Origin of the sequence: Blautia sp. HCP3S3_B11 (assembly GCF_052064435.1) — a bacterium.
GTDB lineage: Bacteria > Bacillota > Clostridia > Lachnospirales > Lachnospiraceae > Blautia_A.
In genome coordinates this window covers 1-57,671 of sequence record NZ_JBQHVP010000016.1, presented here as the reverse complement: position 1 = coordinate 57,671, position 57,671 = coordinate 1, and the positions used below count along the sequence as shown (strand labels likewise).

55 protein-coding genes, 4 pseudogenes and 1 riboswitch are annotated in these 57,671 nt (G+C 41.3%); of the genes and pseudogenes, 11 read left to right on the top strand and 48 right to left on the bottom strand.

Annotated features, from left to right (window positions below; genetic code table 11):
• Positions 1–162: 162 nt before the first annotated feature.
• From ACTNC0_RS13450 to ACTNC0_RS13425, 6 genes are all read right to left on the bottom strand, one after another.
• Entirely contained in the window at positions 163–2,610 is a 2,448-nt protein-coding gene (locus ACTNC0_RS13450; RefSeq protein WP_441087764.1) for an InlB B-repeat-containing protein, read from the bottom strand.
• Between the two features lie 300 nt (positions 2,611–2,910).
• The gene (galT, locus tag ACTNC0_RS13445) at positions 2,911–4,401 is read right to left on the bottom strand and encodes a UDP-glucose--hexose-1-phosphate uridylyltransferase (RefSeq protein WP_441087763.1); all 1,491 of its coding nucleotides are present in this window, start codon (positions 4,399–4,401) and stop codon (positions 2,911–2,913) included.
• Between the two features lie 324 nt (positions 4,402–4,725).
• Positions 4,726–7,179, bottom strand: coding sequence for a hypothetical protein (locus tag ACTNC0_RS13440; RefSeq protein ID WP_441087762.1), 2,454 nt, complete (start codon positions 7,177–7,179; stop codon positions 4,726–4,728).
• Positions 7,176–8,339 (bottom strand): class I SAM-dependent methyltransferase, encoded by a 1,164-nt coding sequence (locus ACTNC0_RS13435; RefSeq protein ID WP_441087761.1) that lies wholly within the window; start codon positions 8,337–8,339, stop codon positions 7,176–7,178. The genes ACTNC0_RS13440 and ACTNC0_RS13435 overlap by 4 nt, the downstream gene beginning before the upstream one ends.
• A 94-nt stretch (positions 8,340–8,433) precedes the next feature.
• Positions 8,434–8,802, bottom strand: coding sequence for a hypothetical protein (locus tag ACTNC0_RS13430; protein WP_441087760.1), 369 nt, complete (start codon positions 8,800–8,802; stop codon positions 8,434–8,436).
• Between the two features lie 70 nt (positions 8,803–8,872).
• Positions 8,873–9,571 (bottom strand): 5'-methylthioadenosine/adenosylhomocysteine nucleosidase, encoded by a 699-nt coding sequence (locus ACTNC0_RS13425; RefSeq protein WP_117676655.1) that lies wholly within the window; start codon positions 9,569–9,571, stop codon positions 8,873–8,875.
• 504 nt (positions 9,572–10,075) lie between these two features.
• Here ACTNC0_RS13425 and ACTNC0_RS13420 point away from each other — a divergent pair.
• The gene (locus ACTNC0_RS13420; RefSeq protein ID WP_117676657.1) at positions 10,076–10,321 is read left to right on the top strand and encodes a TIGR03905 family TSCPD domain-containing protein; all 246 of its coding nucleotides are present in this window, start codon (positions 10,076–10,078) and stop codon (positions 10,319–10,321) included.
• A 154-nt stretch (positions 10,322–10,475) separates the two neighbouring features.
• On the opposite strand, the gene ACTNC0_RS13415 is transcribed toward ACTNC0_RS13420, so the two are convergent.
• Both ACTNC0_RS13415 and ACTNC0_RS13410 read right to left on the bottom strand, forming a co-directional pair.
• On the bottom strand, positions 10,476–12,092 hold the full coding sequence (locus tag ACTNC0_RS13415) for an MBL fold metallo-hydrolase RNA specificity domain-containing protein (protein ID WP_441087759.1): 1,617 nt from the start codon (positions 12,090–12,092) through the stop codon (positions 10,476–10,478).
• A gap of 305 nt (positions 12,093–12,397) precedes the next feature.
• Positions 12,398–12,952, bottom strand: coding sequence for a hypothetical protein (locus ACTNC0_RS13410; protein WP_300335539.1), 555 nt, complete (start codon positions 12,950–12,952; stop codon positions 12,398–12,400).
• A gap of 345 nt (positions 12,953–13,297) precedes the next feature.
• On the opposite strand from ACTNC0_RS13410, the gene ACTNC0_RS13405 reads away from it, so the two are divergent.
• The gene (locus tag ACTNC0_RS13405; protein ID WP_441087758.1) at positions 13,298–14,365 is read left to right on the top strand and encodes an undecaprenyldiphospho-muramoylpentapeptide beta-N-acetylglucosaminyltransferase; all 1,068 of its coding nucleotides are present in this window, start codon (positions 13,298–13,300) and stop codon (positions 14,363–14,365) included.
• 62 nt (positions 14,366–14,427) lie between these two features.
• Here ACTNC0_RS13405 and ACTNC0_RS13400 read toward each other — a convergent pair whose 3' ends face one another.
• Both ACTNC0_RS13400 and ACTNC0_RS13395 read right to left on the bottom strand, forming a co-directional pair.
• Positions 14,428–14,973 carry an RNA polymerase sigma factor gene (locus tag ACTNC0_RS13400; protein WP_441087757.1) on the bottom strand — a complete coding sequence of 182 codons (546 nt, stop codon included), beginning with the start codon at positions 14,971–14,973 and terminating at the stop codon, positions 14,428–14,430.
• A gap of 26 nt (positions 14,974–14,999) precedes the next feature.
• Positions 15,000–15,413 carry an HIT family protein gene (locus tag ACTNC0_RS13395; protein WP_441087756.1) on the bottom strand — a complete coding sequence of 138 codons (414 nt, stop codon included), beginning with the start codon at positions 15,411–15,413 and terminating at the stop codon, positions 15,000–15,002.
• 190 nt (positions 15,414–15,603) lie between these two features.
• Between ACTNC0_RS13395 and ACTNC0_RS13390 the strand changes: the two genes are divergently transcribed.
• On the top strand, positions 15,604–16,290 hold the full coding sequence (locus ACTNC0_RS13390; protein ID WP_441087755.1) for a sensor histidine kinase: 687 nt from the start codon (positions 15,604–15,606) through the stop codon (positions 16,288–16,290).
• Here the strand turns inward: ACTNC0_RS13390 and ACTNC0_RS13385 are convergent.
• From ACTNC0_RS13385 to ACTNC0_RS13320, 14 genes and pseudogenes are all read right to left on the bottom strand, one after another.
• The gene (locus tag ACTNC0_RS13385) at positions 16,266–16,874 is read right to left on the bottom strand and encodes a rhomboid family intramembrane serine protease (RefSeq protein ID WP_117676664.1); all 609 of its coding nucleotides are present in this window, start codon (positions 16,872–16,874) and stop codon (positions 16,266–16,268) included. The two genes, ACTNC0_RS13390 and ACTNC0_RS13385, sit on opposite strands and share 25 nt — an antisense overlap.
• 108 nt (positions 16,875–16,982) lie before the next feature.
• Positions 16,983–18,539: a DUF6382 domain-containing protein gene (locus ACTNC0_RS13380; RefSeq protein WP_441087754.1), complete on the bottom strand. Its 1,557-nt coding sequence runs from the start codon at positions 18,537–18,539 to the stop codon at positions 16,983–16,985.
• A gap of 1 nt (position 18,540) precedes the next feature.
• On the bottom strand, positions 18,541–19,047 hold the full coding sequence (locus ACTNC0_RS13375; RefSeq protein WP_441087753.1) for a TadE family protein: 507 nt from the start codon (positions 19,045–19,047) through the stop codon (positions 18,541–18,543).
• Complete coding sequence (locus ACTNC0_RS13370; protein WP_117676667.1) at positions 19,044–19,469, bottom strand: prepilin peptidase; 426 nt, start codon at positions 19,467–19,469, stop codon at positions 19,044–19,046. Before ACTNC0_RS13370 ends, ACTNC0_RS13375 begins: the two co-directional genes overlap by 4 nt.
• 56 nt (positions 19,470–19,525) lie before the next feature.
• Positions 19,526–20,359 carry a TadE family protein gene (locus ACTNC0_RS13365; protein ID WP_441087752.1) on the bottom strand — a complete coding sequence of 278 codons (834 nt, stop codon included), beginning with the start codon at positions 20,357–20,359 and terminating at the stop codon, positions 19,526–19,528.
• 111 nt (positions 20,360–20,470) lie between these two features.
• On the bottom strand, positions 20,471–21,988 hold the full coding sequence (locus ACTNC0_RS13360; RefSeq protein WP_441087751.1) for a DUF5702 domain-containing protein: 1,518 nt from the start codon (positions 21,986–21,988) through the stop codon (positions 20,471–20,473).
• A 97-nt stretch (positions 21,989–22,085) separates the two neighbouring features.
• Positions 22,086–22,286: a Flp1 family type IVb pilin gene (locus tag ACTNC0_RS13355; RefSeq protein WP_117676697.1), complete on the bottom strand. Its 201-nt coding sequence runs from the start codon at positions 22,284–22,286 to the stop codon at positions 22,086–22,088.
• 36 nt (positions 22,287–22,322) lie between these two features.
• On the bottom strand, positions 22,323–23,351 hold the full coding sequence (locus ACTNC0_RS13350; protein ID WP_441087750.1) for a type II secretion system F family protein: 1,029 nt from the start codon (positions 23,349–23,351) through the stop codon (positions 22,323–22,325).
• Between the two features lie 8 nt (positions 23,352–23,359).
• A complete protein-coding gene (locus tag ACTNC0_RS13345; protein ID WP_441087749.1) occupies positions 23,360–24,133 on the bottom strand; it encodes a type II secretion system F family protein in 774 nt (257 codons plus the stop codon).
• A complete protein-coding gene (locus tag ACTNC0_RS13340) occupies positions 24,130–25,320 on the bottom strand; it encodes a CpaF family protein (protein ID WP_441087748.1) in 1,191 nt (396 codons plus the stop codon). The genes ACTNC0_RS13345 and ACTNC0_RS13340 overlap by 4 nt, the downstream gene beginning before the upstream one ends.
• Entirely contained in the window at positions 25,317–26,330 is a 1,014-nt protein-coding gene (locus tag ACTNC0_RS13335; RefSeq protein ID WP_441087747.1) for a hypothetical protein, read from the bottom strand. Before ACTNC0_RS13335 ends, ACTNC0_RS13340 begins: the two co-directional genes overlap by 4 nt.
• Complete coding sequence (locus ACTNC0_RS13330) at positions 26,327–26,845, bottom strand: prepilin peptidase (protein WP_243098579.1); 519 nt, start codon at positions 26,843–26,845, stop codon at positions 26,327–26,329. The genes ACTNC0_RS13335 and ACTNC0_RS13330 overlap by 4 nt, the downstream gene beginning before the upstream one ends.
• Before the next feature lie 191 nt (positions 26,846–27,036).
• Positions 27,037–29,391 (bottom strand): alpha-xylosidase, encoded by a 2,355-nt coding sequence (yicI, locus tag ACTNC0_RS13325; protein WP_441087746.1) that lies wholly within the window; start codon positions 29,389–29,391, stop codon positions 27,037–27,039.
• Positions 29,357–29,578, bottom strand: a pseudogene (locus ACTNC0_RS13320) (DUF6783 domain-containing protein). Before ACTNC0_RS13320 ends, yicI begins: the two are co-directional and overlap by 35 nt.
• On the opposite strand from ACTNC0_RS13320, the pseudogene ACTNC0_RS13315 reads away from it, so the two are divergent.
• A pseudogene (locus ACTNC0_RS13315) lies at positions 29,516–29,650 on the top strand (DUF6783 domain-containing protein); the annotation flags it as partial. The pseudogenes ACTNC0_RS13320 and ACTNC0_RS13315 overlap by 63 nt on opposite strands.
• Before the next feature lie 251 nt (positions 29,651–29,901).
• Here ACTNC0_RS13315 and ACTNC0_RS13310 read toward each other — a convergent pair.
• A complete protein-coding gene (locus ACTNC0_RS13310) occupies positions 29,902–30,909 on the bottom strand; it encodes a LacI family DNA-binding transcriptional regulator (protein WP_441087745.1) in 1,008 nt (335 codons plus the stop codon).
• 263 nt (positions 30,910–31,172) lie between these two features.
• Between ACTNC0_RS13310 and bsh the strand changes: the two genes are divergently transcribed.
• On the top strand, positions 31,173–32,150 hold the full coding sequence (gene bsh / locus ACTNC0_RS13305; protein ID WP_441087744.1) for a choloylglycine hydrolase: 978 nt from the start codon (positions 31,173–31,175) through the stop codon (positions 32,148–32,150).
• Positions 32,151–32,238: 88 nt separating this feature from the next.
• Here the strand turns inward: bsh and ACTNC0_RS13300 are convergent, their stop codons facing one another.
• The 11 genes from ACTNC0_RS13300 to ACTNC0_RS13250 all read right to left on the bottom strand — a co-directional run bounded on the left by ACTNC0_RS13300 (position 32,239) and on the right by ACTNC0_RS13250 (position 40,538).
• Complete coding sequence (locus tag ACTNC0_RS13300; protein ID WP_441087743.1) at positions 32,239–32,679, bottom strand: hypothetical protein; 441 nt, start codon at positions 32,677–32,679, stop codon at positions 32,239–32,241.
• The gene (locus tag ACTNC0_RS13295) at positions 32,672–33,556 is read right to left on the bottom strand and encodes a DUF3990 domain-containing protein (protein WP_441087742.1); all 885 of its coding nucleotides are present in this window, start codon (positions 33,554–33,556) and stop codon (positions 32,672–32,674) included. The genes ACTNC0_RS13300 and ACTNC0_RS13295 overlap by 8 nt, the downstream gene beginning before the upstream one ends.
• Positions 33,557–33,841: 285 nt before the next feature.
• Positions 33,842–34,255 (bottom strand): ATP synthase F1 subunit epsilon, encoded by a 414-nt coding sequence (gene atpC, locus ACTNC0_RS13290; protein WP_441087741.1) that lies wholly within the window; start codon positions 34,253–34,255, stop codon positions 33,842–33,844.
• A 97-nt stretch (positions 34,256–34,352) separates the two neighbouring features.
• The gene (gene atpD / locus ACTNC0_RS13285; RefSeq protein WP_008706999.1) at positions 34,353–35,750 is read right to left on the bottom strand and encodes a F0F1 ATP synthase subunit beta; all 1,398 of its coding nucleotides are present in this window, start codon (positions 35,748–35,750) and stop codon (positions 34,353–34,355) included.
• A gap of 5 nt (positions 35,751–35,755) precedes the next feature.
• On the bottom strand, positions 35,756–36,646 hold the full coding sequence (atpG, locus tag ACTNC0_RS13280) for an ATP synthase F1 subunit gamma (protein ID WP_441087740.1): 891 nt from the start codon (positions 36,644–36,646) through the stop codon (positions 35,756–35,758).
• An 8-nt stretch (positions 36,647–36,654) separates the two neighbouring features.
• Positions 36,655–38,154, bottom strand: coding sequence for a F0F1 ATP synthase subunit alpha (gene atpA, locus ACTNC0_RS13275; RefSeq protein WP_055053388.1), 1,500 nt, complete (start codon positions 38,152–38,154; stop codon positions 36,655–36,657).
• Between the two features lie 16 nt (positions 38,155–38,170).
• A complete protein-coding gene (atpH, locus tag ACTNC0_RS13270) occupies positions 38,171–38,674 on the bottom strand; it encodes an ATP synthase F1 subunit delta (RefSeq protein ID WP_173705191.1) in 504 nt (167 codons plus the stop codon).
• Complete coding sequence (gene atpF / locus ACTNC0_RS13265) at positions 38,655–39,155, bottom strand: F0F1 ATP synthase subunit B (RefSeq protein WP_441035852.1); 501 nt, start codon at positions 39,153–39,155, stop codon at positions 38,655–38,657. Before atpF ends, atpH begins: the two co-directional genes overlap by 20 nt.
• Positions 39,156–39,194: 39 nt before the next feature.
• Positions 39,195–39,413: an ATP synthase F0 subunit C gene (gene atpE / locus ACTNC0_RS13260; RefSeq protein WP_019160512.1), complete on the bottom strand. Its 219-nt coding sequence runs from the start codon at positions 39,411–39,413 to the stop codon at positions 39,195–39,197.
• Positions 39,414–39,709: 296 nt separating this feature from the next.
• Entirely contained in the window at positions 39,710–40,372 is a 663-nt protein-coding gene (locus ACTNC0_RS13255; protein WP_441087739.1) for a F0F1 ATP synthase subunit A, read from the bottom strand.
• 16 nt (positions 40,373–40,388) lie between these two features.
• Complete coding sequence (locus ACTNC0_RS13250) at positions 40,389–40,538, bottom strand: hypothetical protein (RefSeq protein ID WP_441087738.1); 150 nt, start codon at positions 40,536–40,538, stop codon at positions 40,389–40,391.
• Positions 40,539–41,005: 467 nt separating this feature from the next.
• On the opposite strand from ACTNC0_RS13250, the gene ACTNC0_RS13245 reads away from it, so the two are divergent.
• Together ACTNC0_RS13245 and ACTNC0_RS13240 are read left to right on the top strand one after the other, a co-directional pair.
• Positions 41,006–41,638 (top strand): SGNH/GDSL hydrolase family protein, encoded by a 633-nt coding sequence (locus ACTNC0_RS13245; protein WP_441087737.1) that lies wholly within the window; start codon positions 41,006–41,008, stop codon positions 41,636–41,638.
• Between the two features lie 197 nt (positions 41,639–41,835).
• Positions 41,836–42,612: a GNAT family N-acetyltransferase gene (locus ACTNC0_RS13240; protein WP_441087736.1), complete on the top strand. Its 777-nt coding sequence runs from the start codon at positions 41,836–41,838 to the stop codon at positions 42,610–42,612.
• Positions 42,613–42,863: 251 nt separating this feature from the next.
• Here the strand turns inward: ACTNC0_RS13240 and ACTNC0_RS13235 are convergent, their stop codons facing one another.
• Positions 42,864–43,424, bottom strand: coding sequence for a folate family ECF transporter S component (locus tag ACTNC0_RS13235; protein WP_441087735.1), 561 nt, complete (start codon positions 43,422–43,424; stop codon positions 42,864–42,866).
• Between the two features lie 87 nt (positions 43,425–43,511).
• A riboswitch (THF riboswitch) is annotated at positions 43,512–43,617 on the bottom strand.
• 538 nt (positions 43,618–44,155) lie between these two features.
• Here ACTNC0_RS13235 and ACTNC0_RS13230 point away from each other — a divergent pair.
• Positions 44,156–45,334 carry a hypothetical protein gene (locus ACTNC0_RS13230; protein ID WP_441087733.1) on the top strand — a complete coding sequence of 393 codons (1,179 nt, stop codon included), beginning with the start codon at positions 44,156–44,158 and terminating at the stop codon, positions 45,332–45,334.
• Between the two features lie 223 nt (positions 45,335–45,557).
• On the opposite strand, the gene ACTNC0_RS13225 is transcribed toward ACTNC0_RS13230, so the two are convergent.
• Both ACTNC0_RS13225 and ACTNC0_RS13220 read right to left on the bottom strand, forming a co-directional pair.
• Positions 45,558–46,451, bottom strand: coding sequence for an amidohydrolase family protein (locus ACTNC0_RS13225; RefSeq protein WP_441087732.1), 894 nt, complete (start codon positions 46,449–46,451; stop codon positions 45,558–45,560).
• 312 nt (positions 46,452–46,763) lie between these two features.
• A complete protein-coding gene (locus tag ACTNC0_RS13220; RefSeq protein WP_441087731.1) occupies positions 46,764–47,915 on the bottom strand; it encodes an alanyl-tRNA editing protein in 1,152 nt (383 codons plus the stop codon).
• A 467-nt stretch (positions 47,916–48,382) separates the two neighbouring features.
• On the opposite strand from ACTNC0_RS13220, the gene ACTNC0_RS13215 reads away from it, so the two are divergent.
• Genes ACTNC0_RS13215 through ACTNC0_RS13205 form a run of 3 tightly spaced genes read left to right on the top strand, consistent with a single transcriptional unit; the run spans position 48,383 to position 50,153 of the window.
• Positions 48,383–48,889 (top strand): RNA polymerase sigma factor, encoded by a 507-nt coding sequence (locus ACTNC0_RS13215; protein ID WP_173742669.1) that lies wholly within the window; start codon positions 48,383–48,385, stop codon positions 48,887–48,889.
• The gene (locus ACTNC0_RS13210; protein ID WP_055059449.1) at positions 48,890–49,384 is read left to right on the top strand and encodes a hypothetical protein; all 495 of its coding nucleotides are present in this window, start codon (positions 48,890–48,892) and stop codon (positions 49,382–49,384) included.
• 4 nt (positions 49,385–49,388) lie between these two features.
• A complete protein-coding gene (locus tag ACTNC0_RS13205) occupies positions 49,389–50,153 on the top strand; it encodes a hypothetical protein (RefSeq protein WP_368261686.1) in 765 nt (254 codons plus the stop codon).
• A 63-nt stretch (positions 50,154–50,216) separates the two neighbouring features.
• Here the strand turns inward: ACTNC0_RS13205 and ACTNC0_RS13200 are convergent, their stop codons facing one another.
• The 9 genes and pseudogenes from ACTNC0_RS13200 to ACTNC0_RS13160 form a co-directional block, all read right to left on the bottom strand.
• Positions 50,217–51,185 (bottom strand): biotin--[acetyl-CoA-carboxylase] ligase, encoded by a 969-nt coding sequence (locus ACTNC0_RS13200; protein WP_441087730.1) that lies wholly within the window; start codon positions 51,183–51,185, stop codon positions 50,217–50,219.
• A 226-nt stretch (positions 51,186–51,411) separates the two neighbouring features.
• Complete coding sequence (locus tag ACTNC0_RS13195) at positions 51,412–51,636, bottom strand: hypothetical protein (protein WP_117845097.1); 225 nt, start codon at positions 51,634–51,636, stop codon at positions 51,412–51,414.
• 204 nt (positions 51,637–51,840) lie between these two features.
• Positions 51,841–52,533: an LrgB family protein gene (locus tag ACTNC0_RS13190; protein ID WP_117846338.1), complete on the bottom strand. Its 693-nt coding sequence runs from the start codon at positions 52,531–52,533 to the stop codon at positions 51,841–51,843.
• Positions 52,530–52,898 carry a CidA/LrgA family protein gene (locus tag ACTNC0_RS13185; RefSeq protein WP_117846337.1) on the bottom strand — a complete coding sequence of 123 codons (369 nt, stop codon included), beginning with the start codon at positions 52,896–52,898 and terminating at the stop codon, positions 52,530–52,532. The genes ACTNC0_RS13190 and ACTNC0_RS13185 overlap by 4 nt, the downstream gene beginning before the upstream one ends.
• 154 nt (positions 52,899–53,052) lie before the next feature.
• Positions 53,053–53,520: a hypothetical protein gene (locus ACTNC0_RS13180; RefSeq protein ID WP_441087729.1), complete on the bottom strand. Its 468-nt coding sequence runs from the start codon at positions 53,518–53,520 to the stop codon at positions 53,053–53,055.
• Positions 53,521–53,771: 251 nt separating this feature from the next.
• Positions 53,772–54,713 carry a type I phosphomannose isomerase catalytic subunit gene (locus ACTNC0_RS13175; protein ID WP_441087728.1) on the bottom strand — a complete coding sequence of 314 codons (942 nt, stop codon included), beginning with the start codon at positions 54,711–54,713 and terminating at the stop codon, positions 53,772–53,774.
• An 86-nt stretch (positions 54,714–54,799) separates the two neighbouring features.
• Positions 54,800–55,825, bottom strand: a pseudogene (locus ACTNC0_RS13170) (phospho-sugar mutase); the annotation flags it as partial.
• A pseudogene (locus ACTNC0_RS13165) lies at positions 55,805–56,334 on the bottom strand (glycosidase); the annotation flags it as partial. The pseudogenes ACTNC0_RS13165 and ACTNC0_RS13170, both read right to left, overlap by 21 nt.
• Positions 56,324–57,502 carry an AGE family epimerase/isomerase gene (locus ACTNC0_RS13160; protein WP_441087727.1) on the bottom strand — a complete coding sequence of 393 codons (1,179 nt, stop codon included), beginning with the start codon at positions 57,500–57,502 and terminating at the stop codon, positions 56,324–56,326. The pseudogene ACTNC0_RS13165 and the gene ACTNC0_RS13160, both read right to left, overlap by 11 nt.
• Positions 57,503–57,671 lie beyond the last annotated feature (169 nt).

Sequence of the window (57,671 nt, the reverse complement as noted above, 5' to 3'; positions counted from 1 at the left end):
GACGAAACGCTGTTCTCGTCTGACAGCCGTCTCGTCTTTTAGTATAGACTATTCCCTGATTTCACGCAAGGAGTAATCTGGTATTTACTGTGTTTTTTATTCGTTACCGGGTACGAAACGAATAGTAACTTTTATCCTGATAATATTTAAATAACATCTATCCTATCTTGGTACCCTCAGTGAATCTATACACTTGGCATAAATTCGCTTGTATGTTTTTGTTGTATAATGCAGACCATCATCGATAGTTCCTGTTCCATAGTGATCACTGGCAAAGCTGTAGCCTGTGGATTTCAGGTAAGAATACATATCGATATAAGTATATGCAGAAGAAAGATTTGCCTTCATATAATCGTTAAAGGATCTGACTGCCGCCTCGCTTCGGTCTGCACGCCCTGCATTTGAAAGCATCGTACGGTTCAACGGATTTACTGACATAAAATACAATTCGCAACCTTTGCGGTTAAGCTGCGGCGCGATCCAGTTATAGTATTCTACATAATCTGCATATTTTGATAAATCATTTACTCCAAAATTAAAGATTACTGCTGTTTTCTTAGAAAGAATACTACCGGTATCATTCTGTACCATAGAATAAAGCTGTGCCCAGCCAGTAGTTGTAAACCACTTCAGCCCCTGTCCTGCGGAGCAGACAAACTTCACATGTTTGATTGCTGAAGTTCCCATTCCTTCCAGAACATTCTCCATAAATTCTGTACGGGAATCGCCCACAAAGATTACCTGTTTGTATTTATAAATATCTACCTGCGGGAGCTCATCTTCTGTAAGATCTTTTTCTGTTGATCTGTTAAATACTACTGCATACAGGTTCATATTACCGTTTACTGTAATCTTCTCTTCTGCCTCATATTCCGGATTCACAGACTGCATTGGTTTTGATGACCATCCCATGAAAGTATAGCCTTCTGCATCTCTTACTCCTGGCAGAGAATAGGTAGATCCTTTCGCCAGAGTCGTCTTCTGCCATACGCTTCCGTCATATCTTCGAAGTGTCAATAATACTGCCTTCTTTTGTACAGCATAAAAGTTTACATTTTTGTTTACCGTATAGGTTGTCTTTGTTGTTGCTTTTGTAGCATTCTTGCTGGTTGACCAGCCCAGATTGACATAACCGGTTCTCGCCGGGACTTTTGCAAATGTAATAACTGTTCCTTCTTCTACTGTCTGGCTGAGTTTCTTATAAGCCGAATTGCTGCTTCCATTTCCCAGATAATAGTTGACTGTGTAATACTTGCTCTTTCTGCGCACCGCGTAAAACTGCACACTTTTTGTAATTTTTACAGTGTCCCCTTCGTTATATTCCACCGTGGTGTCGCCTTTTACAGTTGTCCATCCCAGATTTGTATAGCCTTTTGCCTTCGGAACTGCCGGTAATGTGACGGTCTGATTCCTGGACGCATACACCATAAGCGCTGTATATGTTTTACTGGTACTTGTTCCACTGTTGTTGTTAAAGCTGACTTTATATGGCAGTTTCTTATATACTGCATAGAGATTCAGCGTTGATGATACTTTTACTTCCTGCGAAACCTTATAGGTAGACTTGGTTGCATTTTTACTCTTAGACCAACCCAGTGCCTGGTATCCTGTTTTGGCAGGTACTTCCGGCATTTTCACAGTAAGCCCCTTTCCTATCTTCTGGTTAAGACTGGTAAAGTTACTGTTACTTGCCCCGGTATTTGTCATGAAATTCACTCGCAGCGCTGTACGGCGTACGATATAGAAGTTTGTATCCCCAAGTACTGTATACTCTGAATTCAGGTCATATTTCACTTCACTGCTGCCTTTTGTGTCGGTCCAGCCATAATTGATATATTTGCTATATGGCATATCCGGAAGTATAGCCGTATTTGTTTCGTATACTTGAAGAATACCATTTGGAAATACACCTGTTCCTGAATTATTATAAAGAGAAATCTTGCATTTCTTTGGCATATAGAAATTTAAAATTCCATTCTGAATGAATATATTCCAGCTCTCGCCTTTCTTCAGAGTGAGAAGATCGCCGCCTTTAAGTGTGATCGCATCATTAAGCTTCTCATCTTTCTCAAGTTTCCACAGATCCGGTGCCTGTGAATCCGGCACATTTGGCAGAATCAGAGACTCATTCCACTCCAGCACTGTTCTGAGCTGTTCGCACTCATTTCCCTCTCCGTCTATAAAACGAAGCATCACTTCTTTCTCCGGATTAATAGTTGGTGTTGGAGCCGGAGTCGGCGTAACTGACAAAGCCGGTGTAACTGACGGGATTGGCGTTTCACTCGGCAATGGTGTTATTGTCGGGGTATTATCTGCCGAAGGTGTTACTGTTGGAGTATCATCTGCTGAAGGTGTCACTGTCGGAGTAACCGTTCCTTCCGATATTGGAGATGTCGTATCCTGTGTTCCTGTTTCCGGTGATGAAGCCGCTGTTGCTGTTCCATCATCGGTCCCTGTGACAGAATCCTCTTCTCCCGAACTGAAAATATCCTCTAAACTCTCCGGAGCACCAAACTCTGCTGCCTGCGCTGGAATTGCAGTCGTTACCATTACCGCTGCAAGAACCACACTAGCCAGGCGCCTTCCTCTTCTGTGTCTTTTTCTATACATAATTACCTCCATTTTACAAAAACGTCCCGCCATTAAATGTGCGGGACGTTCTTTATTCATTCCCAAACATTCAAAAACAAAATATCGCTTTTCGCCCAAATTTCTTCAGCTGCTCCCATCACATAACCTTAAATAAATTACGGATCACTATACAAATAATAACAAGTTTATGTCCTGATTATGTAATCTTTTGGTTACTGTGCATACAGTAACATTTTTCGTTTTCTTATGTTGGTAAAACTGTAACTGTTCGGTGTCCGGTATTGTTTAACCTGTAAACTGCTGAATAGTTACATAAGATTATAATGTATCAATAAATCTCATAAATGCAGCTCTGCCATCTGCAGTGCATTTATATACGCCGGCATCTTCCAGCACATGAACAAATACATTGCCGACTTCTTTTCTGAGAACATCCTGAATGTTGTCTTTATCAAGGTTGTCATATTTTGGAAGAAATTCTGCAACCCATGCTGCGTGTTTCTCAATCTTCTCATTTGAAGAGATATCTTTTCCTTCCAGAATATATTCTGCCAGAAGCTCCAGTTCTTCTTTCAGTCTTGCCGGAAGAACAGCAAGTCCCATTACTTCGATCAGACCAATATTTTCCTTCTTAATATGATGATACTCTGCATGCGGATGATATACACCGAGAGGATGTTCCTCTGTAGTGATATTATTTCTCAGAGTAAGATCCAGCTCAAACATGTCTCCTGAGCGGCGGGCGATCGGTGTGATCGTATTATGTGGTTCTCCGTCAGTTTCAGCAAAGATGAATGCACTCTCATCTGTATAGTCTCTCCATACTTCCAGAACATGTGTTGCAAGCTCTACCAGTCTCTTCTCATCTTTGTGACGGATTCTTAAGACGGATAATGGCCATTTAACAATTCCGGCTTCTACATCTTCGTATCCTGGGATCGTCACATGCTTCTCGATCGGCGCTTTAGCCATTGCAAATGTGTAATGTCCACCCTGGAAATGATCGTGACTTAAAATAGAACCGCCTACGATCGGCAGGTCTGCATTAGAACCAAGAAAGTAATGTGGGAAAAGTTTTACAAAATCAAAAAGCTTGATAAATGTATTCTTCTCGATCTTCATTGGAATATGCTGGCTGTTGAAAACAATACAATGTTCATTGTAATATACATATGGAGAATACTGGAATCCCCATGGGCTGTCATTTACAATAATCGGGATAATTCTGTGGTTCTCTCTGGCAGGATGATTTACTCTTCCCGCATATCCTTCATTCTCCGGGCAAAGCAGGCACTTCGGGTAGCTGCTGGATTTTACAAGCTTGGCTGCTGCGATCGCCTTTGGATCCTTCTCCGGTTTGGAAAGATTAATGGTAATGTCAATCTCACCATAATCACTGTCTACTGTCCATTTCTGGTCTTTCTCTACACGATAACGGCGAATGTAATTACTGTCCTGGCTGAGTTTATAGAAGTAATCGGTTGCCTCCTGCGGATCTTTCTCATATCTGCTCCAGAATTCCTTCTGTACCTGTGCCGGACGAGGCATCAGACAATTCATAAGCTTTGTATCAAAAAGATCTCTGTAAACGATGCTGTCTTCAATAAGATTTCTCTTTACCGCTTCATCCAGAAGTGCATTTAATACTTCTTCCAGGTTGATGTCTGTGTATTCCTCTTCAGGCTCTACATATTCATCTTCTTTAAAAACATCCAGCAGAAGATTTGTTGTGTAATTCTTCTCACAGGCCGGTGTCAGTCCTGTTTCTACTCCGTATTGTACTAATTTCTTAATGTTTGCATATAGCATTGGTACATTTCCTCCGTTTCGTTGTTACTGTCCGCTTGGTTTGCAGTAACGTAATAACATTTTCTTTCTGCCACTGTTATTCCTTTTTAGGATACTCAAATAATGGATAAATGTAAAGAAGCATTTTCACAATTTTTTAAAATAATAATGGGCAGGTTGCTGTTAAATTCTCTAACAGCAATCTGCCCATGTTCTTAATTATACTCTTTTCACTATCTTATATCCGGAAAGAATCCTGCTTGCAGGATCCTCTGCCCGCCGGAATCGCTTTAGCGACATAATTTCTCTCTGCCGCAGTGCAATCCTGCCAGAAGGCTGATCAGTCTAATAACTAACTGACTCCACATATGTGATAAACACATTTCCGGCTTTCTGGAATAAGTCTGTGCTATCATTCATTCCATATGGATATGTCTCCTTTTTAACCGGATCATACAAATACGTATTATATTCATCATATCCTACAATCACCACACTGGTATCAGAACCTGTTTTAGCGATCACCGGGCGCTGGGCACTTACTTCATACAAAACACTGTCCAGACTGCAGCCAGTAAGGTCGATGACCGTTCCGGTCTTTTTAACGCTCTTTTTCAACGTTTTTATATCCATAGTTCCTGCAAGAACAGCTTCCGGAAGTTCCGCAGTATCCATCTGTGTTTTTGTCTTCTTATTTCCGCGTTCCCATATATACTGCTGGGCACGGTTAAGAACAACACCGCCCAAAGCATCTGCCTGTAATATGGCTTTTGCAGGATCTGTATAGATACTGTCCAGCCCACCCTGTCCATAGACATAATATGTGGACTCCTGCGGAATCTGCGTATCCAGTACAATGTCTTTTTGATTTGTACTGCTTACTTTTGCATACATAGTAAGCGGAGAATCTGTCTGAGCAGTTCCGTTCAATGCCAGTTTTACACGGACGCCGGTTCTTGATGCTGAAATCAGCTCAATTTTCACTGTGTTTTCCGTTGCCTTCTTATTATTCATAATGTTGTCCTTTTTCTGGGCAACATAGGAGGTATCTCCCGATTTTGCGGAAAGTTCGAACTCGATCAGTGTACTTCCAACAGAAATATCCGTAATGTATAATCCGTCTTTCTGATATTCCTTCTTCACATTGCCATCGAAATCTTCTATACGTAAAATGCTGATTCCTTCTGATTTATGCCCGTCTTCATCTGTCAGAATATCAGACTTGTTCAGGATTCCATAGATCAGGTCTTCATTCATAAAACCAACTGCCCGAAGTCTCTTGCCTTTTTCATGCGCGATCAGTCTCGTTTCGCCGGTATCAAAATTAATTTCTTTGATATTTCCCTTCTCATCACCTTCCGAAACCAGCCAGGCCGCATGGTCATTATTATCAGAAGAAACAAAATTCGCATTCTTTATTCCCTCTTCAAGAACTTCGCTGGAATTATCCTCTATATTGATTTTATAGAGACTTTTTGCCAAAAGGAGAAACAGCTCATTCTCTTCATTTACATAAGATAATTTCTCAAGATCCTTTTTCAGGAATTCAAATGATTCTGAAACAGGGATAAAGGCTCTTTCCTCTGCAACATTTTTGTCCGGATTATAATGGTAAACGCCAATTCCTTCGTATCCTTCATGACTTCCTCTGTTCATATATCCATAAAGTACGAAGTCAATATCTCCGGCATCTGTCACCCTGACAATTTTAATATCATGCTGGATTCTGGAATCACGAAAATCTCCGTCTTCAGTTTTTCTGAAACTGAAAACCTGATTTACTTTTCCATTTCCAGGTGAATAAGACCAAAGATCCCCCTCCTGGACAAATGCCAGCACCGTAGCACTGTCATTCATCATATATTCCACATTTTTGTCGCGGACTCCCAGGATGATTCCATCATCTGAATAGACAGGAAGTGTCCCGTCAAATACCTGATTTGCACTGCGTCGAAAATCTAGCAGATAAATTCTGGTATCCAGATATCTCATTCTATAGAACTCTTTTACGTCATATAGTTCTGTATCCCCATCAGAATTCTGTGATGTGATCTGATATTCCACTGAAATACTGGCAGTCGTCTCATTGATATCTTTAATGACAGGAATTCCTTCCTGATACAACTGAGGAGCTAACGTTCCCCAGCTGACTTCGCTGAGAGAGGAATTGATATTAATTCCGGAATAGTTGGTCGATGCTCCTGTTGACGCCGGTTCCAGGTAACTGCCCAGAGCATCTGCTGCCTCCTTGTCCAGACTCGCTTCATAAAAATATTTGACAAAAGCTGCATATTCTGATGCATGCACCTGTGATCTTGAGACAACGCGTGTGTAATAATATGCAGTACTTTCATTCAACTCCAGAGCAATCTGCATGGAATATTCCTGATTCATTCTCAGATCACTGTTGATTTCCACATCTACTGATAAATAAGAATCCTCTTTCCGGAGATTCTTGATTTTCTTATTTTCAAGAACTTTACTTCCGTCGGATGTGCGGATCTCATAGGAAAAGCTCTTCACCTCAGAATTATACGGATTTACCTTAAAAGTCAGTTTTTTTGATGTATCCAGCGGAGTCACGCTGTCTCTGGTAAAATCCGTCTGCATTGGCTGTGCATAGCCATACATACGGTTCATCAGCGTGCCGTCCATGTCTATCATAACTTCCGGAAATGTAGCATCATTAAAATCTGATCTGTTGTCTGTGGATTCGCTGTTAAGAAGCAATGCAGTTCCAATTACCCCCAGCAAAAATACAAAAAGGAGAATACCTGTTTTTTTCAGTATTCTTATCATCGCACACTTCCTTCCTGTGTTTTTTCATTCAGAAGCAGGTCAAGTGTAGGATGAATATTTAAAGCAGCAAACATCTCCTGTGTTTTGCCTGCGTTTGATCTTTTTCCGGTTTTAACTGCCCTGATCAGAAGATTCTTCGGAGTATGTTCCATATCAATAAACTCCAGAATCTGTGTTTCGTAACCTTTGCTCTCTAACAGATTGGCACGTACTGCATCCGTGATCAGCGCAGACATTCTTTCTTTCAGAATTCCGTAGCGCAGAACCGGTTCCAGCATTTCATTTCTGATCTGCTTATTGACCTCATGCTGACAGCATGGCACAGATAAAATTACTTCTGCTCCCCATTCTACTGCTTTCGCAAGCGCATAATCAGTCGCAGTATCACAGGCATGAAGTGTTACTACCATATCTACCGAAGATACTCCTTCATAGTCTGCAATATCGCCATGGTAGAAATGTAACTTTTCATATCCATATCTGATTGCCAGAGAGTTACATTTCTCAATTACATCTGTTTTCAGATCAAGACCTATGATATTTACATCATATCCCTTCAGTTCCCTCAGATAATAATACATTGCAAAAGTAAGATAACTTTTACCGCATCCGAAATCCAGTATCGTTACTTCTCTTTCCCTGGAAAGTCTCGGAAGAATATCTTCTATAAATTCCAGGAAACGGTTAATCTGTCTGAATTTATCATATCTGACATGAACGATCTTTCCCTGTCCGTTCATAACTCCCAGATCGATCAGGAACGGAACCGGAACACCTTCTTTAAGAATGTATTGTTTTACCCGGTTATGTGCCTGAATCTTGACTTTTTCTTTTGGCGCATGGTGCTTCTGTTTGATGGTCATTTTTCCTTTTTTACTCACAAGGACTACGCCATCCGTCACTGCTCCCTGCGCCTGAAACTGTCCGAAATTCTCTGTAATCTCTGATTCCAGATATTCTATCAGCTGCATACGCTCATAGTTTTTGTGGAGGACTTTTGTCCCTTCTGTGGCAGATGCCTGACAACAGATCTGCCCTTTTAATTGGATTGGGCGTATTTTTACCTTTGATATGCCATTTTTGTTTCCGCTGGCACTTAAAGTTGCCTGTATCAGATTTTCATTAATCTGTTCTTCTAAATATTCTCTTAAATTTTTCATTATTCTTTCTATCTGTCAAATTTCAATTCTTGTTAAGCGGATAAAGCTAGTGGTGTATGAACAGTAACAATCTATCCACTCCATAATCAGTAATTTAAAAATATCTCCTGCATCGGTGTCTGCGGCATCTTCTTCTGGATATTTCCTGATATAGCATTACCTGTACCAGTTCATCCAGAAAACTTTCCCTTATTGCCTGACTGTTCATCTCTGGCTGAAGATCTTCTTTAATCTTACAGCTTAAGTGATAAAGCATATATTTATCCGGATACTCATCATAAAGACGGCTTCCTTCATAGTCGAGAAGATCACATTCCTCCTCTACCTTCTCCTGAATACGCTGTACAGTCTGAGGATAATAAGATTTCATCAGATTGAATTCCTGCTCCTGCATCCGCTCTCCTTCATACAAAAGGGGATTCGAATATGCCGCATAAAATGGAAAATATTGTTCGAAATACATATGGATATCCTGCATCCTTATCAGTTATCTATTTCAGTATATGCAAAATGCAGGAAACTGTTATCTAACTTTATAATTCCTGAATCATTCTTACTGTTAATTTTACGCTGTGCTCGATTGCTGCCATTTCAAATTCAGCATAATCCATATTTGCGCTTCCGTCTGCTTTATCGGAGATCGCTCTTACTACAAGGAATGGAATATGATTTAAATAAGCAGCCTGTCCGATAGCAGCGCCTTCCATCTCTACGGCAAATCCGCCAAATTCTGAGATAATAGCATCTTTCACACCTTTATCTGAAATGAACTGGTCTCCGGAGCAGATTCTGCCTTCAAATACACTGATCTCAGGGTTTACTTCCTGGCATACCTTTGCCGCTAATTTGCGAAGGTTTTCATCTGCCGGGAAAGAGAACTCATCCATCTGTGGAATCTGTCCTTTCTTATATCCAAATCCGGTTGCATCCATATCATGGTGCAGTACATCTGTGGAAAGAACAATGTCTCCGATGTTTACATCATTATTCAGGCTTCCTGCGATTCCTGTGTTGATCACTGCTTCCACGCCAAATACATCTGCGAGGATCTGTGTGCACATTCCTGCATTTACCTTGCCGATTCCGGAACGTACAACTACAACCTTTTTACCTTCCAGAGTTCCTTCATAAAAATCCATACAAGCCTTGGATGTGATCGTAACATCCTGCATTTTTTCCTTAATTTTTGCAACTTCCTGTTCCATTGCTCCGATAATTCCGATACATTTCATTATTAAAACACCTCTTCTTTGTATATTTGTAATTTCCTGGTACATCGTTTCGTAAATAAATATACCAATTACGCAGAATGCGGATTTGAGTGTGCAGATAAAAAACGCAGGCGTAGCGGGCTACGCTGAAGCTTTTTTATCTGTGCAATCAGATTTGCAGGCAAGTAAGTGGTATAGTTATTTCGAAAACGATGTACTGGTAACTATTCAGTGGTCTACTGTGAAGATACTGAACAGTTGCATTTCTTGTTTTTTATGCATTCACTGTTTATTATAGCAAAACTTTAATTTATATGGAAACTTTTTTTATGTTCTGCTATAATATCTTGCGTAACGAAAAGTTACTGTTCACTTCGAGCCCAGTAACACATTGCGCGATGGCCCGGACTTATGCAAGTTGATTCTTGAAACAAGAAATCCTGACGCAAGACTATTTGAGAAATCTGCTTGTTAATCACATGAACAGTAGACACAGAACTTATTTAACACAGGAGGAATTATATCATGACATATAAGACAAAAGGTGTTTGTGCCAGCCATATTGAATTTGAAGTAGATGACAATAAGAAAGTTCACAATGTACGCTTCATCGGCGGATGCAGTGGAAACACTCAGGGTGTAGCCAGCCTTGTAGAAGGTATGGATGCGAATGAAGTGATCAGCAGACTGAAAGGTATTAAATGTGGTTTTAAAAACACCTCATGTCCAGATCAGCTTTCTATTGCCTTAGAGGAAGTTCTGAATAAATAATTTCCTGGTTTTTAACAATTCAGCTGCTCTCACCAAACTACTACGACACTATAAGCAGCAGCAAAAAACACAAAAAAGACAGATATCCCGCAAAAGCTGTATTCATACCAACTTCTGCGGGATATTTTTATTTCATAACATTACCGCAATATTACTACATATCTGGTCTGTCCCATTTATCACACAGGGACTGTACATCTCTTGAGAAGCGTTCCAGATCTTTATTCGGTGTTCCCTCATTCTTCTTGATCACTGCCAGTAATCTGTAACCAAGTGCCAGCAGTTTCTCGAATGCTCTCGCTGCTCTTGTTGCTTTCGGCGATGCAGATGCCTTCTGAATCTTGACGCCTTTAGCTTCATAGATACATACATTATTTGCAAGATCATACACCGTTCCACTAAACGGAGCCATTGTATCGTAACCCAAATCATCCTGCAGGCGTTTTGCAAAAATCTCTGTTACCGTATCCTCTCCATGAGTAACAAAAACTTTCTGCGGTTTTTCTTCGAACGCTCTCGCCCAGTTTATCAAACCGTTTACGTCTGCATGACCGCTGATTCCCGGCATCTGGCAGATATGTGCAGCTACATGAATCGGTTCTCCGAAAAGTTTCACATCTGTTGCTCCTTCAATAAGAGCCCTTCCTAGTGTACCTACTGCCTGATATCCTACAAAAAGAATCGTATTCTTCTCATCCCACAGATTATGCTTCAGATGATGCTTGATACGACCCGCATCACACATACCGCTGGCAGAAATAATTACTTTTGGTTCTTCATCATAGTTGATTGCCTTTGAGTCATCACTTGTAACAGAAATCTTCAGACCTGGAAAACTGATTGGATTGATTCCCTTTTTGATCAGTTCCATTGCCTCTTCATCAAAGCAGTCATACTGATGTTCTGAAAAAATGGTAGTCGCTTCATTCGCAAGAGGGCTATCCACATATACCTTAAAATCATCATGTCCATGTACCAGATCATCTGCCTTGATCTGTCTGATAAAATATAGCATTTCCTGCGTACGGCCAACTGCAAAAGAAGGAATTACAAGATTACCTCCTCTGTCAAATGTTTCCTGAATGATCTTTGCCAGAAGCTGCACATAATCCGGTTTTTCTCCATGACTGCGGTCCCCGTAAGTGGATTCCATGATCACATAATCTGCATGGTGCAGATATTCCGGATCCTTTATCAATGGCTGACAGGTGTTTCCGATATCTCCGGAAAATACGATCTTTTTCTCCGCCTCTTCTTCTCTGATCGTCACTTCAATACTGGCAGATCCAAGCAAATGTCCTGCATCAATAAAACGTACCGAAATTCCTTCTGCCGGAGTGATCACCTTATTATACGGGCATCCTACAAAATTTCTGATCACCCCCATTGCGTCTTCCATTGTGTATGCCGGCACAAATTCCGGTTTGCCCTCTCGTCTGCCCTTGCGGTTTCTCCACTCAGCTTCAAACATCTGAATATGAGCACTGTCTCTAAGCATAATATCACACAGATGACTGGTGGCATTTGTTGCGTATACTGGCCCTCGGAATCCTTTTGCATAAATAGCAGGAAGATTTCCGGAATGATCCATATGCGCGTGGGTAAGAAGAACAAACTCAATTTCTCCCACAGCAACTGGTATCTCTGCATTCTCATAATAGTCCGGTCCCTGTTCCATACCGCAGTCTACAAGAAATTTATGGCCTGCTGCTTCCAGATAATAGCATGAGCCCGTAACCTCATGAGTTGCCCCGATAAATGTAATCTTCATATAAAACCCCCCTTTCGGACTTTTATGTGTAATTTCATAGTTCATATTATACACTACAATAGAATTGATTAACAGTATTTTTCTGAAAATAAAAAATGGAAACAGTTTTTATTTGACTGTTTCCACCTTTCTTTGCGTCTGCCACGTACGATTAAAATTTTGCTGATATTTTAATAATCCCATGTCAGCTTCCGCAAGTATATAACGTTTCGTTCCGAGACACGGTTAAAAACCGCTTTCGTAAACTCCCATTACATATACTATACGAATCAAAATGGCAAATATCACACAAAAAATAAATTTTTTTATTTTTTTTCAGGAATTGATGTATTGTATGCCTGAACGCTCACATCTGAAAATAGAAAATCAGCGGTCACACTCATTCCGATCAGCGCAGTCAGCATTGCTACGGCCACTACGGCTGCTACAGGTTTTAAAATCCGGTGAGTTTTATTCCATTCATAGTCAAGCCTGATTAGATTTTCTTTTACTGTTTTTGCTTCTTTTACCGATTCTGTTTCCTCTGCTTCTATCTCCCGGGCTTTGCTTTCCCCTGCTTCTCTTACTCCATCTATTTCTTTATCTGTTTCCGCACAAATTCTGCTGGCTTTGCTTACATTGTGATCATTATTTTCAGACAATGACTCTCTGTATTCACCCTTTTCTTTAAGGCGTGCTATCACTCGGTCATATCCCTGCTGTATTTCTTCTTCAGATTCTTCCGGAAATTCTTCCCAGGAGGATTTTCCTGCAGCTTTGAGAATTGCAGATTCCAGTATTTTTGTCTCCGCATAATATTGTTCTTCCAGCAATCTGTCTATTTCTTCGTTCTTTGTCTGTCTGTTTATTTTATTCTCCATAATCTTCAACTTTCCTTGACAATTTCTCCCCTTGGGTTCATATTAAATAATAAATGCCGTAACTGTTAAAGTTACTGTTCGCCTTGTTCTTAGTAACATAAATAAAACGAGTTACCGGGCATATTATGAACAGTAACATACTTCTATAGCAATTTTACAAAATAATGCAAATAAGACAGTCCAGCAGAGTGCGAAGGACAAGGAAGATATCTGCCGGCGTGCTGACGCACGACAAAGATATCTGACGCGGAACTTCACGCTCTGATGGTCTGGATTAATTGCATTATTTTTGGGAATTGCAATAAACAGTTACTTTATTTTCAGAATGAAACAGGAGGAATCCCTATGAAACATATTGTACTTACCGGCGGCGGTACAGCCGGACATGTTACCCCAAATATCGCATTAATCCCACGTCTGAAAGAACTGGGATATGAAATTTCCTATATCGGCTCTTATGACGGAATTGAAAAAAAGCTCATCGAAGAAATGAACATCCCTTATTATGGCATCTCTTCCGGTAAACTGAGACGTTACTTTGACCTCAAAAACTTTACAGACCCATTCCGCGTATTAAAAGGATTTGGCGAAGCAAAAAAACTGTTAAAACAGTTAAAACCTGATGTAGTCTTTTCCAAAGGCGGTTTCGTAACTGTTCCGGTCGTAATTGCTGCCGGCCAGCGTAAAATCCCAACAATTATCCACGAATCAGATATGACTCCGGGTCTTGCAAATAAAATCTGTATCCCATCTGCTACAAAGATATGCTGTAACTTCCCTGAAACAGTGAAAAATCTTCCGGCAGATAAAGCAGTCCTTACCGGAACTCCGATTCGTCAGGAATTATTAAGCGGAAACAAGGAAGCAGCCCGCAAATTCTGTGGTCTCACAGATGATAAACCTGTTCTCATGGTTATTGGCGGCAGTCTTGGCGCTGCATCTGTTAATGAAAATGTCCGCAAGATTCTTCCGGAACTTCTGAAAGAATTTCAGGTTATCCATCTGTGTGGTAAGGGAAAAATGGATGAAAGTCTCAAAGATACCGCAGGATATGTCCAGTACGAATATATCAAACAGGAACTTGCTGATCTGTTTGCCCTGGCAGATATCGTCATCTCACGTGCAGGTGCCAACGCTATCTGCGAGCTGAACGCTTTAAAGAAACCAAATCTCCTGATTCCTCTTTCCGCAAATGCCAGCCGCGGTGACCAGATTCTCAACGCCCGTTCCTTCGAACGTCAGGGATTCAGCATGGTACTTGAGGAAGAAGAAATCACAGAAAGTACACTCCTTAACTCCATTCGTGAGCTGTATCAGAACAGACAGTCTTACATCGATGCCATGTCCGAAAGTAGCCATATGAACTCTATCGAAAAAATCACAGGTCTGATTGAAGACTGCGTAAACAAATAATATAAATATGTACTGATCCAGTGTACCGGTAAGTTGATTTTCTGAACAATCTTGTGTCTGGATCAATATAGATCCTGTGCATCGCAAAGAGCATCATATTCTCTGGCAAGCCAGCGTCTCGTTCTCATAACTTTATTATTCACATTATTTTCCGTGATGTGATAATGTTCAGCAACGAGGCGCGATGGTATGCCATATACTGTTACACCGACATAGATTTCATAATCCATTCTGTTTTTCTCTCTTAATTTCTGAAATATCGTCTGCAGATATCCTGTTGCTTCCAAAGCCGCAATCATTTCATCTACTTTATCGCCACTATTTACCGTCTGATCAGCGGTCATTATAATATCGTCAGAACCGACTTCATGTTGTCTGAATGCCCTTTTACAATGATCCTGCGCTTTATGATAACTGATTCTGGAAATAAAATTAGCCAGTTTCTCTTCATCATAAAAATCCACTTTTTCTCCCAGCTTGTACAGAATCTCAAATGTTTCCTGGCATACATCCTCCGCTTCATCTTTATCCTTTAAAACGGTATTGGCAACATTAACTGCACGTGAACGATATTTCCTGTAAATGCTTATAAAATCTATATTTTCCATCTTATGTACTGTGTAATGTCAAAATATCAGGACAGCTGCGCCTTTACTTTTGACAGGATCTCCTCTTTATCCTCATCAGTCAGTTCACCCGGATTCCATGTAATTCCAACATTGTCTCCTTTATATCTCGGAATCAGATGCATGTGGAAATGAAATACTGTCTGACCTGCACATTCTCCGTTATTCTGTACGATATTAAATCCATCACATTTCAGTGCTTCTGTCATTGCTATTGCCATTTTCTTTGCAAGAATCATTGCCTTTGCAGCCATTTCATCTGGTAATTCATAGATATTGGCAGCATGAAATTTAGGCAGGATCAGGGCATGTCCCTTACTTGCCGGGCCCAGATCAAGGATCACACGAAAATTCTCATCTTCATAAAGTGTTGCAGCGGGAATCTCTCCATTAGCTATTTTACAAAAAATACAATTATCCATTTTTAATCCTTCTTTCTTAATAATTGAGCCTCTGTAATCTGACAGAAGCTGAGTTAATGTGTTATTACTATTCACCGAGAATATCAGTGAATAATATCTGAATGTCGTTTTTTCGCGAATTTTTCAGGACGAAATCAGTTGCAGTCAAAAATCCGCAATGATACACTTTTCCTGAGGTGATAATATGCAGATGGAAACAACAAACCAATTAAAAAAAGATTTTAAACTTACTCTTTCCCGGCTGTCACATGAGATTCGTAATCCGATTACCCTGATCAACAGTGAGCTGCAGTTAATGGCAGCCTCCCATCCTGAGCTGTGCAGCTACAGACAATGGGACAGTCTTATGGACAATCTTGATTATGTCAAAGAATTATTAAATGAACTCTCTGATTTCAGCCATGCTCAGACAGTTAACCTGGTTTCTGTCGATCCCGCCGAGTTTCTGAACACCATTTTGTCCTGTCAGAAAAATACCCTGGATTACCTTGGTATCTCTCTGGAAACACATATAGAAAATATCTCTTCAACCATTTTACTTGACCGTGTAAAAATGCGTCAGGTTATATTTAATCTGATAAGAAATTCCTGTGAATCCATTAATCATCCCAAAGGAAAGATTACGGTAAGCCTTTATAAAACAGATAGCGGTATCTGTATATCTATAAAGGATAACGGCTGTGGAATGACTCAGACACAAATGCAGAATATCTTTTGTCCATTTGTTACATATAAGCCCGAGGGAACCGGACTTGGCCTTGCTGTAACAGCAGAAATCATAAATGCCCATAACGGGCAGATTGATGTTTTAAGCGCTCCTGGAAAAGGCTCTGTCTTCTATATCTATCTGCCTTATACTCCGGAAGTATCCCGATGATATGATCGCAGCGGATGATAAAGTAATACAGCCATGATGAATCCACAGATGAGACCACCCACATGCGCTGCATTATCTACTCCTTCGCTTGTGAATCCAAAATAAAGTGAAAATGCGACCATGATCACCACCTGTCTGGCAGAAAGATCTTCAATATGTCCTCTGCCTCTGATCACTGCATAAATCATGGCTCCCATCACTGCAAACACAGCGCCGGAAGCCCCGGCAGATACTGCAAAATCCCCGCTGTCTAATTCAAGAAAAATACACAGCAGATTTCCGCCCATTCCTCCAAGGAGATAGATCAGAAGATATTTCAGTTTTCCAACTGTACGTTCCAGTCTTCCGCCAAGTACAAAAAGTACCAGCATATTATTTCCCAGATGCTGTGGTCCAAAATGCAGAAACATACTTGTAAAAATTCTGTAGTATTCTCCCTGTATTATAGCTGGCGTATAACCTGCTCCACATTGAAGCATATGCATTGTGTCCTCTGATCCACCTGTTAATTCCACTGCCAGAAAAACAAGAATATTGATCAGAATAAGGAACACTGTGACTGGCTGTTTTTTTAATTCTTCCAAATTTTACCTCTTTCTATAGCAATTCCAGTATTTTATGAAATTGCTATAATCAGGAATCATATATCGACAAGCTTATTGTATCAGACATATTGTGTTTTTTCAAAACATTTATGGCAGAAAAATGTATCTCGCCTGGGCAAAATCTACTTCATCTTCTGGTTCAAGCTGATATTCTTCATCTGGCAAAAGCAGTCGTCCGTTTACGGCTGTTCCATTTCTTGAATTCATATCTGTAAGATAGTATGCATCCTCCTTTTTTCTTATTTTTGCATGGATACGGCTTACTGTCGGCAGACTGATCACTGCGTCACAGGCAGTTTCCAGCTTTCCGATTACCGTCAGATCTTCATTTATATAAATAGTTGCCAGTTCTCCCGGTTCTTTACTTACCAGACTGGCCGGGCCGGATACTGCTCCTGCTGACAATACTACTGTCTCTCCATAATCTGCATGCAACTGCGATGATTTCACGACTGGTTTATTGGTTGATTTCACAACCGACTTGATGGTATTCTGGCTCTGATCAGTCTGGTCTGCCGGTTCTTTTTTCAGAGTTTCATATAACATGTTTTCCCATTTCTCTTTTTTTATATTTTCCGGCTCATACAGTTCATATGAATCTTCATTTTTTTTCAGATTCTTTCCAAATTCTTTTTCTCTATTCCTCAGAAAATTTTTTGCCTTTTTTCCTTCGCGTGAATTTATTCTCTTTTTTTCTGATACTTTTCCGGTTATCCCGTTGGGTTTATCTCGTTCTTCTTCCCTTCCTTGCCGTAATGCTCCAGGTTTTTTCTTTATTTTCAAAACATATACAAACAGCATCACACAGGCCACAAGAACAATAATAATCCCAAGTATTGTTCCTGTTTCCAGGTAAGGCAGGTATCCCATCAAAGTTATTGCGGCTATTCCACATAGCAGTATTGCTGCCAGTACAATAATACCTGTCTTTTGGGGCAAACTAAGTCTTTTTGATTTTTCCCCGTCCCTTACAAATTCCTGATTTATTTCTTCGTTTTCCCAGAAGCCCTCTTCCTCCGGGTTAAAATCTTCTGATTCCTGTCTCTGCTCTGATTCTGTTTTCATTTGTTCTGGTTTGGTTGTTGTCGTACCCTGCTGCCCCTGGGTTTTGTATAGTTCTTCCTTGATATGTTCCAGATGGAAACTGTCTTCCATCGCTCTTTTGTACACGCCATACCCAAGGATTACCGCATCCTGATCCTGATGGTCAATCTTCGGAAGAATATATTCTGTCAAAAACTGAAACTGTTCTTTAATGTCTTTCTCATATCCTGGCATCATGCAGAAATAAATTTCCTGCTTTTCAATATCTGTATAAATATATTCCGGTGATATGATAAATTGTCCTGGATTCATCAGATATTCCGCCGCATCCTCCATTGCTTTGACAAAGCCTCCAAAGATGAGGCGAAGATCTTCTACTCCCATCTTCTTCTCTTCATATAAAACACTTAATGCCTGTTTTGAGGTAATATCGAAATAGACCAGAAAACGTCCATCCATCCCCTGTATTCTGCATTTTAGAAGAGAGGGAATCACATTTCCCACCAACATTCTCACCTGATAAGAATCAGTATTTATTTCATCTTCCCCATATAAGATCAGGTAATTATGGTTCATATCTCTCTTATATTCCGCCCGCATACTAATCCCCCATCCCCTTTAGAATGGCAGCTGCCGCCCTGAGTTTACGAATATGTTTTACAGGATTTGTGACAGAAGAAGTTCCTTCTGTTCTTAAATGCCACTTCATATTTCCATAGGAAGAAATCGTATCGAGATCATATGTCACCTGCACTTCTTTTCCAACATTTGTCTGTGTACTTAAATTCTCTGCTCCGAAAAATCCTATACTCCCCAGTTCTTCGCTTCTCATTCTTGCAGTGTCATATATCTGTCCATTCTTTTTAATACCTTCCATACTTCCACTGATTGCTGACTCATATGCCGCAGCTGTAAGCCAGGCTCTGTTATGTACAAAAAAGCTCAGATAGATAAGTCCCATAAGCGCCAGCAGGATCAACGGCATTACACATGCCGTCTCCACAGTCAGGCTTCCTTTCCGGACACAATTATAGTTCTCTGTTCTGGCTGTTTTATCATCCTGGTGAAATACTCCCGATCTGTTATCTATATTTAAATTACCCTTCATATCAGAATTCCTCCCAAATATCCTGCCAGTAAAAACGGAACAAATGGTATTTCCGTATTTCCTTTTCTATGAAAAAATATCATCGTAATTCCCGCCCATACAGCACTGCATATCAGGGATAAGAAAAGCATCATAAAAAATTCTTCAGCACTCATCACTGTACCTAATGCCATAATAAGCCATCCATCTCCCATTCCGACAGCTCCCTCTGTAATAATACTTATTCCCACAAAAATCAGTCCTGTTCCTGCACATACCAGAAAATCCAATGCGGCACTTCTGCTACATATTGTCCATAAGATTCCACTCCCTGCAAATACCGCAATAAGCAGTAATGAAACCTGTTTTTTCCGAATATCTATCCAGGAATTCACTCCCAGAAATGCGATAACACATGCTTCCCTTACATTATTTATTTCCATATTTTTCACCTGTCTGCTTTTTATTTATTATGTGTAACTGTTCACTTTGTTCTTTATTATCCGCATCTGCTACATGCACTCATTCCCGAGACAGAGGATGCCTTTACCAGCCTTACAGACCTTTTCAAACCACTACATGATTCCAGATTATGATACCTGTTTCCCTGTTCTGTGACATATACTACTCCTGCCGGATTCTGCCCTCTGCTGCATGTTTCGCATGCAGAATAATGTTCCCCATACTGATTGCTTGCATACCGGACAGAACTTCCCGGAATCTGTTTCAGTGACACATTCAGATAACTGCAGCCGGGATTTTTATGATAGACACTTCCAGAAGCAGTCACATATACCATCTGTTCTACCTCTCCCTGTTCGCCTCCATTGTCAGGAAATTCTGTTCCTGTCCATACATGAACTTTCACATGGTTATAGACCACCACTCCCGGCAGTGGTACCAGCCCTCCAAAAGGTTTATATGTGTAAACATCCGGAATCGTAATATCCTCCACGCCGCTTTCTCCCGTAATATAAGCATACATTCCTGCCTGTTTCGCCCGGTTACATAAATCAGACAAATGCTCCGTCTGCAGCTTATATATGTCCATAAAAGAGATCAGTGTAACCATTCCAAGAAAAAACAACGGAAGAACAAGTGCGGTTTCTACCGCCATACTTCCTTTTTTCAGAAAAGAGGTGCACAAAGATGCCTTTACAGAACGAACTTCTCTGGAGTTTTTCTGCAATTTTGCCATCTGAACCTCCCGGCTTTTCTTCGGGGATAAAAAATCCAGGAAAATTTCTTTTAGAGAGCTTTTTCTCCTTTCATAGATTATCTTTTCTTTCATTCCGATTTCATCAATGCTTTTGTTTTCCTTCTGTAAAAACATCTTTTTGCACCTCTTTTCTTAAAATCCCCATTATTATGATGTCAATAATAAAAAGAGAGTAATCTACACTATTGCTAAAGAAAATCAAACAACAATCCCAAACTCATTCTCTTATTCATAACAATACTGACGTATTATATGAAACTCTTTTTTCTTGTTCGCTTTTACGTCTGCAAATGCCTCCAGTGCCACCACACAGGAATCCATATTAAAATGTGCTCTTCCTTTATTTCTTATTGTGTTCTCTATCATATCCATGGCCCTTATCACTTTCTTTTCCTTGGAAACAGACAATACCAGAACCTGAATATAGTCCTCATAGGACATCCCATGGTCATTATTTTTTCGCATAGAATCCAGTCCTTCCATCAGATTTCCCAGATTGGCCAGAGATATCTGCCAGTCTGCTGAAGTCTTCACAAGCGGGATCTTACCTCCTGCAAAAAGTTCTCTCACATCCAGTACGCTTTCTGCAAATGCCCAGCATAAAAGCAATGCTGTTTCTATCACTACAGCTGCCGGCGGAACCAGAAATCCTGCTGCAATCGCAGATGCAAGAGCCTGTGCCTCTGTTCTTTTTACATTATCAGCCATCAGGCAGGCAAAGTTTACTCCCTCTCTGATAAACAAAAGTTTCGATGCCACAGATTTCAGATTATCCATATCCTCATCTTTTCCTGCAAAGATATATTCCATCTGATATGCCAGACCTTCTTTGGACGAATCCATATAATTTCCCAGATGATTCATCAGATATTGTTGGAACAAAACCTGGGAGGTATAGCTATTATCTGCGATCACTCCATCCGGCATCTCCATTCCCTGTTGTAACTGTCTCCCGGAAACTAGCGTGTTTTTACTTATTGAGCTTGTGGAAACTTCACGTCCGGACGGCAAAACCAGTTCCAATACTCCCATCTTCATAATTCTCTTTATCACAGTAATCGGATTATTCACCGGATTCTGCTGTGCCGGTGCCGGCTGTGTTGTCTGTGTATCTCCACTTCCAAATTGCTGATCTGACGAAGCATTTTCCTGTTGCTGTTTCTTAGCCGCCTCTTCTGCGGCCTGCTGGCTTTTCTGAGATGCCTGATTCATTTCAGAATCATATCTGTCGATCGATCCTCCTGTCTCTGCCTGACTTGCTTTCAGATTCGCTTCTTCTGTTTTCTTTTCTCGATCAGACATTTTGTTAAGAAGGGCCTGTACTCCCTGACTTCCAAGAGTTTCTTGCATATACTGCACGATCTGCTGATAAAAAACTTCTCCGTTATCATCTGTCAGAAGCCGGTATCCTGTAAGCCCGCTATGCTCCAGACTAAGTTTCTGACTATTCTGCTTTAATACCGGTTTCATATAGGATTCCAGATTGTCACAGATTTTCGCAAGATTCAGCTGTCCGCCTCCCATAGAACCATCAAGTGCAAACAGATCATAGTCTTCAAGAAGCTTCTTATCATACTGTCCAAACACTGAATACAGTCCAATATCCATGCTGTTCAGAATCTGCGTTCTGGCAGATGCCATCCGCACAGATTCAATACTTGTGCATACCATAGATAAAAGCAGACTAAGTATCAGTGCCAGAAATACTGTAATGCTTCCTCTCATTTCTTTATGATTTCTCATGCAGGAAGTACACCTCCTTCTCTTTCTCAATACATTATTTCACAACTAACTATAAGTTCCTGTGCCTGCACAGTTGAACTCCCAAACAATGTATTGGTTAAATAGAATTACTCTGTTTGGCGATCTTTGAAAGAATGCTCTGCACCAGTTCGGTCAACTGCTCTTTGAAAATGATGACAAGTCCGATCAGGACTACCAGAATTAAAATGATCTCTACAACACCTACAGCGTCCTCTTCCTCCACGAATCTTCGTATTAATTCGTTTTGATTTTTTATTTTCCATATCAATCGTCCCATCTTTTCCTCCGTATGTCTCATATCTTCTTTCCTTTATCATGTTCCATAAAATGACAGAAAGGCCGGAATCATAACGATTGCCATCACGACCATCAGCATCATGATCATCGGTACCAGAAGCTTTGTTGCGGCAGCTTCTCCGAGAACGCGTGCCTTTCTCTTGCGTTCTTCCCAGGCCTCCATAGACTCTCTTTCGAGCATATCAGCCATCTGTCTGCTGCCCTTCTGAAGATTTTGGATGAGAAGTGTGGCAAAAGTTTTATATTTCGCCTGTCCACATCTTTCTCCGAATCTTCTGTACGCCTCACTCTCAGAAACTCCGCTTTCCATTTCATAACAAACGATTCGTATCTCATCATACGCCGGTCTTGGCTTTGATTTTTTCTTTCTGCTATAATCCAGCGAAATTTTCTGAAATGCCTTCCTTACAGTCATTCCCGCCTGAACCAGAAGTGTAAATTTCATGATCAGCCCGGGATAATCCATCAGAAGTTCTTCATACCTTTTTTGAATCTGAACCTGCTCTTCCCTTCCCTTCATTACAAGAATTGCCATTCCCGCAACAAGAAACAAACCTGTCAGGAGCATTCCTGAAGTATCCGCAGGGCTTTCCCACTGTATCTTTTTTCCATCCAGCTTATCCGGAAGATAATAATAATCCGGATCGTTTTGCTGCTCATTATATCGTGCCACTGCCTCCGCCAGATCTTTCTGCGCCTGCTCTTCTCTGGTCAGTTTCTTATCCTGTTTTGGTTCTTCCTGTTCTTCCAGTTCTTTTTCCGGTACCTGTATGTACATGGAGACCGGCTCTTCTCCATCCACGGATACCATAAATTTCTTCTCATATGATCCTGTATCCTCCTTTTCCAGACGGTATCCCTGAGGATACACTTGTCTGCCATTTCCCGCGGTAAGGATCATTCCAAGTAAATTCCCGGATATTGCCACCACCATGAATAGCCTGATTCCTTCTTTTCCTCCAATCCCGGAAGATGGAATCCACCCTTTTTCCCACCCGGCCAGTGCGCACAAAAGTATGATAAAAATGACAATATGTACCCACATTTGTACTGTCACACCTCAATATCTACGATTTTTCTGCCAAGCCAGTATGCCGTAGCATAAATAGCAAGACAGATACTCATTGCTGCAATTCCAAAGGGATTTCCATAAAGAACACTTAAGAAGCCCGGCGAGGTCAACTGTAAATACATAATGATACCCGCAGGCATAAGGCTCATGATCATTTGCTCCGATTTCTTGGCAGCCAGAGTTGCTTCGATTTCTTTTTTTACATCGATCTTATCTCCCAGCATGCGCGCTACTTTCTGAATCACACGATTCATATCACCACCTGTACGCTTGGCTGTATAAAACACTGATGCAAAATTCTCGATATCTTCCACCTGGCTTCTTGACCCCAGATCCAGAAACAATTCCTCTAAAGGAACACTGATATGCTGCTGACTTTCAATGTAGCGAAATTCTTCTACAATATCAGTTCCTTTTCCGTATAACCGCTCCAGATCCCTGACACAGGTCTTTATTGCGCTTTCCACGGAATATCCTGCCTGAACCGCAACACTCAGAGAGGTTAGCGCATCCTTAAACTGGTAATTCAGCTTCTTTCTTCTTTCCCTGATCATACGGTTTTGCTGCCATTTCAGATAAAATACTAACGCCGGAATCATAAGAAGCAGTACCCAGGCACTTCTGTAAAAAAGATAATCTGCCACAGCGCAAAGTGCCGCTGCCTGTCCTGTATATTTCATAAATTCCTTCACCGTAAAATGATAATGACTATAGTCCCGTTTCAGATAACGCTGTCCTTTTTCTTTCCCTTTCATAGTTCAATCCCCGCTCTTTCCAGTTTTTCCACATTGAGGAGGGAAGCAGTCTTTACCAGTCCTTTTCCCTCCTGCCATTGATACAATGGACGAATCTGGATTTCTCCATTTTCGAAACCACACACTTCGGTTACCTCTAATAGCTTTCTTGATTTATCTCTCATTCGTCCCAGATGTACCAGAATATCCACACCGGATGCAATCTGTCTCCTGATAGCCTCCAATGGAAGGTCAACCCCCATAAGAACCATTGTTTCCAGACGGGATAGCATGTCTCTGGCAGAGTTGGCGTGAGCAGTTGACAGCGACCCTTCATGCCCTGTATTCAATGCCTGAAGCATATCCATTGCCTCTCCGCCTCTGACTTCTCCCACTATGATCCTGTCAGGGCGCATTCGAAGTGCTGATTTGATCAGATCCCTGATCGTAACTGACACTGCCCCCTCCATGTTGGCCATCTTTGCTTCCAGACGTACCAGATTATTTATCCCCCTGATGCGAAGCTCTGCATTATCTTCAATCGTGATCAGTCTTTCATCTTTGGGAATATATTCTGACATAGCTGCAAGAAATGTAGTTTTACCGCTTCCGGTTCCACCGCCTATGACCATGGAATACCTCGCTTTTACAAGTTTCTGCAGAAAATCTGCGCATTCTTTGGTAATGCTTCCCAGCGCAATCAACTTTTCCATTGTAATGGGGTGTTCGGGGAAACGCCGTATCGTAAGGATCGGACCATTTAACGCTACCGGGTAGATTACTGCATTGACTCTGGAGCCATTCTCCAGTCTGGCATCCACAATTGGCATAGATTCATTGATCACGCGGTTACATTTACCTACTATCTGCTGAATCACATCTTCCAGCTTTTCGGCAGACGTAAAGCTTTTATGCCATCTGATCAGTCTGCCGTCCCGCTCCACAAAAATCGTGTCAGGTCCATTTACCATAATTTCAGTAACTGTCTCATCATCCACCAGTTCCTGCAAAACATCCAGTTTACGCACAGAATAAAACAGTTCCTGACGAAGCTGCACTTTTTCTTTCAGTGCAAGGCGGACATCCTTCATCTGATTCAGGATCAGTTCATCAATTACATCAAGAATCTCTTTATCTGATAACTCTCTCGACAGATCCAGTTCCTCCATTAACATCTGGCGCAAAGTTCTAAATACATCTTTATTCATCCTTTTTCCTTTCTCAGAAGGTTTCTCACATAATCTCCCAGTTCACTCCACTTCAACTGTTCAATATATCCTGACGGCGGACCGGTCATCATATGAAAAGGAGGAGTGATCTTCTCTGTCTTTTCCAGTATCTGAGGATAATCCCAGATTCGGACCAGATTTTCAAACTGGGCGATCTTACACTGTGAAACCGTATCAGACAACACCGGCATATAAATCTTCTTACACATATCCAGAAGCTGGAAATTCTCGTCAATCCCACATCCTATATCCAGCACGATCATCTCATATGAACTATCAAGCATGATCATCTGCAACAGCCTTTCCCAGTCCTGCCAGGCTGTTGTGTGAATGTCTGCCGGCATTTGCACAGGCGGTATATAATCCAGATTGTTTATAGTCTGTATCATACTATTCATCTTATAGAGAAGATTCTGGTTATCCTGCCGTACATAATAAAGAAGATCACTTAAATTATGCGCAAATCCCTTTCCCATCAGTTCTTCAAACCCGGAATATTCCTCCAGATTCAGATAAAGGACTGCCCTGTCTTTGGCAAGTATCTGTCCAAGTGTCAATGCGAAAGAAGTTTTCAGACAACGCCCCAGCGGAGAAAAAACTCCAATAAGCTCTGTCGTCTTTTTTAAGACCGCAAGCTGATCGGATACTGTCTTTTTTTCAGCACCATAACATGCCATCACTTCCCGAAGTACATCCGAAGAAGACTGATACTTATACACGCTCGGATACTGGTCAAGTTCCGGAGGATGTACCCCTTCCGATAAAATAATAACCTTTCCGATATCCATTTCCCGGACTTCGCGGCACATTGCGCGCCCGGAAATCAGCAGCAACTCTATATGTGTATGTTTCCCATAGGCAATCAGCTTCTCCACAGTTGTAAATGCCTGTATTTCAAATGGAATATTCTTTTTCTGATTTAAATAGTCCATAAAATTCAGCGCATAATCCACTTCCAGATCACATACTGCAAAAATATTTCTTTTCAATAGATACCTCCTGCATATAACAGCACGCTTACAAAAACAGGAATCGTAAAGTGGAAATTCTCCGGTGCAGAAATATCTTTACTCCGATAAGGAGTGATCTTTCCCGTACTCACTGTATTCTCTGCATATTTTATAAAATAAAGAATCCGTTCACAGAAATTGTGATTGAAGATCAGAAGCACAACAGCAATACATGCGCCTGCCAGAAAAGAAAAAAGAATACATTTCCAGATAGCCCCAAGGCCCATTACTCCTCCCAGTGCACAAAACAACTTAATGTCTCCCGCACCCATCATTCCGAAAATGAACAGAACGATAAGAAACAAAGGCATTATACTTCCCACAGCGAAATAGCTTATTCCTGCAATTCCTTTTCGCCAGATACATCCGGTCAGCCCCAGAATCAGAGAGAACAAGATCCATCCATTATCAACTTTCGCAGTGCGAATGTCCATAATCATGGCTACTGCGGCAACTACTACAGGAAAAAGGTGAAAAAATCCATATCGTATCACCTCCCATCTTAAATTTTCCTCATAACTGCTTATTCTTTCGTTTTTTATAAAAATTAAAAGTGGAATTTACCGCCGAACTGGCGGGATTGAATTACCAGAAGAACTCTGGTGAATATTATTATAGGACCGGACAATCGATTTGTCCAGTCCTATTTTTTGTCGAATTTCTAAAATAATTATAAAATGGTTACTTAATATACAACTTCTATTTTGCATCCTTCCGGTGCGAGGATGATACCATCTTCTGTGTCTTTTACTACACTTCCACTCACAACAGAAGAAACCTCATGAATATTTCTGAGAAGATACGTCATTCCCGGATTCTCTTTAGAAGCTTCCAGTGTCAGTTTATTTCCTTCTTTTGCAGCATTTACTGTAAATGCATCTTCGCCTTTACGTGTCACAACTTTGCAGGATCCGGTTCCATTCAGCTCATAAACCTGAATCTGAACATCTTTCTCCAGTTCATAATCTGCGGTTGTATCTACTGCACCAATCGGAAGCAGTGTATTCTCTCTTACGAATACCGGCAGTGAGAAGAAATCATAATCTTCCGCATACCATCTGCCGCCTTCTTTCACCTCACCACTTAACAGATGAGTCCATTTTCCGGCCGGCAGATAATATTCTACATGGCCTTCTTTATTAAAGATCGGGGCAACCAGAATACTGTCACCTAACATATATTGCATATCCAGATATTTCACTGCAGGATCATCATTAAATTCCATGATCATTGCTCTCATGGACGGAATACCTGTCTTATGTGATTTCAAAGCCATGGAATACAAATACGGCATTAATCTTAATTTGAGTTTTGTAAATTTACGGCACACATCTACCGCTTCATCATCAAACAGCCACGGTACACGATAGCTCTTGGATCCATGAAGACGGCTGTGTGTGGAAAGAAGGCCAAACTGCAGCCAACGTTTGTATACATCCGGCGCTGCTGTCATTTCAAATCCACCCATATCGTGGCTCCAGAAGGAGAATCCGGATAAGGTAAATGACAGACCACCTCTTAAGCTCTCAGCCATGGAAGCATATGTTGCAGAGCAGTCACCTCCCCAGTGAACCGGGAACTGCTGTCCGCCTGCTGTCGCACTTCTTGCGAAAAGGATTGCTTCTCCTTCTCCCTTTACTTCCTTCAGAAGACCAAATACTGCCTTGTTGTAGAGGTATGTATAATAGTTATGCATGGAAACCGGATCGGAACCATCATAATATTTCACATCAATCGGAATTCTCTCACCAAAGTCTGTCTTGAAGCAGTCAACACCGGCATCAAGCAATGTTTTCAACTTATCTGTATACCATTTTGTTGCAGCCGGATTTGTAAAATCAACCAGTCCCATTCCAGGCTGCCAGTTATCGATCTGCTTTACTCCTCTTCGATCTGCACGCTGTACCAGGTACCCTTTCTCCATTCCTTCTTTGAAGAATGCAGTTCCCTGTGCAATATAAGGATTAATCCATACGCAGATCTTCAGACCTTTATCTTTGTAGCGTTTCAGCATTCCCGGTACATCAGGGAAAATTCTCTCATCCCATTCAAAATCGCACCAGTGAAGTTCTTTCATCCAGAAGCAGTCAAAGTGGAATACATTTAACGGAATGTCTCTGTCAGCCATTCCCTGGATAAAGGAGTTTGTCGTGTTTTCATCATAATTAGTTGTAAAGGATGTGGAAAGCCATAATCCAAAGGACCATGCCGGTGGCAGTGCCGGTTTTCCGGTAAGGTCTGTATATGTCTCAAGCACACCTTTGATATCATCACCATAGATTACATGATAGCGGATTTCTTCACCTTTTACAGAAAATCCTACGTTCTCTACTTTCTCACTTGCAACTTCAAAAGAAACATTGTCGCTGTGATCTACAAATACACCGTAATGTTTGCTAGTTACATAAAATGGAATATTCTTATAGGAAATCTGAGATGCAGTACCACCGTCTTCATTCCATACATCTACTACCTGTCCATTCTTTACAAATGCTGTAAATCTTTCTCCAAGTCCGTATACGCATTCTCCCGGATCAAGAGAAAGTTCTGCTACCATATATGGCTGATACTGTGCTGCCATATAGTTTGGTTCCGGGAATTTGGTCAGTGTTGCTCTGTCATACTGCATGTATCCCAGATTACGGAATCCGATGCCGGTAAGAACCTTTCCATCTGCCTCATAAGTGATCTTAAAATCTTTCAGATCAACTCTTACTGTCATTCTACCCGCTTTCATAACAGCTTCAGCATCTGTGATCTCTACTTCTGTCTCCTGCGGATCCTCATTCAGTTCATATCTTGGCTCACCCTTAATATATCCCTGATAATGATAGCTTCTGACACTGATGATATCCTTACGCACAGAAGTAAATTCTGTAGTAATTGTTCCTACGTCAAGAGCACCGCCTCTGTCGTTGATTTCTCTAAACGGAGAAACAATTCGCATTCCTCCCGGAATTGCTTCTGCTGTAAAAGCCTGCATTGCATAAGATGCATTGGCACGTTCATTCTTCTCCCAGTAACCTTCTGTGAATTTCATTCCTGATCCTCCTCGTTTTAATCTCATAAATCACGCATTGACAAATTGATACACTAGAGCGTGTTTGAAAAATCATTCCCGCAATCTGCACGCCCCACTTTGCGGTATATTTTGTCCGAATTCAGTTGCCGTAGCCCGCTACGACGCCTTCATCCGGACAAAATATACCACAAATTGTGACATACATCTTGCGGAAAGCCTTTTTCAAACACGCTCTAACTTTTTATTGACAATTCTCTTTCAAACTGTTGCTTTTTGATATTTTCATATATAATCCATGTTATGTGCATTGTCAACATTTTATTTTGTATTTTTGTCATTTTTATTGTAGGTTTTCTTCATAACCTAAGTCAAATAAAAAAAACTGCCCTTTTCTCATGATATCCAAAAGACAGTTTCTTATATATTATAATCTTATGTAATCAACCGGATATTCGCAATCCACTTCCACTACGTGACTCTACACAGAATATTTTCTTTTCACTCTATTGTCAGTTCTTCTATGTTATTCTATCTCTTTTTTACACTTTCTCTCTCTATCAGCTGCACCTTTGTTTTATAAATATAAGGCATACATGATTCCCCCTGTATCAGTCTCATCAGAATCTCCACCGCCATATTTGCCTTTTCCTCTACGTCAATTTTCATGGTCGTAATCGTCGGATATACAATAGTCGCAAACACATCATCATCTATTCCTGCTACAGAAATATCTTCCGGCACTTTTACATCATTTCTGTGAAGAAAAGAAATCATCTCTGCTGCATTTTTATCTGTGGAAAAGAGCAGCGTTGTATCTGTTCCTGCATATTTCAGCAATTCCCCATATACCATTTGTCTTCCTTCTGTTTCTGTCGGAAGTAACTTCATCTCCAGCTCACAGCTTTTCCTGTCTGCTGTTTTCTTTGCTCCCTGATATCTACGATAGTCAGCTCCATGAACGGCATTTGTCAGATATATGATTTTTTTTGTCCCATTGGAAATCAGATATTCACTCATCTCGGCTCCGGCTTTTTCATCTTCGGAAGTCACAAGATAAACCTTCTCTTCCTCTTTCGGAATTTCTCCCATATCTATGGAAACCATAGGCTTATCCGAAAGCCCCGAGATTTTTTTACAGTATACAAAAGGCATAGAAATCGAAATAATCCCGTCTACGTTCCATCCAAGTGTCATTTTCTCAATTTCTTCTACATTCTTATCCGAAAAAATCATGATATAATATCCTTTTTTTCGCAAAAGCTCCTCCAGCTTACCAATAATCCGTCCGTAAAAAGGGCTTTCATATGCAGAACCTCTGGCAAATGCAGGCGTATTGATCAAAATGCTGATAATTTTAGAGCTTTTATTAGTAAGCGCATTTAATCCCAGCCTGGGAATATAGTTGTTTTCTGCAAGCAGTTTTTCCACTTTTTCTATTGTATTTGCAGAAACACGTGCCGTCTTTTTGTGTAGCACATTAGATACTGTTGTTGTGCTTACCCCTGCCATTTCCGCAATTTCTTTAATCGTAACCATTTTTGTCCGTCCCCTTACTTCTTTCGATAATATGATACATGAACAACAAGTAATATCAAGTACCTCACAAGCCAAGTTATTTGGAAAGCGTTATGCCAGTAGCATATAAACAATACTCAGTATACTACATATATCTCCAAAATAGCCACATATATCTTGCATAAACCAGAAAGTTTGTGGTAATATTCTCAAAAAATAAATGCATTACCCGTATATTATCAGCCATTGACTGACATAATTTTCATACAACAGGAGGTAGTAATATGTGCACAGCAGCAACTTATAAAACAAAAGATTTCTATTTCGGCAGAACTCTCGACTACGAATTTTCTTACGGTGACGAAGTCACCATCACGCCAAGAAACTATCCATTCCATTTCCGCCATTCAGACAAAGTTCCGGATAACCACTATGCCATCATTGGCATGGCTCACGTTGCCGATGATTATCCCCTTTATTATGATGCTATTAACGAAAAAGGACTCGGAATGGCAGGCCTGAACTTCGTCGGAAACGCCGTTTACGCAGAACCCGTATCCGGAAAAGAAAACGTTGCCCAGTTTGAATTTATCCCATGGATTCTCAGCCAGTGCGCCACATTAGAAGAAGCACGCCAGAAACTCTCCGCCATGAACCTCACCAACACCCAGTTCAGCAAAAACTTCCCTTGCGCCCAGCTCCACTGGATCCTTACAGATGCTTCTGGCTGCATCGTAATCGAATCCATGAAAGACGGCCTTCACATTTACGATAACCCCGTAGGCGTACTGACAAACAACCCGCCATTCCCACAGCAGATGTTCCAGCTAAACAATTACCAGGGACTATCCCCACGCCAGCCACAAAATACCTTCGCCCCAGGTCTGAACCTCCAGTCCTACAGCCGCGGTATGGGCGCCCTCGGCCTGCCGGGAGACCTCTCCTCCGCCTCCCGCTTCGCCAAAGTAGCCTTCACCAAAATGAACTCCCGCTCCGGCGAAACTGAATCAGAAAGCGTCAGCCAGTTCTTCCACATTCTCGGCTCCGTAGACCAGCAGAGAGGCTGCTGCGAAGTAACAGAAGGAAAATATGAAATCACCATCTACACCTCCTGCTGCAACGCCACCAAAGGAATCTACTACTACACAACCTACGAAAACCACCAAATTTCCGCCGTAAACATGCACCACGAAAATCTGGACACTGCTCTCCTGATTCGCTACCCAGTTCTTACAAAGCAAAATGTTCATTTTCAGAACTGAGCTACCAGTATTCTAAGCATTACACTAAAATGTATAAAAAAGGGGTGTCTATTGGGATGATGATTCCAAGACAGCCCCTTCCTTTTATTTACAAAATATCACTATTATTAACCTTACCTTTTTGCTCATTTATTTCTTTTAAATCATCTATGGCTAATTCCGGTGCCATTGTATGAAATATCAGATAATTTCGTTTCATTATTTTTGCCGGTGCCTGTTTATAAATCTTTACGCTACTTTCATTTTTATAAAAATGCCAATATCTATACAAATATCCTATCCAATACAAAATATCCTTAGAATAAATTTCTCCTTTTTTAATCAGGTTATTTCCTTTAATGGCTGTAAGTTCTTCTAACAAGTATTCTTCTCCCGCCCACTGCATGCGATTATATGTGGAATCCAGAGCCTTTGCCACATCAGAAGTCATGAATACTTTTATAAAAGTGCTGCTTTCATAAGAATTGTCCGCTGAAAGTTCAAATAATCTTCCCTGAATGTCACATAATTTTAATTGAAGTTCATTCATCTTTATGCTCCTCCTTAAATGCCGCATCTAGAATTTCATCGAAGAACATTCCCTCACGACGATAATCCCGGCAGATTTTATTTGCAAGGGATACTCCTTTTGCACGATTTGTTTCAGCAGCCTCTTTTAAAAATTGTCTTTCAAGATGGGACAATTTGATTTCGTGTTCTATTTTGATGAAATCGCATGCCTTTTGTGTAATTGCAACATACTGTTTACCAAGTTCTAAAGCTGATAAACTGTTAACTAATGCAGCATCAGTGATATTGCCGACAAAGAAATTATCGATCACATAAAACATTCTGTCATTTGCAATACTTCCTACAATCATATCTGTATTATTTGCCATATCTCGATATTTATTATAAAAAATAGTTCCCTTAACTGTCTCCATTCTTCCTCTATGATATGCTACAATCATAGCCCACTCCAGGTCAGCAGGAACATCTAGTATTTTTAAATCACTTAGATTAACAGACATAATATAAAACTTAGATTTATCATAATCGCAAATTAAAGTTAATGCCTGACTCGGTTCTGTTCCCATATAAAATCCTTTTCCAAAATCACATCGAGAACGACTCTTTGGCTCAATGTTTTCAGTTATTCCGGATTTGGAACCATGATATAGTAATACCCTTCCTTTATCAACTTTAATTTTTCCGGTTGTTTCCTTTATCTTATCAATTATCATATCGTAAACGGGTACATTATTAGATTTGCATAATTCGTATAATGTTGACTGTGCCAGTTTATTGGGAACTGTATGTTCATTTTCCCAACGATTTACAGTTGCAAAAGATACGTTTAATAAATCTGCCAATTCTGCCTGACTCATATTCAGATATGTCCGAATTTTTTTGATTAACTCTTTCATCCAACACCTCCAATATAACATTTTATCTATTTATAATGATAAATAATGCTATATACTTTGTCAATGAGGGATTAAAGAATAAAATAGGAGGCTAACTACCCACTATCGAAAAAAAACCACCGCAACCCGCGGTGACTTTTTTGACCCAACCTGGCGAATCCGCCAAGTTAATATATTCCCACATAAAAAAACTCGCGCTCCTAAAAGAAGCGCAAGGGATGCCCAGAGGGGACGCTGCTCAAGCGTCCCCTCTGGGGTTTTCCTACCATTTACCAAAAGGTAGCTCTATATCTCTTTATGACTCGTAACCCTAAGTCGTGCCATAGCTCTGGACAGAGCCAGCTGATTCATATGATACTCCTGAATACTCTGCTTCTGTCTCATTTGCTCTTCTGCCCTCTCCTTTGCTTCCTGCGCACGTCGGATATCGATCTCCTCCGGGCTCTCTGCTGTCAGACAGAACAATTTCGCACGGTTATTGATCATCTCTACAAACCCACTGCTCACAGCCAGAACATGCTTCGTACCATCAGCTTCCTCGAAACGCATTTCTCCCGGAATGATAGCAGCAACAATATTCTCATGCTGTGCCAGAAAAGCCTGCTCGCCGTCAACAGCCGGAATGGTCAGAGTCCTGGCACGTCCTGCAAACGCCAGCTTGTTACTGGCATAAATCTCAAGACCAAATGTATCTGCCATATGAAGTCTCCTTATTCAATCCTTGTTTCACTTTTCAACCATCACTTTAGCATTCCTTTTGAACGCTCTGACTTAAATCTGATGAAAACCTGAAACTTTACTCCTGACCCATCTCAGTCTTTGCTTTCTCGATGACATCCTCAATTGTACCAACATTGAAGAAAGCATTTTCCGGATACTGATCCATCTCACCATCAACGATTGCCTTGAATCCACGGATGGTTTCTTTCAGAGGAACATATTTACCCTTGATACCTGTGAAGTTCTCAGCTACATGGAATGGCTGGGAAAGGAACTTCTGGATCTTTCTTGCACGGAATACAGTGCTCTTATCCTCTTCAGAAAGCTCTTCCATACCAAGAATAGCAATGATGTCCTGAAGTTCTTTATATTTCTGAAGGATTTCCTGTACTTTACGTGCTACTTCATAATGTTCTTCACCTACAACATCCGGCTCCAGGATACGGGAAGTAGATTCCAACGGGTCAACGGCCGGATAAATACCCTGCTCTACGATCTTTCTGGAAAGAACGGTTGTTGCATCCAGATGAGCAAATGTAGTTGCAGGAGCCGGGTCAGTCAGGTCATCGGCAGGTACATAGACAGCCTGTACAGATGTTACAGAACCATCCTTAGTAGAAGCGATACGTTCCTGAAGTTCACCCATCTCAGTAGCCAGTGTTGGCTGATAACCTACGGCTGAAGGCATACGTCCAAGAAGGGCGGAAACCTCGGAACCAGCCTGTACAAAACGGAAAATATTATCAATGAAAAGAAGCACATCTCTGTGTTCCTCATCTCTGAAGTACTCAGCCATTGTCAGTCCGGTTTCAGCAACACGCATACGGGATCCCGGTGGCTCGTTCATCTGTCCGAACACTAAGGCTGTTTTTTCAAGAACACCGGACTCTTTCATTTCTGACCATAAGTCGTTACCTTCACGGGAACGCTCTCCAACACCTGTGAAAATGGAATATCCGCCATGCTCTGTGGCAATGTTCTGGATCAGCTCCTGAATCAGGACTGTCTTACCAACACCGGCACCACCGAACAGACCGATCTTACCACCTTTTGCATATGGTGCAAGAAGGTCGATAACCTTAATACCTGTTTCCAGGATTTCTACAGCCGGTTTCTGATGTTCGAAATCCGGCGGATCTCTGTGGATGACCCATTTCTGTTCTCCCTCAAGGGAAGGACCGTCATCTACTGTATCACCAAGTACGTTAAATAAACGTCCCAGTGTCTTATCACCTACAGGAACCTTAATGCCGCTTCCTGTGGCGATGACTTCTCTGTCACGCTGTAAGCCTTCGCTTGCGCTCAGCATAATGCAGCGTACCATATTGTTTCCCAGATGATGGGAAACTTCCATTACACATCTTTTACCGTTGTTCTCTACCTCAAGGGCATCCTTGATCTCAGGAAGATTTCCATCTTCAAAAACAACGTCTACAACAGGTCCCATAACCTGTACAATTTTACCTTTGTTCATCGTCGTCACTTCCTTTTTTGTGCTTTTGCACCGCTGACAATCTCAGTGATTTCCTGTGTGATGGCAGCCTGACGCGCACGGTTGTACTCAATGGATAATTCCCTGAGCATCTTCTTTGCACTATCCGTAGAGGACTGCATTGCCATCATTCTGGCATTATTTTCACTGGCATAGGCTTCTACAAGACATCCATAGATCAGACCGGTCAGGTAATCTGGGATCATGGTATTCAGAAGTACATCGGCTGATGGTGACAGCACGATTTCCTCCTGTGGCATGTCCGCAAGCATTGCCTGATTTGGCAGGAACTCTGCTTTCTTCAATGGAAGAAGCTGCATATTCACCGGCTCCATGGCAAATGCACTCTGCATCTCCGTATAGAAAATACGTACTTCGTCCAGTTCTCTGTCCAGAAACGCTCTGACAATCTCCTCTGAGATCAGACGCGCTCTGTGCATGGTCGGTTTCTGTACTGTATATGGAAAGTTCTCTGCGATATCCATATGTTTCTTCGTGAAATACTGACGGCCTACCATACCCAGCACATAAAGCTTGCAGTGCTCATGCTCTGCCATAAACTGTTCTGTCATTTTCTGGATATTATGGTTATAGGCACCTGCCATACCCTTATCACCGGTAACTACGATACAGCCGATCTTACGGTCTTCCTCCGCAATCTTATGACGGATACTGAAAAAAGGATGCTCTGTATCCGGCATATGACGCAGGATTCGGGAAATTGCTGCCTGCATATTATAGTAATACGGCTCTGTATCAGACAGGATTCTTTTGGCCTTCTGCATCTTGGATGAAGAAATCATATACATGGCATTGGTGATCTTCATGGTGTCCTGAATGCTTTTCATTCGAGTCTGAATCTCTTTCGTACTGCCCATATCAACACCTACCTGCTCTTATCTGCAAATTCTTCTGCCACTTTCACGATCTTTTCTGCCAGTTCATCCGGAAGCTGTCTCTTCTCCTCGATCTCTCTTCCGATTTCCGGATAAGCACTGTCAAAGTAGTCCAGCATATCTCTCTGATACTTCTTCATCTTCTTGGTTTCCACGTGCATCATTGCCTTGTGTGTTGCCGCACAAAGAGTGATGACCTGCTCATGAAGACTTAACGGGCTTGAAAGCGGCTGTTTCAGAAGTTCCATAAGTCCGCTTCCGTATTTCAGCTGCTGAGTTGTAGCCTCGTCCAGATCAGAACTGAACTGTGTAAAGATTTCCATCTCACGATACTGTGCCAGATCGATACGGACACTTCCTGCTGCTTTCTTCATAGCTTTTGCCTGTGCCGCACCACCAACTCGGGATACGGAAAGACCTACGTTAACCGCCGGACGCATACCGGAATTAAACAGGTCACTCTCAAGGAAGATCTGACCATCTGTGATGGAAATAACGTTTGTAGGAATATATGCGGAAAGGTCACCTGCCTGTGTCTCAATGATAGGAAGTGCAGTGATAGAACCACCGCCGGCCTTCTCATTCAGACGGCTGGAACGCTCCAGTAATCTGGAATGGAGATAGAATACATCTCCGGGATAAGCCTCACGTCCCGGTGAACGTTCCAGAAGCAATGACAGTGCACGATATGCAACTGCATGCTTGGATAAATCATCATAAACCATTAATACATCTTTTCCCTTATACATAAAGTACTCAGCAAGTGCAGTACCTGCATAAGGAACAATGTACTGAAGCGGTGCACAGTCACTGGCTGTGGAGGAGAATACTGTTGTATAGTCCATAGCACCGTGTTTCTCCAGAGTAGATACGATCTTAGCTACTGTGGAAGCTTTCTGTCCGATTGCAACATAGATGCAGATTACATCTTTACCTTTCTGGTTCAGAATGGTATCCAGTGCAACGGAAGTCTTACCTGTCTGTCTGTCACCGATGATCAGCTCACGCTGGCCACGGCCGATCGGGAACATGGAGTCAATGGAAAGAATACCTGTTTCCAGCGGAACTGTTACAGATTTTCTCTCAATGATTCCAGGTGCCGGATTCTCTACCGGACGATACCCGTCTGCCTTGATCTCGCCTTTACCATCGATCGGTGCTCCCAGAGCATTTACAATCCTTCCGATAAAAGCGTCACCTACAGGCACACCTGCCTGTTTCTGGGTTCTTGCCACCTTTGTTCCTTCTTTGATTCCTGTATCTTTACCGAACAGGATACATCCGATGCTGTTTGCACGGATATCCTGAACCATACCTTTCAGACCATTCTCAAAGGTTACAACCTCGCCATACATAGCATGATCGATACCATGTACCGTGGCGATACCATCTCCGACGGAGATGACTGTTCCTACTTCCTGGTCCTTGCTGATTTCGTCATAATTCTTAATTTCTTCTTTCAGAATCGAAATGATTTCATCTGGATTCATTGCAGCCAACTTTTATTCACCTCCGTGTCAATTTCTGTCTTAAATTATTATAACGTCCGCGGAGACTCCAGTCGAACTCTTTGTCTCCGGCAGAAAGAATGAAGCCTCCGATCAAAGATTTGTCTTCTCTGAGAGTAAGGATTACTTCCTTTGCTCCGAATTCCCTGCGAAGGAAATCTTCCATCTTCTCTTTCTGGGCTTCTTCCGGTTTTGTTACATATGTGAGAACAGCTTTCAGGATTCCTTTCTGTTTACGGCTGTAATCGCCGTATGCTTCCAGGATATCATAAATGCTGCTGATTTTCTGATATTTACAGGTTACCTTCAGGAAATTTTTCATCTCCTGTGGGAATACCCTGTCAATTACATGTTCTTTTTCTTTTAAAGAAACCAGCGGATTCTCAAGAGCACCCTTTAACTGCGGGGTACTCCTGAAAATCTTTTCTGTCTCCAAAACAGCTTCTTCCGGGACAGAAAGCTCATATAATGCTTTTGCATAATTAATGCTTGTTTCCGTCATTGGAATCACCTGCCTCTTTTATAAACTGGTCATAAAGGGACAAATCCTGCTGACTGCTGTTTTTCTCTCCCATGATCTTTGAGGCTGCATCCAGCGCGATCTCTGCCACTCTGCTTTCCATAGCTTTCATAGCATTTTCCTGCTCTGTCTTAATATCTGCCTTTGCTTTGTCAAGCATTGCGCCGGCCTGTGTATTTGCATCTTTTACAATACGCTCAGCCTGTACTTTTGCCTCATCCTTTGCTGCATTTACAATACGCATGGATTCGTCTTTCGCAGATTTCAGTGCATCTTCATATTTACCTTTCAGTTCATATGCCTGTTCTTCTGTATCCTTGGCACTTGCGAACTGCTGGTCGATCATGTTTTTTCTCTGCTCCATCACATTGAGGATCGGACCAAATAAGAACTTTTTCATTAAAAGATAAAGAACAATCAGGTTAATAATCGTAAAGACCACGTTGATATTAATTTCAATCACAGGTCCCACCTGCCTTTCTACTTATTCTTTATCCATCAATTAGCCAAGCATGATAACGATCAGAAGACCGATAACGAAACCGTAAATAGCTGTTGCCTCGGCAAGGGCACATCCTAAAAGAAGTGCTTTACTGATCTTGCTTTCTGCTTCCGGCTGTCTTGCGATTGCTTCTACTGCTTTGGATGTTGCCATACCAATACCAATACCTGCTCCGATACCTGTCATAACTGCGATTGCTGCTCCGATAGCTACTAACATAACTTTTTTCCTCCTGTTGTTTCAATAAATTGAATGAATGATGTCAAGGACAAAATATTGCCCGTAACCTGATATTACAGATCTTTCTTCGTAATGTGCTATCCTGCCGATATCCTAATGAACCACCTGATGCCTGTACTATAGGTGTCTGTAACAACGGATATGATACCGTTATGGTCCACCCGAATATCCGGACAGCTTTTTGGGGGTACTGCTCATAACTGCTGTCTCATACTTTATGTCTCGTATCTTATGTCCCGTATGTGATGTCATAATCCTGTATGAACAGTAAGCTTTTATTCAATAGCTTCTTTGATAAATAAAGAAGTTAAGAATACAAATACATAGGCCTGAATGAATCCGTCAAAGAAATCAAAATACAGGCTGAATGGAATAGGAAGAATTGCCGGGCATATAAACTCAAGAAGTTTCATAACCACATAGCTTCCTAATACATTACCAAAAAGTCGCATACAAAGTGATGTAGGACGAATGGCGATCTCCAGAATATTGATCGGCAGCATAACCGGTGAAGGCTCTGCAAAGCTTTTAATAAATCCTTTCAGACCTTTCTTATGAAATCCTGCATACTCGATCAGAAAAATACTTGTAAGCGCAAGACCAATCGTACAGTTTAAATCCTTTGTAGGCGGTACAAATCCAAACACACCGAAAATGTTTGCAATTCCAATGTAAATGACAACTGTCATCAGATAGGGAATATATATTTTTCCTTCTTCTCCAAGGATATCCTTAAAGAAGTTATGGAGAAAACCAACTCCTGATTCCAATAAAAGCTGTTTCTTACCAGGGTTTTCCACACTTAGATTTCGCACAAGCACCAATGACAAAATTAAAAGCACTGCCATGATGATCCATGTCACTGCTACTGATTCTGCAATTGGTATTCCACCAAACACCGGTATGGTAAAAACTGTCTTACACTGAAGTTCCTCCATTAACGTGCTTGCTAAATTACCCGTTTCTTTTCCCCTCCTTTTCTATTTCGAATCCCTCTGATTCCTTTTCACTTCTTCCATTTTGAGGTCCGTCTTTGTTGTTTCTGTTCTTATCGGAAAGCCTGAAAAGTATCTTTTTATCCGGTAGAAATTTTATTCCATCCACATCCGCTAAGGATTGGGATTCATCCGGATGATCATATTTAAAATTTATAATTTGTTTATAAATTCTTTAAGAGATTCAAGATTTTGAGTTTATTATATTCGAATCTGTTAAAAAGTCAACAATCATTTTGACCATTTCCGACAAAAATAGCTCTGTTTTTTGTGCATTCTATCCAATTATTTTTGACTAAAAATCTATTTTCACAGTTTTTCCAAGGCATTTTCACGAAAAAATGGTATTTTTCATTGACCGAACTGTAAGCTGATGATATTATTTTATATAGTTTTTATATAAATTTTATATTCCCAAACTTACCAATCTATATATTGGTAATACCATTTCGTAATTAAGCGGATATATACGATTGAGTCAGAAAACTTACTTGATGCAGTTAAAATCACAATATATCTATAGCAATTCCAGGAAATAATACAATTGCTATAGTACTATACAGGAGGAATTATTTTATGCAGATCATTTGTCTCGGAGACAGCATCACAGACTGTAATCATTTATTCGAAGATTTCCCTCTGGGAAACGGATATGTACAGATGCTTTCTGAAATGTCCCAGAAACATACTATAAATATATCTGGTACAATGCAATTCAAAAATTACGGCATTGATGGATTCACTGTAGCAAGAGTTCTGGAAAATGTCAGACTGCAAAGAATTCCCCTGTACCGCTCTCCCGTTATAACCCTTCTAATCGGTATTAATGATATCGGTATGATGATGAATACTGACCGCACAGAAATCCAGAAACAGCAGATGATGCAGGATTTTTCTTTACACTATGAACAGCTGCTCCAATTACTGACCGAAAATGCCAGACAGGTGATTCTCATGGAACCGTTTATCTTTCCTCATCCCGAAGAATATCAGGCATGGATTCCTTACGTCCGAACCATGTCCACTCATATTCAACAGCTCTCCGAAAAGTTCAATCTGCCTTTTCTGCCATTACATGATTACTTTAATAATGAAGCAATTCAAAAGGGATTTGACCAGATTACTACTGATGGCATTCACCTTACTCGATATGGACACAAATTACTTGCTACTCTGTTGTATGAAGTAATAATAAAAGAGTTCCACTGACCATTTAATTTCGATGATCATATGACACTCTCTTCTATTCATAGCAATTTCAAAACTGTTTTTTCATCTACTTTTAATCCTTTTGAAATCATAGATCTTCATGCAAACAACCTTGCACATTTTTTTCAAACTCTGTATAATTCAAAAAAGACACTTCAGTATATAAGTATCTTATCGAAAGGAGTCATCCTTATTATATGGAAACTACAATTAAGCAAATTGAAGATATGTCCCTGAATGCCTGGCCTTCTCACAAGATGGAACTGTATGATGGCTGGATTCTGAGATTTTCCTATTTTTATACACACAGAACTAACAGCGTAGAGCAGTTTGGAAATTCCACTCTCACATGGAGAGAAAAAATCCCTTACTGCGAAAGCGTCTACAAACGCCTGGGAACTCCTGCTGTTTTTAAAATCAGCCCCCTTGTTTCCCCGGACTTTGATTATGTCCTGGAGAACCGCGGATATGCAATCCAACATACAACAAACGTCATGGCAATGAGTTTGAAAACAGCACATCTGGAGGCACCATATCCTGACGTGACTTTCTGCGATAACATTCCTTCCGAATGGATTGAAAGTCTGTTCCGTTTAAAGAACACCACAAATTCGATTCACCGAAAGGTCGTTCCATCCATGTATCAGGCCATCCTAAAAGAAACGATCTGCGCTTCTATCCGTATAGACGGGCAGATTATTGCAACCGGACTTGGAATTCTGGATCGTGATTATATAGGTATCTACGCTATCCACGTCAAAGAAGAATACCGCAAGCACGGCTATGCACGCCAGATCTGCACCGGACTTCTGAAAGAGGGGATGAAAAAAGGTGCGCAGAATGCTTACCTTCAGGTCGTTGAAGGAAATGATACTGCCCGGGCACTTTATAAATCTCTTGGATTTCACCAGCTTTATACCTACTGGTTCCGCGTGCAGCCGGATGAAAATGGGAATTTCCCACCTGAGAAATAAATGAAAGTACAAAAATAAATCCGATGATATTCTCAAATCAAAGAAGCCCGCTATAAAGCAGTTTCGTTTATCTGCTCCACAGCGGGCTTCTTTATCTTCACTTTTTTCTTTTTCGGGGAATCGATTGATATGTAATTAACATAGTTCGCGCATGCTATGTTATCTTATCAGTCCATCATTCAAGTCTTATTCTGTTACCATCTTTTCTGATTTCAACAAATCCATCATTTGGCTCTCTGCCTTCACCTTATTTATACGGTTTTCTTCTTTAATACTGCCGGTGCCACATTACCAACAACCATTGCTGTCAGCGGGCTGAAGTACAGCAGACAGGTCAGTACACAGTAGATTGGAATCATAATTGCAAACTGTACCAGTCTTCCCGGCATAATTGCATAGAAGTTGTAACCAAGCATGATTACAAGACCAGCTGTTGTAAATACCAGAGAGCTGAGAACTGCAGTTACTACGATAGATACACAGATACCAACTGTCTTTCCTGTTTTCTTTCTGTTTGCAAAGAATGGTTTTGCAAGAGCAGGAAGCACACCCCAGAGGATTGCTGCAACTGTGATAAACGGGTTTACCGCATAACCTTTCATGAAACATCCAATAATATCTGCACATAATCCACAGACACCGCCGGCTACCGGACCAAGCCACAGACCAGCAAGGATTGTACATACACTTCCCACAGAAATACGGTACGCACCAAGATCAATGACCAGAACTCGTGTGAGTACCAGATGCATGGCGATCAGAAGAGCCATGAACACCAATGTTTTTACGTTCCAATATTGTTTTTTCTGCATAATAAAAACACCTCCATAATGTGTTTAAAAAAATAGAGTAGTTACATAAATAATAATCCCTCCACATTATGAGATGTCCTCACATGTAGCAACGGGTGCGGAAATTATATCGTAAGCAGCTCGCTTTTCCGCTTTTCGTTTCACGGCGACTCCCCAGCCTGTGAACACTTGACGCATAAAATCCTACTTCGCTATTATTTATTTATCGAAATTATAACACAATTCCTAAAAATTACAATATATTTTCCGTTATTATTTTCACAAATTTGAATGCTGCTTTTTGTTCATTCTATACGAATACTCTGCTTTTTTTACTTGAGAGTATTGCTGCAAACACTCATAAGTCTATGAATAAAACAATCACATATACTAATACTATAACATTATGCAGCAGTCCGGCATCTTCAGCAATGAGAAATTACATGAATACAGATATTCCATCCCGGTCTGCTATAATCATGGAGGTAAAAAAATGTCAGAAATATGCAAAAATAACTGCCAAAATCCTTATAATATATGTTATGATAATTACCTGAATACCAACGCCTGTACGGAATGTACCGGCCTGATATGCACTCCTGCCAAAGACAATGACGAATGGGAAAGCTACCGGAAAATTTTTGATTTTATCCCCGAACCGCCGGAAAGCAATATCCCTCCCTGTAAATAATTATTGCATACGGCAGGAATCATGTCCAAACGAATGATTTATCGGAGGTCCTGTCTATACTATGAAAAAACTGCTTGCTGCATGTGTCTGTGCCGGTCTTAGCTTCTCTATTGCCGGATGCAGCCCTGGAACTGTACTGGAACAATTTACATCTACCGGAGATACATCCGTCCGGGAACTCACTTCTTCATCTGATACCACAACTACAACTGAAGCCAAAGACCGCGTTTATATGGATGAGCTCTCAGGCATCTTGCAGGATTTTTCCGGAAGTCAGCTCATCCTGAATACAGACAGTGCCTCTTATGTATTTAATGTTTCTAATGCTACATTGGAATGTAAAGGCGGAATGATCACCGGTGACGAAATCAGTATTATTTATGAAGGGCAGCTCTCCGGTACAGATACCAGCAGCGTGCATGTTCTGAAAGTCGTGGATGAATATCACAAAAAGAATAAACTAAAGAAAAGAACTGCTCATGGACAGGTTATCTCCCTGACCCCCAATACAATTACCATAAAATCAAAAAAAGGCAAAACTGCCACATACCCGATTACTGGAACCGAACAATATTATCAAAACGGAATCAAGACCGGAAACTGGGTTTACCTGACATTCAAAGGTAAATTTCCAGACACTTCCGATGACGTTTCCGCATCCCTGAATGCAAGCCATCTGAAAGTACTCAGTATCTCCGATCTGGAAAACTTGCAGATTCCTGATCCGACACCAACTCCGGCTCCGAGTGTTACATTAACTCCTGAACAGATTGCCAATACCGAAAAACAATTTCTGGCAACTATACAAGGAGTAAACGCAAACATCCTCCAGATTCTTCCAGCCGGAAGCGATACCGCTTTCAACCTTGATATGTCTGCGATACCCGCTTACTTCAAAGGTGGGATTGCACCTGGCTCTCACGTAAATGTTACCTATATCGGGGACTTGCAGACCAATTCTCTTGAAGCAGTCCGTATCATTGCCGTAACCGGTGAGGATCCTGATACCATTGACAATAAACATATTTCCTTTACCGCATCCGGTACGATCATTGGCAGCACCGCCAATACTATCACTTTACAGACAGATGACGGGGCTGTAGATACTTTTCGCATCGAAAATGCTGAAAACCTCACCGAAGGAGGTATGGAATACGGGGATTATGTCCGCGTTACCTTCCATCCTTCCAAGTCAAAATCTTCCAATATTTATACCGCTGTTAAAGTGCAGGATTACTGAAAAATAAAACCGTAGCAAATACTCTCAGGTCAAGCGGATATTCGCAATCCGCTTCGCTACTTGCTCATAACCGAATAACTGCTTCGCAGTTTATCAGAAGGAGCTTGCACTCCTCCTGATACAAGCAAGTCCCCACCCACTGCTTATTGCTTTTCGCAATTGAAGCAAGGGACTTACTTGATTCGGTTAAATTCCGAGAATATATGCTACGGTCTATTTTATTCTATCTGCAAAATTTCTTCTGGATTTCCATTTCGCCTTCCATCAGCCATTGATAAGCCTTTTCTTCATTTCCCAGAATCTGCACAAATGCCTGCATTTCATCCTGAATCCCCTGTCCATGAAGAACTCGGTAAGCTCCTGCATCACTTCCCGGCGCTACCTTCACACCAAACCTAAATGCTTTTCGCACATTTTCTTCTGCTGTCTCAATAATTGGTCTTAAAACCTCATCCGCATACCGCCCGTCACCAAGAAGATTTCTCACAGTAACCAGAGTAGGCACCCACACAGTATGGCTCTCAGATAACATGGTAAGACTTTCTTCATTCATATAATTTCCATGCTCCAGACTGTCCACCCCAGCCTCCACCGCTGCCTGCACACCATAAGTTCCATTGGTATGGGACATCACAGCCATACCTTCCTCATGCGCAATATGTACCATTTCCTTTACTTCCGCCGCATCCAACGGTGTTCCGGTAATCGCTCCATGCGCATTAAAATCCAGTAGTCCTGTCGTCATGATCTTAATAAAATCCGCACTCTGCTCTTTCGCTTCCAGCACACGTTTATGAAATTCCGGCATCGTAGAAAAGCTTTTCCCGACAATTGAACCATAATGACCCTCTTTATGAATAGCAAACACAGGCGTCCGATAATCAATGCCATACTCCGGTGCAAGTTCCTTCGCCCGCGCCGAAACTCCAAGGGCATCTCCACCATCACGCACAAAAGTAATACCTCTGTCCTGATATATTTTCAAATGTTCCCTTATCACATTGTCATCCGGTCCATTCCTATGCAGATCAATCGCATGGCGGTAATTCACACCGTCCATGATTATATGCGCATGACATTCTCCAAACATTTCTCTCGTTCCTCTGCTCTCATTCATTTTGCTGCTTCCATTCATTTTTCCATTTAGCACACAGATTCATTTGTCAGTCAATCGGATATTCGCAATCCGCTTTCGCTACTTGCTCATAACCGAATAACTGCTCCGCAGTTTATCAGGAGGGGCTTGTACCCCTCCTGATACAAGCAAGTCCCACCCACTGCTTATTGCTTCTCGCAATTGAAGCAGAGGACTTACTTGATTCGGTTAAAGTCTACTTTCATCCAATATATCTCTATTGTTAATGCTCACAACAACTGAAGCAAGAAATCTTACAACACATTGGATAAATAGACATATTCTATAGCTTCTTCATTTCTCAAAGAAACTGCGAATTTCCTTCTCTGTTGCCTGCACAGATCCCTGTACAAAGAATGGCTTACCGCCACCTCTGCCATTTAATGCAGCATTCATTTCCTTTGTATACTGGCGCAGATCTCCGTCAATCTCACCCATCGCATACTTGTAGCTTCCATCCTCATTTCTGGAAAATACCGCACAGCATCCCTGACAGGTATTCATCACCGCATCTGCAAGCTTACGAACAGAATCTGCCTCCAGCCCTTCTTTAAAAATCAAGACACTTCCTGCGCCTTCCCACTTCTTCGCCTCTGCCTGGAACATATCCTCCTCCATACGGGCAACCTGTCCCTTCAGGCGGAAGTTCTCATCCTGCAGACGCTGTACCGCATCTGCTGTTCTGTCCATCTTTGCAGAAAGCTTCATGGAAACCTGATGATTCTGCTCATTCACCATATTCAAATAATCCAGAACACGTTTACCGCAGATCATCTCCATACGAATACCATCATGGAATTTCACTACAGAGAGAAGCTTCACCATTCCGATCTCACCTGTATGAGTTACGTGAGTACCACAGCAGGCGCATACGTCTACTCCAGGGAATGTCACAATACGAACCTGTCCTGTCAGTTCCTTTTTACTTCTGTAATCAATAGTCTTCAGTTCCTCAGCAGTCGGATAAGTGATCACTACTTCCTTATCCTCCCATATCTTCCGATTTACTTCCTGTTCAATTTCTGCAAGCTGCGCATCATCCAGCATACCATTCAGATCTACAGTGATCACATCGCTTCCCATATGGAAACCTACATTATCATAACCATACTTCTCATGGATAATACCGCTGACCATATGCTCACCGGAATGCTGCTGCATCAGGTCAAAACGACGCGCCCAGTCAATCTTTCCTTCAACCTTCGCACCCACTTCCAGAGCCTTATCAGTATAATGAAGTAATTCTCCATCTTTCTCATGAACCTCTGTCACCTTTGCATCCCCCAGTGTTCCCACATCACTTGGCTGACCGCCACCCTCCGGATAAAAAGCACTCTCATCCAGAATCACAGTGAAACCTTTCTTACGCTCCCTGCACTCCAGAACTGTCGCGGTAAATTCTTTTTTATACACATCCTCATAATATAAACGTCTTGTTTCTGTCATGACCTGTCTCTCCTTGTTAATCTGTCATATTACCCGCATTATCTTCCATATAAACATAAATGCTGTATTTCATTTCAATCAAGTATAGACTAAATCAGAAGGCTTCGCAAGACTGTCACTTAGAGATATTTTTTATAAAAATCCATTGATTAAAACAGCCAATCACCAGCGCAGAAAAATAGTTTGTTTTGGGTGCATTTGCAGGATGCTTAGATATTCTTAGTTATCAAAAAACTGCGTTATGAGAAATCAGAGACACTGTTTGAGCGAAGCGAGTTTGGCTCTGATTTCTCATGGTTTTAGCAGCTTTTTGATGACTTAGAATATCTTAGCGTCCGAAACCGCACCCAAAACAAACTATTTTTCTGCGCGTCCCTTATCAAAAGATTTTTTATATTCCTCAATATCTGAATCCATTCTCCCCTCTCCTGCGTTATAATTAAATGAACAGGGAAAAGGAGACAGTAATGATCACAGAAAAGCAATATCTGGAATATCTGATTAAGCAATACCAGAACTTAATATATTCGATCTGCCTGAAATCTATCGGCAATCCATTTGATGCCGAAGATCTTACTCAGGAAGTATTTCTGTCTGCCTATAAAAACCTGTCCCGTTTTGACGGCACTTATGAAAAAGCCTGGCTAAGCAAGATTGCTGTCCGAAAATGCCTGGACTATCTGAAAGCAGCCGGGCGGCGAAGTATTCCAACAGAAGACACCTACTTTTCCCAGATTCCGGACCGGCAATCCTCTCCCGAGGATGAATACATGAAAGCTGCATCCAATACTCATGTAGAAGCATTGTGCATGCAGCTGAAAAGTCCCTACAAAGAAGTCGCTTACGCACATTTCTGCAGGGAACTGTCAGTACCTGAAATTGCACAACAGACAGGAAAAAATCCGAAAACAGTTCAGACACAGCTCTATCGAGCAAGGGCAATGCTGAAAAAAATGCTTGAAAGGGGTGATTAGATGCATATTAATAAGAAGGATTTAATAGAATTTGACAACGGAAATATGAACACGCAGGAAGTCATTGAGTTTCTGTCACATCTTGATCACTGCGATTTCTGTCTGGATCAGATGATGGAACAGGAAGACAGCAGTACGGATACTGCTCCCTCCTATCTGATGGAACAGATTCTGGACAAAGCAGACTCCGGTGAAGTGCAGCTTGCCCGGGCAGCAAATAAAGCATCCCGCAAAATCCGGCTGCTCCATTACAGTCTTCAGACTGCTGCCGGTGTGATGGTTGCCCTGCTGCTTTTATTCAGTATCCCGAACCTGGATTTCACTTCCTTACATCAGGATACTTTCTCTCAGACAGACAGAATATTACCTGAGCATGAAAACGGCAGGCTCTACCAGTTCACCAGAGAACTCGGACAGAACATTGGTGATGGCACCGGTTCTTTTATAAAATATATCAGTGATTTTTCCGGCAAATTAATGAATGGAGGCAAATAAAAGTATGCAAAAACAAAAACGTGGATTCTGGCTTTTTATCTTCTCCCTGATTCCAGGCGCAGGAGAAATGTACATGGGATTCAAAAAACAGGGCATCAGTATTATGTTCTTATTCTGGGGTGTCTTTGCCATCGGAGCATGTACCGGAATGGACTGGCTTGTGTTCCTGATTCCGATCATATGGTTCTACAGTTTCTTTAATGTGCACAATCTGAAGTCTCTTTCTGAGGAAGAATTTTACTCCATAGAAGATTCCTATGTCCTTCATATGGATGAACTGGCAGGAGATATCAGTTCTCTGCTCAAACATCACGGAAAGATAACTGCGATTCTGCTGATTTTCCTTGGTGCTTCTATTCTGTGGAACACTCTGGTAGATTTCCTCTATATGATCTTACCCGGATATCTGGCTGATGTTATCGGCAGATTCACATATCATCTGCCGCAGCTTGTGATTGCAGCTGCTATCATTTTTGCAGGGATTTATATTCTCACCCGCAAGAAAGATGCACTGGATGAAGAACAGCCTGACAGCTTTACTGAGGAAGAACATTACTGGACACCTTATCGTCCGTATCAGCAGAATGTTCCGAATATGACAACTGACGCAGTTAAAAATACCACAGACACAGTAAATCCTGATTGCTGTACAGATATCGATGTCACGGATACCGCAAACAATAAAAGCCCGGTTTCTCTGAAAAAAGATTCTGCCGCCGAAGTGTCCCAGAAGGATGCTTCATCACAAACAACAAATTCTGAATCATGACACAAAATGGGATTGTCACATCAAGGAATCTACCTTCATGTAACAATCCCATTTTTATTATTCTCACATGGATACCGAAACTTCTCCAAAGGACAATATTGTCTCCTGTCCATCCTCTTCCCGTACTTTCAGCCGTCCGTCCCTGCATATCTCCAACGCAAATGCCTGCCTGGAAGAGGTTCCGTCTGTAATTGTGATCTGATGTCCCGGGATCATGTTATGTGTCACATAATCCGGAGATAGTTTCAGATCTGCTGTCTCTTTTCGCAGCTCGTTCACAATCATTGCTGTCAATTGATTACGGTCTGTCCGTTCTGCATCTTCTTTTGTCTCATAAAGAGCTCCAGCTATACTTCTTAATTTCTGCGGCAGTTTCTCCTGATCCAGGTAGAGGTTCAATCCTATACCAACTACCACAAACTCAATATTTCCACTTTCAAAATCTGTGACAGCCTCTGTGAGGATTCCACAGACTTTCTTTCCTTTATAGAACAGATCATTAACCCATTTAATATCAAGCTGGATTCCACAGATCTGCGCAACGGCTCTGTAGACTGCCACTGCTGCCGCTGTTGTGATCAGCAGACTGTCATGTATGGTTCCCTGCGGCTTCAGGATCACACTCATGTAAAGACCTGCATCTGTAGGAGAATAGAATTCCCGGCCTCTGCGCCCCCTGCCTGCAGTCTGGCTCCTGGCAATGACAAATGCTCCATGTCCGGCCTCTCCCATCATAGCTTCTTTCTTGGCAGTCTGGTTTGTGGACTCCAGTTCATCGTAAATATCTACCTTAACCTCAGGATCATCCAGAAACAGGCGGATTCCCTCCTGCGACAGACGGTTCGTATCTTTCGCAAGCATATATCCTTTATTCGGTCCTGCTTCTATATGATACCCTTCTTCCCGGAGTGCTTTCACTGCTTTCCACACTGCTGCTCTGGTACATCCCAGTTCTCCGGCAATACGCTCTCCCGATAGTACCTCACCCTTATTCTTCTCTAACATTTCCAAAAGACTTGATTTTACGGTCATCTTTACCCCTTTTACACTAGTTATGATATATCAATCATACCATCTTGAAAGTCTTTTGTCTAATAATTACTTCTTGTAGAATTTTTATGTTACTGGGCACGGAGTGAACAGCAACATTTTTATCATTCACATGCCATAATATCCTGCGGGATAGTAATATATGAACATTACAATCTACTTTTTATAAGTCAATTAAGTGTTCCTGTCAGACAGACCAAACATTTTATTAATTATCCGTCAATAACGCCACCACCCCCGCATATAACACCATAAATCCCATAAATAAAGCAATCATATCCGTAGAATGAAAATCAATATTAAAAATCATTCCACCTGCAATGATCAATTCTACTGTCACAATCAGTCCCAGAATAACGGCCATTGTTTTAGAAAGTTTACGGTTTGCTTTTTTTCTTCTCATTCCCTGTGTGGTATTTGCTGTATTTGTCATAATTTGTCTCCTCCTTGATTATATCGAACATATTTTCCGAACATATATTCGGTTTTGTTATATAATACCACACACTGTTCGAAAATGGAAGAGTTTTTTCGAACATTTGTTTTGTTAATTAATTCAAAAAGAAGACTACCACGCTGCTTGGTTAAATGTTGCTTTCTGCATGATAGCCTTCTTTATTTTCTACTTTATTTATTTTTACATAAACTGTGCAAATACAGATGCTCCTACAACTGTAAGCAAACCTGCAACCGCAATAGCAAGGCTACTCATGGCGCCTTCTATCTCGCCAAGTTCCATTGCCTTTGCAGTACCAATGGCATGTGAGGAAGTTCCAAGTGCAAGTCCTTTGGCAATTGGTTCTTCGATATGTGCCAGTTTGATCACTGTCTCTGCGACCATATTTCCAAGAACACCTGTAATGATGATAACTGCAACTGTAATTGTCACGATACCACCCAGTTCCTCTGAAACACCCATTCCGATTGCAGTAGTAATAGACTTCGGAAGAAGTGTCACATACTGCTCATGGCTCAGTCTGAACAGCTTTGCAAGAATCAGCACGCTGACCAGACTGGCAAGTACACCGGAAACAATTCCAATGACAACAGCTTTCAGGTTCTTTTTCAGAAGTTCCATCTGCTGATACAGCGGAACTGCCAGGCAGACCGTCGCAGGTGTGAGCAGATAGCTGATATACTGACCGCTCTGATTATAAGTATCATAATCTATATGCAATAAGCAAAGTACTGCGATCACTGCGATGATCGAAATCAAAAGTGGATTAAAAATCGCCATCTTAAATTTTCTTTTTAAAAGAAGTCCCACCTCATATGCAATCAGGCTGAGCGCCGCGCCAAAAAATATTGAGTTACTCATAAAGTTTGTCATGATTTCTTCTGTCCTTTCTTTCTGTCCATACGAATAACTGCCTGAGTGACACGTCCTGTCACAATCATTACCACAACTGTGGTGATCACAACGATTAAAATGATTGGCACACATACAGGTTTTAATACTCCCCAGGCTGTCAGAAGTCCGACACCTGCCGGAATAAACATAACCGGCATGATCTCTATGAGAAATTCAGCTGCTTCTTTTACCTGATCTAATTTGATAATATGAGTTAACAATGCGATCAGCATGATCACCAGTCCATACACACTTGCCGGTACAGGAAGCGGGATCAGAACATGTAATGCCTCTCCCATTGCGGATATCAGTAAAATAATCCAGAATTGTCTTACGTATTTCATTTTCAGTCTCCTCTAATTTCGTTCTTGCTGATGTAGCATGGACGATTTCTCCGTCCACTCCACTTTGCAGAACATTCATCACCACTGTTTCTGGTACAAGTACATCATTTTTGAATAACCGTACCTGGTTCTACGGCACTGAACATCCCAAAAGTTACTGAACTGCCACAGGTTTCATCAGTTCGTTTACCTTATCTTCATACTCCTGTGTTTCCTCCAGAGATGCCCTTCCGGTTCTCTGAATTTTCGTCACACCCGGGTACTGTCCCGGAAAAGATTCCAGCATGATCCCATCGCCGTATATTTTTACTTTATCCCCATTTTCCAATACATCATCAGAAATTAATTTTCCCTTTTTATTGTAAATACCTTCTGCCGGTACTTTTGCATCGAAGATCGTACCATTGTTCAGATCTACAAAAAGTCCGTTTTTCAGAAATTCTCCTGTCTCGATATAGATTGCGGATATCGCGTTTGCTTCCTGCTCCTGCTCTTCCTCTTTTACGATCCGTGCCTGCTTTCCGACCATATTCCAGAAAGCTCCTCCCATCACTGCGAAGATGGCAACCAGAACAACCATACCAATAATGAACTTCCAGTCTCGTTCTTTCTTTTCCTTCAAATATTCAACTCCTTTATATTGGTCTAACCAATTACGATTTGTTACGTTTTCTAATTATAACGTATCCTCTGTAAATTGCAAGGCTGATTCCGCCTAAAATCCCTTTGTTTAGCATTATATATGGAAATGTTTTGTAAAAAATACAAAAAAGGTTCCCACAGAATTTTTTTATTTTCTGCAGAAACCTTTTTCATAATCTTATCCGCTGTCACAGACATTATCCAAACTTACAAGCTTTTCACATATTCAAATTACACAGTAGTGATCAATGCCTCCATATCACCTTCCAGTTCATATTCACCGGAACCTGCTGTGATAAAGATGCTGTCACCTTTCTTCACTTCCATTGTCTCTCCGCTTGCAGTAACTTTGCCCGCTCCACTCATGACCAGTACACTTACAAAGGAAGTTCCGTCTGCTTCCCCTGTCAGTTTCTTTCTTCTCAAGCCATCCAGAACCACTTTATCTACTGTGAAATATTCGCAGGATGCAACATGCGGTCCGAAATCTCTGTTCTTAGCTGCCGGCTCACGTTTGGTTACCTGAAGAGCTTTCTCTACATGAAGTTCTCTTTCTTTTCCGTCCGGTCCCTTGCGTCCGTAATCGTAAACACGATAAGTAACATTGGAATTCTGCTGAATCTCAGCGATCAGGCTTCCCTCTCCGATTGCATGAATGGTGCCCGGATCAATGAAAAGTACATCACCCTTATGAATCATAACTTTGTTCAGGACTTCCGGTAAAGTGTGGTTGTGGATACGTTCTTCGAACTCTTCCTCAGAAACTTCTCTTGCAAATCCGTAGAAAAGGCTTGCACCCTCTTCAGCATCCATAACATACCACATTTCCGTCTTACCATACTGTCCTTCATTCTTCAGCGCGTATGTATTGTCAGGGTGTACCTGAATAGACAAATCTTTCTTTGCATCAATAAATTTGATCAGAACCGGGAACTGCTCAAAAGACTGGCAGTCTGTTCCCAGAATCTCTTTGCCATTCTCATCAATATACTGCTGAAGAGTTTTTCCTGCACTCTCCCCATTTACAATATAACTTGGTCCGTCCGGATGACAGGAAAGTTCCCAGGATTCTGCCAGAGGATCTTTGTCATATTCGATTCCGAATTCTGTTCTTAATCTTGTGCCGCCCCATAGATAATCTTTGCAGCTTGGTTTTAATTTCAAAATTGCCACTTGAAAAATCCCTCCATTTATTTTCAGACACGCCTGAGAATAATTCTCCTGCGTGCCTTAATTGAAATAAAAACTTTTTCTTTCTATTATAGTTCTACAACAGCCTTGGATAATGCTTCCAGTTTCTCTGTCGCATCCTGTGCATCTGCACCTTTTACGCCTGCATAATATTTGATCTTCGGCTCTGTTCCGGAAGGTCTTACGCAGAACCATGCGCCATCTTCCAGCTCAAAGTACAGAACATTGGATTCCGGAAGTGACAGTACAGAAGTCTCTCCTGTTGCGATATCTGTGCAAACGCTCTTCTTGTAATCTTCCAGGGCAGTTACCTTGAATGGACCAACCTCTTTCGGAATCTCATTTCTCAGCGCATCCATCAGACCGTCAATCTTCGCTTTTCCTTCTAATCCCTGGGATGTCTGGAAGAAAAGGCTTTCTTTATAGAAACCATATTTCTGGTACAGATTCTGCATCTGCTCGCAGAGTGTGATTCCTTTTGATTTATAATAAGCTGCTGTCTCACAGAGAGCCATAACAGCCACAACTGCGTCTTTATCTCTCGCATGAGTTCCTTCCAGGCAGCCATAGCTTTCTTCATATCCAAAGAGGAATTCATGATCCTGATTCTGCTCAAAGAATTTGATCTGCTCTCCGATATATTTGAATCCTGTCAGAGTTTCAATCAGCTCTACATTGTATTCCTTTGCAATCGCTCTTGCCATTTTTCCGGAAACAATCGTTGTCACAACTGCACCATTTTCCGGAAGCTTGCCAAGTTCTTTTCTCTGTGAAAGGAGATATTCCAGAATCAGCATTCCGGACATATTTCCTGTAAAACTTTCATACTCTCCGGTCTTTTCATTCTTCGCATAGATTCCAAGTCTGTCTGCATCAGGATCAGTAGCCAGAACGATATCTGCGTCTACTTCCTTCGCAAGTTTCAGAGCCAGTGTAAATGCATTCTTATCTTCCGGATTCGGATAGCTTACTGTCGGGAAATCTCCGTCAGGAAGTTCCTGCTCTTTGATTGCTTCCGGACGAAGAGCCAGTTTCTTAAGAGCTTCCATGTATTTGTCATCAATCTCTTCACCGATCACTTCATAAAGATCTGCTGCTGTATTTCTTACACCGTGAGCAATGTTGATCCAGCATTTCTTTCCGCGGATCGGCACTGCACCTGCACCGTTTTTGGATTCTGTCAATGTATGATAAATTCTCTTGCTGATGATTTTTTCTTCATCGATCACTGCATGCTCAATATCGTCACAAAGACCAAATCCGATTCCTCCGTCGCTTCCGGTTTCAATGAATCCATCCATCGGACGTGTGTAGAATGCATATTTGCCATTTACAAATTCCGGATGAAGAACTACGTTTCTCTGCTGCGGAGAATGAAGTGTTTTCAGATTGTCAAGACGTTCCCATGTCTTAAGGTCTTTTGTTCTTACGATACCGGCCTCGGATTTAAATCATATCTCCACTCAACCGGTGCAAACTCTCTTGTCAGTACCGGATATTCATAACGGTCATAAATTCCATTGTAAAAGTCTGTTTTCTAATTTTTTCTTGCGATCAGTCTGTCAACTTTCGCCTTCTCAACATAATACTGTTTATTCAGCATCTTTCATCCTCCTTATAACTTCCATACACATACGTCCATTGTGATACGGGCATTTCCATGGTTCTACGATCGGTTCATCTGCCGGTGTATGGTCTTCGTTTACATACCAGAACCACTCAGATCCGTTTCTCGGATCGATCACATAGGTTTTAATATAATTCCATACATCCTCAGCGGCCTGAAGATATTCTTTCTTCTGCGGATTTCTCTGATAACCGTTTAAGAAACCAACCACTGTCTCTGCCTGTACCCACCAGACTCTCTTCGTATCATTCACACCGTTCTCACACTCATTCATCAGAGAATGATCTACATATGCTCTGTTGTAAATATTTTCAACGATCTGTGCAGTGATCGGTGCGATCTTCGCTGTATATTTCTCATCATCCAATACTTCAAGGCCTCTGTCCATCAGCCAGGATGTCTCAATGTCATGTCCATAAGAATACAGATCGATCAGGCTGTTCCATGTTCTGTCAAAGAATACTTCCTGTCTTCCAAGTTCTTTGTTGTAAACCTTGTCTGCAAAAATATCCATCATGAAACGAAGTCTGTCGCCTGTTCTCTCGTCTTTTGTCACGCGGTAAAACTCTGTATATGCTTCAAAAACATGAAGAAGTGTGTTCATTGTTTTCTCTGCGATAACACCATTTTCAGAAAGCTTATCGTTCTCTTCCGGCTCAAATTTACGGTTGAATGCTTCCAGATATCCATACTCATCCGTACATCTGTCTTCAATCACATTCTGAAGTCCTCTTGCAATCTCCAGTGCTTCTTCATTTCCCGTCGCATCATAATAGGAAGAAAGAGCATAGATTGCAAATGCCTGATTGTATGTATGCTTGGTAGTATCTGCCGGTTTCCCGTCATAAGTAACAGACCAGAATACACCGCCAAATTCTCTGTCCAGGCATTTATCTCTTAAGAATGCATATGCGTGATCCGCATCAGCTTTTAAGTTCTCCTGTCCCAGAGTCATATAGGCATTGGCAAAGAACCAGAGGATTCTGCTGTTTAAGATACAGCCTTTTTCATAATCCTTCTGTACAGCCAGATCATAGCCCATATATCCGTAATATCCGCCGTTTTCTTCATCCCTTAAATTCTCCCAGAATGGGATGAGCTTCTGGGTTAATTCTTCCTCAATTTCCTTTGCAAACGTACCCATTTCTTTCCTCATTTAGATTTTCTGTAATCCTGAAATACCCCCGGCGGGGCAAAACGCCGGGGGTATAAGAATTAAGTTACTCAAACTTCCCACACCAATAAGGTGTGCTGAACCTTGAAAATCCAATATTTCAGCCAATAAAAAAGGCATAAATACAATCCTTTGGTAT

Coding starts and splice junctions, on each gene's coding strand:
- ACTNC0_RS13450 (WP_441087764.1), bottom strand. CDS start 2,610: ATGTATAGAAAAAGACACAGAAGAGGAAGGCGCCTGGCTAGTGTGGTT.
- galT (WP_441087763.1), bottom strand. CDS start 4,401: ATGCTATATGCAAACATTAAGAAATTAGTACAATACGGAGTAGAAACA.
- ACTNC0_RS13440 (WP_441087762.1), bottom strand. CDS start 7,179: ATGATAAGAATACTGAAAAAAACAGGTATTCTCCTTTTTGTATTTTTG.
- ACTNC0_RS13435 (WP_441087761.1), bottom strand. CDS start 8,339: ATGAAAAATTTAAGAGAATATTTAGAAGAACAGATTAATGAAAATCTG.
- ACTNC0_RS13430 (WP_441087760.1), bottom strand. CDS start 8,802: ATGTATTTCGAACAATATTTTCCATTTTATGCGGCATATTCGAATCCC.
- ACTNC0_RS13425 (WP_117676655.1), bottom strand. CDS start 9,571: ATGAAATGTATCGGAATTATCGGAGCAATGGAACAGGAAGTTGCAAAA.
- ACTNC0_RS13420 (WP_117676657.1), top strand. CDS start 10,076: ATGACATATAAGACAAAAGGTGTTTGTGCCAGCCATATTGAATTTGAA.
- ACTNC0_RS13415 (WP_441087759.1), bottom strand. CDS start 12,092: ATGAAGATTACATTTATCGGGGCAACTCATGAGGTTACGGGCTCATGC.
- ACTNC0_RS13410 (WP_300335539.1), bottom strand. CDS start 12,952: ATGGAGAATAAAATAAACAGACAGACAAAGAACGAAGAAATAGACAGA.
- ACTNC0_RS13405 (WP_441087758.1), top strand. CDS start 13,298: ATGAAACATATTGTACTTACCGGCGGCGGTACAGCCGGACATGTTACC.
- ACTNC0_RS13400 (WP_441087757.1), bottom strand. CDS start 14,973: ATGGAAAATATAGATTTTATAAGCATTTACAGGAAATATCGTTCACGT.
- ACTNC0_RS13395 (WP_441087756.1), bottom strand. CDS start 15,413: ATGGATAATTGTATTTTTTGTAAAATAGCTAATGGAGAGATTCCCGCT.
- ACTNC0_RS13390 (WP_441087755.1), top strand. CDS start 15,604: ATGGAAACAACAAACCAATTAAAAAAAGATTTTAAACTTACTCTTTCC.
- ACTNC0_RS13380 (WP_441087754.1), bottom strand. CDS start 18,539: ATGCGGGCGGAATATAAGAGAGATATGAACCATAATTACCTGATCTTA.
- ACTNC0_RS13375 (WP_441087753.1), bottom strand. CDS start 19,047: ATGAAGGGTAATTTAAATATAGATAACAGATCGGGAGTATTTCACCAG.
- ACTNC0_RS13370 (WP_117676667.1), bottom strand. CDS start 19,469: ATGGAAATAAATAATGTAAGGGAAGCATGTGTTATCGCATTTCTGGGA.
- ACTNC0_RS13365 (WP_441087752.1), bottom strand. CDS start 20,359: ATGTTTTTACAGAAGGAAAACAAAAGCATTGATGAAATCGGAATGAAA.
- ACTNC0_RS13360 (WP_441087751.1), bottom strand. CDS start 21,988: ATGAGAAATCATAAAGAAATGAGAGGAAGCATTACAGTATTTCTGGCA.
- ACTNC0_RS13355 (WP_117676697.1), bottom strand. CDS start 22,286: ATGGGACGATTGATATGGAAAATAAAAAATCAAAACGAATTAATACGA.
- ACTNC0_RS13350 (WP_441087750.1), bottom strand. CDS start 23,351: ATGTGGGTACATATTGTCATTTTTATCATACTTTTGTGCGCACTGGCC.
- ACTNC0_RS13345 (WP_441087749.1), bottom strand. CDS start 24,133: ATGAAAGGGAAAGAAAAAGGACAGCGTTATCTGAAACGGGACTATAGT.
- ACTNC0_RS13340 (WP_441087748.1), bottom strand. CDS start 25,320: ATGAATAAAGATGTATTTAGAACTTTGCGCCAGATGTTAATGGAGGAA.
- yicI (WP_441087746.1), bottom strand. CDS start 29,391: ATGAAATTCACAGAAGGTTACTGGGAGAAGAATGAACGTGCCAATGCA.
- ACTNC0_RS13310 (WP_441087745.1), bottom strand. CDS start 30,909: ATGGTTACGATTAAAGAAATTGCGGAAATGGCAGGGGTAAGCACAACA.
- bsh (WP_441087744.1), top strand. CDS start 31,173: ATGTGCACAGCAGCAACTTATAAAACAAAAGATTTCTATTTCGGCAGA.
- ACTNC0_RS13300 (WP_441087743.1), bottom strand. CDS start 32,679: ATGAATGAACTTCAATTAAAATTATGTGACATTCAGGGAAGATTATTT.
- ACTNC0_RS13295 (WP_441087742.1), bottom strand. CDS start 33,556: ATGAAAGAGTTAATCAAAAAAATTCGGACATATCTGAATATGAGTCAG.
- atpC (WP_441087741.1), bottom strand. CDS start 34,255: ATGGCAGATACATTTGGTCTTGAGATTTATGCCAGTAACAAGCTGGCG.
- atpD (WP_008706999.1), bottom strand. CDS start 35,750: ATGAACAAAGGTAAAATTGTACAGGTTATGGGACCTGTTGTAGACGTT.
- atpG (WP_441087740.1), bottom strand. CDS start 36,646: ATGGGCAGTACGAAAGAGATTCAGACTCGAATGAAAAGCATTCAGGAC.
- atpA (WP_055053388.1), bottom strand. CDS start 38,154: ATGAATCCAGATGAAATCATTTCGATTCTGAAAGAAGAAATTAAGAAT.
- atpH (WP_173705191.1), bottom strand. CDS start 38,674: ATGACGGAAACAAGCATTAATTATGCAAAAGCATTATATGAGCTTTCT.
- atpE (WP_019160512.1), bottom strand. CDS start 39,413: ATGTTAGTAGCTATCGGAGCAGCAATCGCAGTTATGACAGGTATCGGA.
- ACTNC0_RS13255 (WP_441087739.1), bottom strand. CDS start 40,372: ATGGAGGAACTTCAGTGTAAGACAGTTTTTACCATACCGGTGTTTGGT.
- ACTNC0_RS13245 (WP_441087737.1), top strand. CDS start 41,006: ATGCAGATCATTTGTCTCGGAGACAGCATCACAGACTGTAATCATTTA.
- ACTNC0_RS13240 (WP_441087736.1), top strand. CDS start 41,836: ATGGAAACTACAATTAAGCAAATTGAAGATATGTCCCTGAATGCCTGG.
- ACTNC0_RS13235 (WP_441087735.1), bottom strand. CDS start 43,424: ATGCAGAAAAAACAATATTGGAACGTAAAAACATTGGTGTTCATGGCT.
- ACTNC0_RS13230 (WP_441087733.1), top strand. CDS start 44,156: ATGAAAAAACTGCTTGCTGCATGTGTCTGTGCCGGTCTTAGCTTCTCT.
- ACTNC0_RS13225 (WP_441087732.1), bottom strand. CDS start 46,451: ATGAATGAGAGCAGAGGAACGAGAGAAATGTTTGGAGAATGTCATGCG.
- ACTNC0_RS13220 (WP_441087731.1), bottom strand. CDS start 47,915: ATGACAGAAACAAGACGTTTATATTATGAGGATGTGTATAAAAAAGAA.
- ACTNC0_RS13215 (WP_173742669.1), top strand. CDS start 48,383: ATGATCACAGAAAAGCAATATCTGGAATATCTGATTAAGCAATACCAG.
- ACTNC0_RS13210 (WP_055059449.1), top strand. CDS start 48,890: ATGCATATTAATAAGAAGGATTTAATAGAATTTGACAACGGAAATATG.
- ACTNC0_RS13205 (WP_368261686.1), top strand. CDS start 49,389: ATGCAAAAACAAAAACGTGGATTCTGGCTTTTTATCTTCTCCCTGATT.
- ACTNC0_RS13200 (WP_441087730.1), bottom strand. CDS start 51,185: ATGACCGTAAAATCAAGTCTTTTGGAAATGTTAGAGAAGAATAAGGGT.
- ACTNC0_RS13195 (WP_117845097.1), bottom strand. CDS start 51,636: ATGACAAATACAGCAAATACCACACAGGGAATGAGAAGAAAAAAAGCA.
- ACTNC0_RS13190 (WP_117846338.1), bottom strand. CDS start 52,533: ATGACAAACTTTATGAGTAACTCAATATTTTTTGGCGCGGCGCTCAGC.
- ACTNC0_RS13185 (WP_117846337.1), bottom strand. CDS start 52,898: ATGAAATACGTAAGACAATTCTGGATTATTTTACTGATATCCGCAATG.
- ACTNC0_RS13160 (WP_441087727.1), bottom strand. CDS start 57,502: ATGGGTACGTTTGCAAAGGAAATTGAGGAAGAATTAACCCAGAAGCTC.